General features: G+C 69.3%; 54 protein-coding genes (1 of these 54 only partly in view). 16 read left to right on the forward strand and 38 right to left on the reverse strand.

Going from position 1 to position 54,825, the window contains the following annotated elements:
* The first annotated feature begins 58 nt into the window (after positions 1–58).
* On the forward strand, positions 59–883 hold the full coding sequence (locus CRP50_RS22310; RefSeq protein ID WP_097278946.1) for an IS5 family transposase: 825 nt from the start codon (positions 59–61) through the stop codon (positions 881–883).
* Positions 884–1,153: 270 nt separating this feature from the next.
* Here the strand turns inward: CRP50_RS22310 and CRP50_RS22315 are convergent, their stop codons facing one another.
* The 13 genes from CRP50_RS22315 to CRP50_RS22375 form a co-directional block, all read right to left on the reverse strand.
* Positions 1,154–1,714 (reverse strand): glutathione peroxidase, encoded by a 561-nt coding sequence (locus tag CRP50_RS22315; RefSeq protein WP_097281416.1) that lies wholly within the window; start codon positions 1,712–1,714, stop codon positions 1,154–1,156.
* Positions 1,707–2,363 (reverse strand): sulfite oxidase-like oxidoreductase, encoded by a 657-nt coding sequence (locus CRP50_RS22320; protein WP_322090861.1) that lies wholly within the window; start codon positions 2,361–2,363, stop codon positions 1,707–1,709. Before CRP50_RS22320 ends, CRP50_RS22315 begins: the two co-directional genes overlap by 8 nt.
* Complete coding sequence (locus CRP50_RS22325; RefSeq protein WP_097281417.1) at positions 2,360–2,827, reverse strand: DUF983 domain-containing protein; 468 nt, start codon at positions 2,825–2,827, stop codon at positions 2,360–2,362. The genes CRP50_RS22320 and CRP50_RS22325 overlap by 4 nt, the downstream gene beginning before the upstream one ends.
* Positions 2,828–2,925: 98 nt before the next feature.
* Positions 2,926–3,681, reverse strand: coding sequence for an SDR family oxidoreductase (locus CRP50_RS22330; RefSeq protein ID WP_097281418.1), 756 nt, complete (start codon positions 3,679–3,681; stop codon positions 2,926–2,928).
* Positions 3,682–3,737: 56 nt separating this feature from the next.
* Positions 3,738–5,261 (reverse strand): glycerol kinase GlpK, encoded by a 1,524-nt coding sequence (glpK, locus tag CRP50_RS22335; protein ID WP_097281419.1) that lies wholly within the window; start codon positions 5,259–5,261, stop codon positions 3,738–3,740.
* Between the two features lie 89 nt (positions 5,262–5,350).
* Positions 5,351–7,081 (reverse strand): ABC transporter substrate-binding protein, encoded by a 1,731-nt coding sequence (locus CRP50_RS22340; protein WP_097281420.1) that lies wholly within the window; start codon positions 7,079–7,081, stop codon positions 5,351–5,353.
* A gap of 91 nt (positions 7,082–7,172) precedes the next feature.
* Positions 7,173–7,451 (reverse strand): DUF2160 domain-containing protein, encoded by a 279-nt coding sequence (locus CRP50_RS22345; protein WP_097281421.1) that lies wholly within the window; start codon positions 7,449–7,451, stop codon positions 7,173–7,175.
* 17 nt (positions 7,452–7,468) lie between these two features.
* Entirely contained in the window at positions 7,469–8,374 is a 906-nt protein-coding gene (locus tag CRP50_RS22350; RefSeq protein WP_097281422.1) for a carbohydrate ABC transporter permease, read from the reverse strand.
* Positions 8,374–9,246: a carbohydrate ABC transporter permease gene (locus CRP50_RS22355; RefSeq protein ID WP_097281423.1), complete on the reverse strand. Its 873-nt coding sequence runs from the start codon at positions 9,244–9,246 to the stop codon at positions 8,374–8,376. Before CRP50_RS22355 ends, CRP50_RS22350 begins: the two co-directional genes overlap by 1 nt.
* Positions 9,247–9,249: 3 nt before the next feature.
* The gene (locus CRP50_RS22360; protein ID WP_097281424.1) at positions 9,250–10,335 is read right to left on the reverse strand and encodes an ABC transporter ATP-binding protein; all 1,086 of its coding nucleotides are present in this window, start codon (positions 10,333–10,335) and stop codon (positions 9,250–9,252) included.
* A 23-nt stretch (positions 10,336–10,358) separates the two neighbouring features.
* Positions 10,359–11,447, reverse strand: coding sequence for an ABC transporter ATP-binding protein (locus CRP50_RS22365; RefSeq protein ID WP_097281425.1), 1,089 nt, complete (start codon positions 11,445–11,447; stop codon positions 10,359–10,361).
* The gene (glpD, locus tag CRP50_RS22370) at positions 11,444–12,985 is read right to left on the reverse strand and encodes a glycerol-3-phosphate dehydrogenase (RefSeq protein WP_097281426.1); all 1,542 of its coding nucleotides are present in this window, start codon (positions 12,983–12,985) and stop codon (positions 11,444–11,446) included. Before glpD ends, CRP50_RS22365 begins: the two co-directional genes overlap by 4 nt.
* A 268-nt stretch (positions 12,986–13,253) precedes the next feature.
* Complete coding sequence (locus CRP50_RS22375) at positions 13,254–15,308, reverse strand: methyl-accepting chemotaxis protein (protein ID WP_097281427.1); 2,055 nt, start codon at positions 15,306–15,308, stop codon at positions 13,254–13,256.
* A 188-nt stretch (positions 15,309–15,496) separates the two neighbouring features.
* Between CRP50_RS22375 and greB the strand changes: the two genes are divergently transcribed.
* A complete protein-coding gene (gene greB, locus CRP50_RS22380; RefSeq protein WP_097281428.1) occupies positions 15,497–16,024 on the forward strand; it encodes a transcription elongation factor GreB in 528 nt (175 codons plus the stop codon).
* A 65-nt stretch (positions 16,025–16,089) separates the two neighbouring features.
* Positions 16,090–17,133, forward strand: coding sequence for a histone deacetylase family protein (locus CRP50_RS22385; protein ID WP_097281429.1), 1,044 nt, complete (start codon positions 16,090–16,092; stop codon positions 17,131–17,133).
* 15 nt (positions 17,134–17,148) lie between these two features.
* On the opposite strand, the gene CRP50_RS22390 is transcribed toward CRP50_RS22385, so the two are convergent.
* The 12 genes from CRP50_RS22390 to phnC all read right to left on the reverse strand — a co-directional run bounded on the left by CRP50_RS22390 (position 17,149) and on the right by phnC (position 27,607).
* Positions 17,149–17,757, reverse strand: coding sequence for a nitrogen fixation protein NifQ (locus tag CRP50_RS22390; protein ID WP_097281430.1), 609 nt, complete (start codon positions 17,755–17,757; stop codon positions 17,149–17,151).
* 43 nt (positions 17,758–17,800) lie between these two features.
* Positions 17,801–18,097: a ferredoxin III, nif-specific gene (gene fdxB / locus CRP50_RS22395; RefSeq protein ID WP_097281431.1), complete on the reverse strand. Its 297-nt coding sequence runs from the start codon at positions 18,095–18,097 to the stop codon at positions 17,801–17,803.
* A gap of 71 nt (positions 18,098–18,168) precedes the next feature.
* Positions 18,169–18,375: a CCE_0567 family metalloprotein gene (locus CRP50_RS22400; RefSeq protein WP_097281432.1), complete on the reverse strand. Its 207-nt coding sequence runs from the start codon at positions 18,373–18,375 to the stop codon at positions 18,169–18,171.
* A gap of 13 nt (positions 18,376–18,388) precedes the next feature.
* A complete protein-coding gene (locus tag CRP50_RS22405; RefSeq protein ID WP_097281433.1) occupies positions 18,389–18,847 on the reverse strand; it encodes a NifX-associated nitrogen fixation protein in 459 nt (152 codons plus the stop codon).
* A gap of 5 nt (positions 18,848–18,852) precedes the next feature.
* Positions 18,853–19,344: a nitrogen fixation protein NifX gene (nifX, locus tag CRP50_RS22410; RefSeq protein ID WP_097281434.1), complete on the reverse strand. Its 492-nt coding sequence runs from the start codon at positions 19,342–19,344 to the stop codon at positions 18,853–18,855.
* Entirely contained in the window at positions 19,316–20,692 is a 1,377-nt protein-coding gene (nifN, locus tag CRP50_RS22415; RefSeq protein WP_097281435.1) for a nitrogenase iron-molybdenum cofactor biosynthesis protein NifN, read from the reverse strand. The genes nifX and nifN overlap by 29 nt, the downstream gene beginning before the upstream one ends.
* Positions 20,693–20,697: 5 nt before the next feature.
* Positions 20,698–22,122, reverse strand: coding sequence for a nitrogenase iron-molybdenum cofactor biosynthesis protein NifE (nifE, locus tag CRP50_RS22420; protein ID WP_097281436.1), 1,425 nt, complete (start codon positions 22,120–22,122; stop codon positions 20,698–20,700).
* A gap of 180 nt (positions 22,123–22,302) precedes the next feature.
* Complete coding sequence (locus CRP50_RS22425; protein WP_176525311.1) at positions 22,303–23,970, reverse strand: methyl-accepting chemotaxis protein; 1,668 nt, start codon at positions 23,968–23,970, stop codon at positions 22,303–22,305.
* A gap of 164 nt (positions 23,971–24,134) precedes the next feature.
* Complete coding sequence (locus tag CRP50_RS22430) at positions 24,135–24,764, reverse strand: DapH/DapD/GlmU-related protein (protein ID WP_097281438.1); 630 nt, start codon at positions 24,762–24,764, stop codon at positions 24,135–24,137.
* Between the two features lie 5 nt (positions 24,765–24,769).
* Positions 24,770–25,585, reverse strand: coding sequence for a phosphonate ABC transporter, permease protein PhnE (phnE, locus tag CRP50_RS22435; protein ID WP_097281439.1), 816 nt, complete (start codon positions 25,583–25,585; stop codon positions 24,770–24,772).
* A 77-nt stretch (positions 25,586–25,662) separates the two neighbouring features.
* Entirely contained in the window at positions 25,663–26,676 is a 1,014-nt protein-coding gene (gene phnD, locus CRP50_RS22440) for a phosphonate ABC transporter substrate-binding protein (protein ID WP_097281440.1), read from the reverse strand.
* Between the two features lie 82 nt (positions 26,677–26,758).
* On the reverse strand, positions 26,759–27,607 hold the full coding sequence (gene phnC / locus CRP50_RS22445; RefSeq protein WP_097281441.1) for a phosphonate ABC transporter ATP-binding protein: 849 nt from the start codon (positions 27,605–27,607) through the stop codon (positions 26,759–26,761).
* 179 nt (positions 27,608–27,786) lie between these two features.
* On the opposite strand from phnC, the gene phnN reads away from it, so the two are divergent.
* The gene (gene phnN, locus CRP50_RS22450) at positions 27,787–28,344 is read left to right on the forward strand and encodes a phosphonate metabolism protein/1,5-bisphosphokinase (PRPP-forming) PhnN (RefSeq protein ID WP_097281442.1); all 558 of its coding nucleotides are present in this window, start codon (positions 27,787–27,789) and stop codon (positions 28,342–28,344) included.
* 176 nt (positions 28,345–28,520) lie between these two features.
* Complete coding sequence (locus tag CRP50_RS22455) at positions 28,521–30,680, forward strand: PAS domain-containing sensor histidine kinase (RefSeq protein ID WP_097281443.1); 2,160 nt, start codon at positions 28,521–28,523, stop codon at positions 30,678–30,680.
* A gap of 11 nt (positions 30,681–30,691) precedes the next feature.
* Here CRP50_RS22455 and CRP50_RS22460 read toward each other — a convergent pair whose 3' ends face one another.
* The 3 genes from CRP50_RS22460 to CRP50_RS22470 all read right to left on the reverse strand — a co-directional run bounded on the left by CRP50_RS22460 (position 30,692) and on the right by CRP50_RS22470 (position 33,015).
* The gene (locus tag CRP50_RS22460; RefSeq protein WP_097281444.1) at positions 30,692–30,982 is read right to left on the reverse strand and encodes a hypothetical protein; all 291 of its coding nucleotides are present in this window, start codon (positions 30,980–30,982) and stop codon (positions 30,692–30,694) included.
* Between the two features lie 96 nt (positions 30,983–31,078).
* Positions 31,079–32,119: an NADP(H)-dependent aldo-keto reductase gene (locus CRP50_RS22465; RefSeq protein WP_097281445.1), complete on the reverse strand. Its 1,041-nt coding sequence runs from the start codon at positions 32,117–32,119 to the stop codon at positions 31,079–31,081.
* A gap of 104 nt (positions 32,120–32,223) precedes the next feature.
* Positions 32,224–33,015, reverse strand: a complete 792-nt coding sequence (locus CRP50_RS22470; RefSeq protein WP_097281482.1) for an Hpt domain-containing protein — start codon at positions 33,013–33,015, stop codon at positions 32,224–32,226.
* Between the two features lie 348 nt (positions 33,016–33,363).
* On the opposite strand from CRP50_RS22470, the gene CRP50_RS22475 reads away from it, so the two are divergent.
* Positions 33,364–33,609 carry a hypothetical protein gene (locus tag CRP50_RS22475; RefSeq protein WP_097281446.1) on the forward strand — a complete coding sequence of 82 codons (246 nt, stop codon included), beginning with the start codon at positions 33,364–33,366 and terminating at the stop codon, positions 33,607–33,609.
* Between the two features lie 25 nt (positions 33,610–33,634).
* Here CRP50_RS22475 and CRP50_RS22480 read toward each other — a convergent pair whose 3' ends face one another.
* Positions 33,635–35,077 carry a UdgX family uracil-DNA binding protein gene (locus tag CRP50_RS22480; RefSeq protein ID WP_097281447.1) on the reverse strand — a complete coding sequence of 481 codons (1,443 nt, stop codon included), beginning with the start codon at positions 35,075–35,077 and terminating at the stop codon, positions 33,635–33,637.
* Between the two features lie 8 nt (positions 35,078–35,085).
* Positions 35,086–36,300 carry a putative DNA modification/repair radical SAM protein gene (locus CRP50_RS22485; protein ID WP_097281448.1) on the reverse strand — a complete coding sequence of 405 codons (1,215 nt, stop codon included), beginning with the start codon at positions 36,298–36,300 and terminating at the stop codon, positions 35,086–35,088.
* A 203-nt stretch (positions 36,301–36,503) separates the two neighbouring features.
* Between CRP50_RS22485 and CRP50_RS22490 the strand changes: the two genes are divergently transcribed.
* The 4 genes from CRP50_RS22490 (at position 36,504) to CRP50_RS22505 (ending at position 40,953) form a co-directional block, all read left to right on the forward strand.
* Positions 36,504–38,684, forward strand: coding sequence for a malate synthase G (locus CRP50_RS22490; protein ID WP_245913630.1), 2,181 nt, complete (start codon positions 36,504–36,506; stop codon positions 38,682–38,684).
* Between the two features lie 87 nt (positions 38,685–38,771).
* Positions 38,772–39,104 carry a hypothetical protein gene (locus CRP50_RS22495; RefSeq protein WP_097281450.1) on the forward strand — a complete coding sequence of 111 codons (333 nt, stop codon included), beginning with the start codon at positions 38,772–38,774 and terminating at the stop codon, positions 39,102–39,104.
* Between the two features lie 62 nt (positions 39,105–39,166).
* Positions 39,167–39,571, forward strand: a complete 405-nt coding sequence (locus CRP50_RS22500; RefSeq protein WP_097281451.1) for a hypothetical protein — start codon at positions 39,167–39,169, stop codon at positions 39,569–39,571.
* Between the two features lie 59 nt (positions 39,572–39,630).
* Positions 39,631–40,953, forward strand: a complete 1,323-nt coding sequence (locus tag CRP50_RS22505) for a TRAP transporter large permease (protein ID WP_176525312.1) — start codon at positions 39,631–39,633, stop codon at positions 40,951–40,953.
* Between the two features lie 70 nt (positions 40,954–41,023).
* Here the strand turns inward: CRP50_RS22505 and dctP are convergent, their stop codons facing one another.
* Positions 41,024–42,067: a TRAP transporter substrate-binding protein DctP gene (gene dctP, locus CRP50_RS22510; protein WP_097281452.1), complete on the reverse strand. Its 1,044-nt coding sequence runs from the start codon at positions 42,065–42,067 to the stop codon at positions 41,024–41,026.
* 546 nt (positions 42,068–42,613) lie between these two features.
* On the opposite strand from dctP, the gene CRP50_RS22515 reads away from it, so the two are divergent.
* The 3 genes from CRP50_RS22515 to CRP50_RS22525 are packed head-to-tail and all read left to right on the forward strand — an operon-like array spanning position 42,614 to position 45,019.
* Complete coding sequence (locus tag CRP50_RS22515; protein ID WP_097281453.1) at positions 42,614–43,228, forward strand: TRAP transporter small permease; 615 nt, start codon at positions 42,614–42,616, stop codon at positions 43,226–43,228.
* Between the two features lie 25 nt (positions 43,229–43,253).
* Entirely contained in the window at positions 43,254–44,534 is a 1,281-nt protein-coding gene (locus tag CRP50_RS22520; RefSeq protein WP_097281454.1) for a TRAP transporter large permease, read from the forward strand.
* 38 nt (positions 44,535–44,572) lie between these two features.
* On the forward strand, positions 44,573–45,019 hold the full coding sequence (locus tag CRP50_RS22525; RefSeq protein WP_097281455.1) for a universal stress protein: 447 nt from the start codon (positions 44,573–44,575) through the stop codon (positions 45,017–45,019).
* 40 nt (positions 45,020–45,059) lie between these two features.
* Here the strand turns inward: CRP50_RS22525 and CRP50_RS22530 are convergent, their stop codons facing one another.
* Complete coding sequence (locus tag CRP50_RS22530; protein ID WP_097281456.1) at positions 45,060–45,314, reverse strand: GlsB/YeaQ/YmgE family stress response membrane protein; 255 nt, start codon at positions 45,312–45,314, stop codon at positions 45,060–45,062.
* 145 nt (positions 45,315–45,459) lie between these two features.
* On the opposite strand from CRP50_RS22530, the gene CRP50_RS22535 reads away from it, so the two are divergent.
* Positions 45,460–46,419 (forward strand): 2-dehydro-3-deoxygalactonokinase, encoded by a 960-nt coding sequence (locus CRP50_RS22535; RefSeq protein ID WP_097281457.1) that lies wholly within the window; start codon positions 45,460–45,462, stop codon positions 46,417–46,419.
* A gap of 4 nt (positions 46,420–46,423) precedes the next feature.
* On the opposite strand, the gene CRP50_RS22540 is transcribed toward CRP50_RS22535, so the two are convergent.
* On the reverse strand, positions 46,424–47,191 hold the full coding sequence (locus CRP50_RS22540; RefSeq protein ID WP_097281458.1) for a DeoR/GlpR family DNA-binding transcription regulator: 768 nt from the start codon (positions 47,189–47,191) through the stop codon (positions 46,424–46,426).
* A 119-nt stretch (positions 47,192–47,310) separates the two neighbouring features.
* Positions 47,311–48,012 (reverse strand): pirin family protein, encoded by a 702-nt coding sequence (locus CRP50_RS22545; RefSeq protein WP_097281459.1) that lies wholly within the window; start codon positions 48,010–48,012, stop codon positions 47,311–47,313.
* Positions 48,013–48,200: 188 nt separating this feature from the next.
* On the opposite strand from CRP50_RS22545, the gene CRP50_RS22550 reads away from it, so the two are divergent.
* The gene (locus tag CRP50_RS22550) at positions 48,201–49,871 is read left to right on the forward strand and encodes a Na/Pi cotransporter family protein (protein ID WP_097281460.1); all 1,671 of its coding nucleotides are present in this window, start codon (positions 48,201–48,203) and stop codon (positions 49,869–49,871) included.
* 59 nt (positions 49,872–49,930) lie between these two features.
* Positions 49,931–51,082: a PQQ-dependent sugar dehydrogenase gene (locus tag CRP50_RS22555; protein WP_097281461.1), complete on the forward strand. Its 1,152-nt coding sequence runs from the start codon at positions 49,931–49,933 to the stop codon at positions 51,080–51,082.
* Here CRP50_RS22555 and CRP50_RS22560 read toward each other — a convergent pair.
* The 4 genes from CRP50_RS22560 to CRP50_RS22575 form a co-directional block, all read right to left on the reverse strand.
* Positions 51,057–51,968, reverse strand: a complete 912-nt coding sequence (locus tag CRP50_RS22560) for a nitrilase-related carbon-nitrogen hydrolase (RefSeq protein WP_097281462.1) — start codon at positions 51,966–51,968, stop codon at positions 51,057–51,059. The two genes, CRP50_RS22555 and CRP50_RS22560, sit on opposite strands and share 26 nt — an antisense overlap.
* Before the next feature lie 85 nt (positions 51,969–52,053).
* Positions 52,054–53,109 carry an extracellular solute-binding protein gene (locus tag CRP50_RS22565; protein WP_097281463.1) on the reverse strand — a complete coding sequence of 352 codons (1,056 nt, stop codon included), beginning with the start codon at positions 53,107–53,109 and terminating at the stop codon, positions 52,054–52,056.
* A 49-nt stretch (positions 53,110–53,158) separates the two neighbouring features.
* The gene (locus CRP50_RS22570; RefSeq protein WP_097281464.1) at positions 53,159–53,950 is read right to left on the reverse strand and encodes an ABC transporter permease; all 792 of its coding nucleotides are present in this window, start codon (positions 53,948–53,950) and stop codon (positions 53,159–53,161) included.
* Positions 53,951–53,967: 17 nt separating this feature from the next.
* Positions 53,968–54,825, reverse strand: the 3' portion of a protein-coding gene (locus CRP50_RS22575) for an ABC transporter permease (protein WP_097281465.1). 36 nt of this gene lie beyond the right edge of the window; 858 of the gene's 894 nt are visible here — the last part of the coding sequence; its start codon lies off the right edge, out of view; its stop codon occupies positions 53,968–53,970.

Consider the following 54,825-nt stretch of genomic DNA (forward strand, 5'->3'; position numbering starts at 1 on the left):
CTAAGAGGCTGTTTGAAAAAGGCTTGAGCGCCTGAGGCGGGGATGATTCAAGCTGTCGATGTGGAACACATCGACGCGCAGCCGCATGGCGGCCATTGAAAAGAAGACGAAACGGTATCCCAGCGACCTGACCGATGAGGAATGGGGCGCGCTGGAGCCTTTTCTGCCGCAGCCTTCGGGGCGTGGGCGCAAGCGGACGACCGATTTGCGCGAGGTGGTGAACGCCTTGCGCTACATGGTTCGGTCCGGTTGCGAGTGGCGGATGTTGCCGGTCCATTTCCCACCGTGGCAGACGGTCTATTGGTGGTTCCGGCGTTTTGTGCGTTCTCTGCTGTTTCGCACCATCCATGACGTGGCGCTGATGATCGACCGCGAGCGCGCCGGACGGGAGGCCAGCCCGACGGCAGGCGTCATCGACAGCCAGACCATCAAAGCCCCGATGGCTGACAAGCGCGGTTACGACGCGGGAAAGAAGATCGTCGGTCGCAAGCGGCACATCGCGGTGGACACAGATGGGCGGCTGCTCGCCGTTAACCTGACCACGGCAGATATTTCCGACAGCGCCGGGGCAATGCCTATCCTCGACGCCATCCGCAAGCGCTGGCCGTGGGTGAAGCACTTCTTCGCTGATGGCGCTTACGACCGCCGCAAGCTGCTCGACAAGGCCGCCTTCCTCGATTTCGTCGTCGAGGTCGTGCGCCGCTCCGACACCGATCCTGGGTTCAAGGTCATCCCGCGTCGCTGGGTGGTTGAGCGTAGCATCGGCTGGCTGACCCGGTACCGCCGCCTCGTCCGCGATTACGAGCAACGTATCGACGTGTCCGAGGCAATGATCTTCCTCGCAATGGGCAACCTACTCGTCCGCAGGATCTGCCACCCCTGACATTCTCAAACGGACTCTAATTCCGTGGCCACGCATGTACCGCAGAAAAAGCGCAATCGCTGACAAAATGACCACAAATGACGCGGTGCCGGTAGCAATCACAACAACGCTGCTTTCGGTCATTGTCATCTTTCGTCACATTTGCCTCTGGTTTCCTCATATACCGTAGCGCTGGACAGAAAACAATTCAAGGTCAGAAGGAACGGCGATAGATATGTCGGAAGCAATACTGGCCCAGGACGATTCCGGCAGACCTACCTGCGTTGCGTCTCACCGGCCAGGCAACGTCTGCTCGATGGCGGCGATCACCTTGTCGCTGTCGGGGCGGGTGACGGTGGAGAACCAGTCCACCAGGCGGCCGTCGGGGGCGATGAGGTACTTGTGGAAGTTCCACTTGGGCGCCGCCAGGGCGCCCTTTTCCGCCTTCGCCCACTGATAGAACGGATGCGCCTCGGCGCCGCTCACCTGTTCCTTGGCGGTGAGCGGGAAGTCGACGCTGAAGGTGGTCTCGCAGAAGTCCTTGATCTGCGCTTCGGTGCCCGGTTCCTGGCCGCCGAAGTCGTTGGACGGCACGCCGAGCACCACGAGGCCGCGGTCGCGGTAGGTGTCCCACACCGCCTGCAATTGCTCGTACTGCGAGGTGAAGCCGCACTGGCTGGCCGTGTTGACCACCAGCACCGCCTTGCCGGCGAATTGCGACAGCGGCAGGGGCGCGCCGTCGATGCTCGTGAAGGCGAAGGCATGGGCGCTGCCGCCCTGCCCCGCCGCGCCGGCCTGTCCACCGAACAGGCTGCCGGCCACCACGGCCGCCGCCGCCAGGATCCTACTCATACCGTTCCTCCGTCCAGGGGTCGCCGCGCATGTGATAGCCGCGGGCTTCCCAGTACCCGGGCTTGTCCTCGTCCATCACCTCGATGTGGCGCACCCACTTGGCGCTCTTCCAGAAGTACAGGTGCGGCACCACCACGCGCACCGGCCCGCCGTGCTCGCGCGGCAGCGGGTAGCCGTCGAGCGCATGGGCGACGATCACCCCCTCCGCCGCGAAGTCGTCCAGGGTGACGTTGGTGGTGTAGCCGTCGTAGCACCGCAGCATCACGGCCTTCGCCGATGGCTTCGGCCGCACCACGTCCAGCAGGTGCCGGCTGGTCACCCCGTCCCACGCCGTGTCGTAGCGCGACCAGGTGGTGACGCAGTGGATGTCGGTGACCGTCGAGACCTGCGGCTGCGCCATGAAGCTGTTCCAGTCCCAGGTGATGGGCGTCTCCACGCTGCCGCCGACGGTGAAGGTCCAGTCCCGCGTCGCGACCTGCGGCCGGTTGCCGAGGTCGAGCACGGGCTGGTCGGTCACCAGCCGCTGGCCCGGCGGCAAGCGATCGCGCGCAGGCGACGACCGCTCCCCCGTCAGGCCGCGGCCTTCCTCGGCCCAGCGCATCTTGGTACGGATCAGCTTGTCGTTCGGATCGGTGGGCTCGTCGGTCAATGCTGGTGCTCGTCGCCGCGCATGTTGAGGGACCACATGAGGCCGAGCGCCATGCCCTTGGCGCGCGGCAGGAAGAAGAACACCAGTTCCATGCCGACGACCGCCCATAGGGCGGCATGGATCAGCACCGAGGGGTGGAACCACGTCTCCACCAGGATCGCCAGCGGCACCAGCACGTGGCCGATGACCAAGATGCCGAGCCACGGCGCGAAATCGTCGGTGCGGATGTGGGCGTAGCTTTCACCGCAGGCGGCGCAGGCGGTGGTCGGCTCCAGGAAGCGCTGCAGCACCCGGCCCTCGCCGCAGCGCGGACAGCGCAGGCGCAAGCCTCGGGCCATGCAGCGCAGGATGGGGCCGCGCTTGCGGCGCTCGGCGGCGTCCATGGCCTTGTGGGCGGCCCACTCGTCTTCCCAGCTGGTGCGCTCGCCTTCGCGGGCCGGGCGGTCGTTGCGGTAGAAGGTCATGGCCGGCGCCTCGCTGTGCTATGAGCCCTTGATATTCGCGCAGCGGCACCCAGGCGCAATACACAAAGAGTCAATGGGTTAAGGGGGCGCGGTCACGATCAGAAGTGCGCCACGTAACCGCCGTCGACGAACAGGACGTGCCCGGTGACGTAGGACGCGGCGTCGGACGCCAGGAACACCACCGCCCCGCCGATCTCCTCCGGCCGGCCCCAGCGACCGAGCGAGGTGCGGCGCGCGAGCCAGTCGGCGATGCCGGGGTCGGCGACCATGGCCGCATTGGCGTCGGTGGCGAAGAAGCCCGGCGCGACTGCGTTCACCGTCACCCCCTGCCCGCCCAGTTCCGCCGCCAGCGCCCGCGTCAGCCCCTCCAGGCCCGCCTTCGCCATGGTGTAGGCGGGGTCGCCGGCGCGCGAGATGGGGCCGGCGATGGAGGTGATGTTGACGATGCGCCCCCTGCCCTTGGCGGCCATCTGGCGGGCGGCCCGGCGGCTCAGGTGGAAGGGCGCCAGCAGGTTGGTCTCCAGCAGGCGGCGCGCCGCGTCCGTCTCGAAGTCGGCGAAGGGGCGGCGGTCGCGGGCGCCGGCGTTGTTCACCAGGATGTCGAGCCCGCCGTACTCCGCCTCGATGTGGGCGAAGGCGGCGTCGCAGGCGGCTTCGTCGGTGATGTCGAGCGGCAGCGCCACCGCCGCCGGCAGCCGGGCCGCCAGCGCCTCCAGCGGTGCCGCCGTGCGCCCGACCAGAAGAACGGTGGCGCCCGCCTCCGCCAGCGCGCCCGCCGCCGCGGCGCCGAGCCCGCCGCCGGCGCCGGTCACCAGCGCCACCTGTCCCGTCAGATCGAAAGCCGTCGCCGCCATGCCGGTCCTCCTCGCGTGGAGCGGAAGGGATGCCACGGCACGGCGGCGGCGTCCAGTCAGGCGGCGCCGCGCTCGGCTCCGCTCGACGCCGTGGTGAGGGTGCGGCGCACGGCGTCGCGCCAGCCGGCCACCTTGCGGGCGCGCACGGGCTCGGTCATGGCCGGCTCGAACCGGCGGTCGAGGCGCCAGTCGCGGGCGAACTCGGCGGGAGCCGGATAGAACCCGGCGCGGTAGCCGGCGAGGTAGGCGGCACCCAGCGCCGTCGTCTCCAGGGTGTCGGGCCGGTCGACGGGCGTGTCGAGGATGTCGGCGAGGAACTGCATCATCCAGTCGCTCGCCACCATGCCGCCGTCGCAGCGCAGGACGGACGCGCCGAAGTCGTTGCCGCCCCAGTCGCCGCGCATGGCGTCGAGCAGGTCCCGCGTCTGGTAGGCGACGCATTCGAGCGCCGCCCGGGCGAACTCCCGCGGCCCGGTGGCGCGCGTCAGGCCGTAGATCGCCCCGCGCGCCTGGGCGTCCCAATAGGGCGCGCCGAGACCGACGAAGGCCGGCACTAGGTAGACGTCCTGCGCCGCATCGGCCGTTTCCGCCAGCCCCTGGGTCTCGCCGGCCGTGGCGATGAGGCCCATGGCGTCGCGCAGCCACTGCACGGCGGCGCCGGCGACGAAGATGGAGCCTTCGAGCGCGTAGGTGCGCTTGCCGTCCAGCTGCATCATCACCGTGGTCAGCAGCCGGTTGCGACTGGTGACGCTCTGCGGCCCGGTGTTGAGCAGGGCGAAGCAGCCGGTGCCGTAGGTGGATTTGATCATCCCCGGTTCGAAGCAGGCCTGGCCGATGCAGGCCGCTTGCTGGTCGCCCGCCATGCCGAGGACGCGGATGGGTCCGCCGAACAGCTCGGGCAGCGTCTCGCCATAGTCGGCGGCGCTGTCGCGCACGTCGGGCAGCAGGCTCTCCGGCACCTCCAGGATGCCGCGCATCACCGGGTCCCACTCGCCGGAGTGGATGTTCCACAGGAGGGTGCGGCTGGCGTTGGTGGCGTCGGTGGCGTGGACCTTGCCGCCGGTCAGCCGCCACAGCAGGAAGCTGTCGACGGTGCCGAAGCACAACTCGCCCTGCCCTGCCCGCTCCCGCGCGCCCGGCACGCGGTTCAGGATCCAGGCGAGCTTGGTGCCGGCGAAATAGGGGTCGATCAGCAGGCCGGTGCGGCTGCGCGCCTCCGTCTCGTGGCCGGCGCGGCGCAGGGTGTCGCACAGGTCGGCGGTGCGGCGGTCCTGCCAGACGATGGCGTTGTGGATGGCCTTGCCGGTCGCCCGCTCCCACACCACGGTGGTCTCGCGCTGGTTGGTGATGCCGATGCCGGCCACGTCGGCGGCGCGGGCGCCGGCCTCGGCCAGCGCGGCGCGGCAGGTTTCCACCACCGTCGCCCACAGGTCCTCGGGATCATGCTCCACCCAGCCGGAGGCCGGGAAGTGCTGCGGGAATTCCTTCTGCGCGACGGCGCGCACGCGGTGCTCGCGGTCGAACAGGATGGCGCGCGACGAGGTCGTGCCCTGGTCGATGGCGAGGACGTACTCGGTCATGTCGGTCACCCCCGGGAAAAGAAGGGGCCGGCGGCGCGGGTGCGCCCCCGGCCCGAGTTGGGGTTAGGGTCGGCTTGGGAGGAAACGGATCAGTTGCTCTTGGCCGCGCTGGCGTCCTTCCAGGACTTCACCAGCTCGTCGTAGGAGATGGTCTGGCCCTGTTCCTTCTCGTTCGCCAGCTTGGGTTTCGGCGAGCCTTCCTGGTCGAACCAGTACTGCGCGTCGCGCGGCTCGTTCAGCTTCGGACCGCATTCGCCCTGGATGCCGGCGCGCTCGAGGCGGGCCATGACGTCGTCCTGCTGCTTGGCCAGGTTGTCCATGGCCTCCTGCGGGGTGACCTCGCCGGTGACCGCCTGGGCGACGTTCTGCCACCACAGCTGGGCGAGCTTCGGGTAGTCGGGCACGTTGGTGCCGGTCGGGGTCCACAGCACGCGGGCCGGGCTGCGGTAGAACTCGACCAGACCGCCGAGCTGCGGCGCCCGCTCGGTGAAGGACTCGTGGCGGATGTCGCTGTCACGGATGGGCGTCAGGCCGACGTGGGTCTTCTTCAGGCTGACGGACTTGGAAGTGACGAACTGAGCGTAGAGCCAGGCGGCCTTGCGGCGCTCCAGCGGGGTGGAGTTGAGCAGGGTCCAGGAACCGGCGTCCTGGTAGCCGAGCTTCATGCCTTCCTGCCAGTAGGGGCCGTGCGGGCTCGGCGCCATGCGCCACTTGGGATTGCCGTTCTCGTCCACGACCGGCAGGCCGTCCTTGGCCATGTCGGCGGTGAAGGCGGTGTACCAGAAGATCTGCTGCGCGACGTTGCCCTGCGCCGGCACCGGGCCGGCCTCGGAGAAGGTCATGCCGGCGGCTTCCGGCGGCGCGTACTGCTTCAGCCAGTCGATGTACTTGGTGAGCGCGAAGACCGAGGCCGGGGCGTTGGTGGCGCCACCGCGGGTGACGTCGGAGCCGACCGGGCGGCAGCCGTCGACGCGGATGCCCCACTCGTCCACCGGCTTGCCGTTGGGCAGGCCCTTGTCACCGGTGCCGGCCATGGACAGCCAGGCGTCGGTGAAGCGCCAGCCGAGCGACGGGTCCTTCTTGCCGTAGTCCATGTGGCCGTAGACGCGCTTGCCGTCGATCTCCTTCACGTCGTTGGTGAAGAAGTTGGCGATGTCCTCATAGGCCGACCAGTTGACCGGAACGCCCAGCTCGTAGCCGTACTTTTCCTTGAACTTGGCCTTCAGCTCGGGGTCGTTGAACCAGTCGTAGCGGAACCAGTAGAGGTTCGCGAACTGCTGGTCCGGCAACTGATAGACCTTGCCGTCCGGCCCGGTGGTGAAGGAAATCCCCATGAAATCCTCGATGTCGAGCATGGGGTTGGTGACGTCCTTGCCCTCGCCGGCCATCCAGTCGGTGAGCGGCGTCACCTGGTCGTAGCGGATGTGGGTGCCGATGAGGTCGCTGTCGTTGACCCAGCCGTCGTAGATGTTCTGGCCGGACTGCATCTGGGTCTGCAGCTTCTCGATGACGTCGCCCTCACCGATCAGGTCGTGGGTGAGGTTGATGCCGGTGATTTCGGAGAACGCCTTGGCGAGGGTCTTGGCCTCGTACTCGTGCGTCGTGATGGTTTCCGAGACGACCTTGATGTCCATGCCCTTGAAGGGTTCGGCGGCCTTGATGAACCACTCCATCTCCTTCAGCTGCTCTTCCTTGGAGAGCGTGGAGGGCTGGAACTCGCTGTCCACCCACCGCTTGGCCGCCTCCATGTCGGCCCAGGCGGACCCGGACCCGAGGACCACGAACATGGCGGTTGCCGCCGCCAGCGTTCGACGCTTCATGATGTTCCTCCCTGTGTTGCTCCGGTTGCCGGATGCACTTGGTGCGGACGGATCGGCGGGGGCCGCACCTCCCCCGGGTTCGGCCGGGCCGTCAGACCCAGCGGAAGACGCAGAGGGCGTAGATCACCGACAGGATCGACGCGCCCCACAGCGCCAGATCGGTCGTGCCGAGCCACGCGAGGTGGATCCAGGCCGAGCCGAGCAGCGAGATGAACAGGCGGTCGCCGCGGGTGGTGGCGATGCGCAGCACGCCGACCCGCTCGGTCTGCGGCCGGGCGACCTCCCAGGCGGTCATGGCGACCAGGGCGGCGACGATGCAGAGGAAGAAGATCGCGGTCGGCCACGTCCAGGCCATCCAGGCGAGCGTCATGGCGGAAGTCTCCTTCGTCACACGCGGCCGAGGGCGAAGCCCTTGGCGATGTAGTTGCGCACGAACCAGATCACGAGCGCGCCGGGGATCAGCGTCAGGAAGCCGGCGGCGGCCAGCACGCCCCAGTCGAGGCCGGAGGCGGACACGGTGCGCGTCATGATGGCGGAAATCGGCTTGGCCTCGGTGGCCGTCAGGGTGCGGGCCAGCAGCAACTCCACCCAGCTGAACATGAAGCAGAAGAAGGCGGCGACGCCGATGCCGCTGGCGATCTGCGGCATGAAGATCTTGGTGAAGAAGCGCGGGAAGCTGTAGCCGTCGATATAGGCCGTCTCGTCGATTTCCTTCGGCACGCCCGACATGAAGCCTTCGAGGATCCACACCGCCAGCGGCACGTTGAACAGGCAATGCGCCAGCGCGACCGCGATGTGGGTGTCGAATAGCCCGACCGCCGAATACAGCTGGAAGAACGGCAGCGCGAAGACGGCCGGCGGCGCCATGCGGTTGGTCAGCAGCCAGAAGAACAGGTGCTTGTCGCCGAGGAACTCGTAGCGCGAGAAGGCATAGGCCGCGGGCAGCGCCACGGTCACCGAGATCAGCGTGTTCAGGACCACGTAGATGGTCGAGTTGATGTAGCCCGAATACCACGACGGGTCGTTGAAGATGACCATGTAATTGGCCAACGTCGGGCTGTCGGGCCACAGGTTGAAGGTCGACAGGATCTCCGTGTTCGTCTTGATGCTCATGGTGAACAGCCAGTAGATCGGCAGGAGCAGGAAGACGATGTAGAGGGTCGGCACGATCCAGCGCTTGGGGAACCGCCGCCGGCCGGCGCGGGCGCGCGCCTTGGCGTCGACGGTGGGCCGCCGGGTCGGGGTCTGGGCGCCGGCGGTGACGGCGGCGGCGGTCACGCGGGTGTCCTTCATCACTGCGAGTCCTTCGTCTTGCCGGTCATGACCGTGTAGAAGGCCCACGACACCAGCAGGATGATCAGGAAGTAGACGATGGAGAAGGCGGCGGCGCGGCCGAGGTCGAACTGGCCGATGGCCATCTTCACCAGGTCGATGGACAGGAAGGTGGTGGCGCTGCCCGGGCCGCCGCCGGTGACGACAAAGGGCTCGGTGTAGATCATGAAGCTGTCCATGAAGCGCAGCAGCACGGCGATCAGCAGCACCCGGTGCAGTTTGGGCAACTGGATGTGGCGGAAGATCGCCCACTTGCTCGCCCCGTCGATGCGCGCCGCCTGGTAATAGGCGTCGGGGATCGACTGCAGGCCGGCGTAGCACAGCAGCACCACCAGGCTCGTCCAGTGCCACACGTCCATGACGATGACGGTGATCCAGGCGTGCAGCGGGTTCAGGGTGTAGTTGAACGACATCCCGAGGACGTTGTTCAGGAAGTAGCCGAGCAGGCCGATGTCCGGGCGGGCGAAGACCTGCCAGATGGTGCCGACCACGTTCCACGGGATCAGCAGCGGCAGCGCCATGGTCACCAGGCACACCGGGACCAGCCAGCCCTTGCGCGGCATGGCGAGCGCGACGGCGATGCCGAGCGGCACCTCGATGGCCAGGATGATGCCCGAGAACAGGAACTGCCGCCACAGGGCGTCGTGGAAGCGGTCGGACAGCAGCACGTCCTCGAACCAGTCGGTGCCGGCCCAGAAGAACACGTTGTTGCCGAAGGTGTCCTGCACCGAGTAGTTCACCACCGTCATGAGCGGCACGAGGGCGGAGAACGCCACCAGCAGCACCACGGGCAGCACCATGAACCAGGCGCGGTTGTCGTACTTCTTGTCCATGGATCAGGCCTCCCCTTCGGCGGGCCACAGGTGGTCGTCGACGTAGAGGTTGGTCGCCTGCGGATCGAAACTGGCGCGCACGCCATCGGCGGGAATTTCCGCGCCCTCGGGGATCAGCGCATTGAAGGCGAGGCCGTCGAGGCGCGCCTTCACCACCCGGAAGCGGCCGGTGTCGTCGACGCGCTCCACCTGGATCGGCAGGCCCTCGCCGCGCGACAGGGTCACGAACTCGGGGCGCACGCCGATCTCCGTCTTGGCCCCCTGCGGCAGGGCGCGGTAGCCGCCGCGCAGGCGCACCACGTGCTCGCCGACCGTCGCCTGCGCGCCGTCGACACGGCACGGCAGCACGTTCATGCCCGGCGAGCCGATGAAGTAGCCGACGAAGGTGTGCGCCGGGCGCTGGAACAGCTCTTCCGGCGTGCCCACCTGCACCACCTCGCCCTCGTACATCACCACCACCTTGTCGGCGAAGGTCAGCGCCTCCGTCTGGTCGTGGGTGACGTAGATCATGGTGTGGGCGAAGCGCCGGTGCAGGTGCTTCAGCTGGCTGCGCAGCAGCCACTTGAGGTGCGGGTCGATGACCGTCAGCGGCTCGTCGAACAGGATGGCGTTGACGTCGGCACGCACGAGGCCGCGGCCGAGGCTGATCTTCTGTTTGGCGTCGGCGGTAAGGCCCTGGGCCTTCTTGTGCAGGTCCGCCGTCATTTCCAGCATTTCGGCCATTTCCTTCACGCGCCGGTCGATCTCGTCGGCGGGCACGCCGCGGTTCTTCAGCGGGAAGGCGAGGTTGTCGCGCACGGTCATGCTGTCGTAGACGACCGGGAACTGGAACACCTGGGCGATGTTGCGCGCCTCCGGCGGCAGGCGGGTGACGTCCTCGCCGTCGAACAGCACGCGGCCGTGGCTGGCCGCCAGCAGGCCGGAGATGATGTTCAGCAGCGTCGTCTTGCCGCAGCCCGAGGGGCCGAGCAGCGCATAGGCGCCGCCGTCGTCCCAGGTGAGATCGAACTCCTTCAGGGCGTAGTCGGCCGGTCCCGACGGGTTCGGGCGGTAGGAATGCGCGAGGCGCGAAAGCTCGATGCGGGCCATGTGTCTTGCTCCTCCCTTCCCGCTCAGGCCGCGGCGGCGCGCGGTTCCGGCGCGGCGACCAGGTCGCCGGCACGGTCGAACACGAAGAAGCGCTCGGGGTCGAGCCACACGCGCACGGGCGCGTCGATCTCCGGTTCGTGGACGCCGTGCGCGAGGGCGACCCAGCGGCAGCCGGCGTAGTCCATGTGCACGAAGCTCTCCGACCCGGTGATCTCGGTCACCGCCACCACCGCCTCCAGCTCCACGGCGTGCGGCCGGCCGGCCTTGAGCGCCAGGTGGTTGGGGCGGAAGCCGATGGTATAGCCGCCGTCCGCCAAGCCGTGCAGCGATCCGGCCGCCGGCACCACCGCTTCGCCGATCCACGCCATGCCGCCCTTCAGCTCGATGTCGAGGAAGTTCATGGGCGGGTCGGAGAACACCTGCGCCGTGCGGCGGTCGTGCGGCCGGCGGTAGACGTCGAGCGTCGGGCCGAACTGGGTCACGGCGCCTTCGTGCAGCGTCGCCGTATGGCCGCCGAGCAGCAGCGCTTCCGCCGGCTCGGTGGTGGCGTAGACGAGGATGGAGCCGGTTTCGGCGAACAGCCGCGGCAGTTCCTCGCGCAGTTCCTCGCGCAGCTTGTAGTCCAGGTTGGCGAGCGGCTCGTCCAGCAGCACCAGGTCGGCGCCCTTCACCAGCGCGCGGGCGAGCGCCGTGCGCTGCTGCTGGCCGCCCGACAGTTCCAGCGGTGTGCGGTCGAGCATCTTGTCGATGCGCAGGAGCTTGGCGGCCTCGGCCACCTTGCGCTCGATCTCGTCCTTGGGCCGACCGGCGACCTTCAGCGGCGAGGCGATGTTCTCCCACACCGACAGGGTCGGGTAGTTGATGAACTGCTGGTAGACCATGGCGACGGAGCGCTTGCGCACCGGCCAGCCGGTGACGTCGGTGCCGTCCATGATCACGCGGCCGGAGGTCGGTTCGTCGAGCCCCGCCATGAGGCGCATGAGGCTGGTCTTGCCCGACAGCGTCGGGCCGAGCAGCACGTTCAGGCTGCCCCGTTCCAACCGCAGGGAGACGTCGCGGATGTGCGTCTCGCCGCGGACCACCTTCGATACGTTGTGCAACTCGAGCGTCATGCCGCCCCTCCCTGACGCAGCGCCGGCGCCGCTTCCCCGTGCCGGCGCGCGTGCATCCAGGCCTCCAGGCGGTCGCGCTGGGCCGGCGACAGACGCAGGCCGAGCTTGGAGCGGCGCCACAGCACGTCGTCGGCGGCGACCGCCCACTCTTCTTCCATCAACCACGCCACCTCGCGGGCCGTCAGGCTGCCGCCGAAGTCCTCGCCCATGTCGGCGAGCGAGGCGGCGCCGTTCAGCATCTTGCCCGCCAGCGTGCCGTAGGCGCGCACCAGCCGGCGGGCCCAGGCCTCGTCGAGGAAGGCATAGGCTTCGCGCAGCTTGGCGACCTGGGCGTCGACTGCCGACACCGCGAAATTGCCGCCCGGCAGGGGTGCGTTGGCCGTCCACGGCCGGCCCATTTCTGGGAAGCGCGGCTGCAGCTTTTCCATCACCGCCTCGGCGAGCTTGCGGTAGGTGGTGATCTTGCCGCCGAACACGCTGACCAGGGGCGCCTGCCCTTCCCCGCCGTCCGTCTCGATGGTGTAGTCGCGGGTGGCGGCGCGTGCCTCGCTGGCACCGTCGTCGTAGAGCGGCCGCACGCCCGAGAAGGTATGGACGATGTCCTCCTTCCGGACAGGGGCGCGGAAGTAGGCACTGGCGGCCCGGCAGAGGTAGTCGACTTCGGTTTCGGCGATGTGCACGTCGGCCGGATCGCCCTGGAAGTCCTCGTCGGTGGTGCCGATGAGGGTGAAGTCGGTCTCGTAGGGGATCGCGAAGATGATCCGCTTGTCGGGATTCTGGAAGATGTAGGCGCGGTCGTGGTCGTAGAGGCGCGGCACGATGACGTGGCTGCCCTTGACCATGCGCACGCGCGCCGGGCTGTTCATGCGCAGGCGGTTGCTCAGCACCTCGGCGACCCAGGGTCCGGCGGCATTGACCACGGCGCGGGCGCGGATCTGGGTGGTGGCGCCGGTGTCGACGTCCTCCACCGTCACCAGCCACTGGTCGCCCTGGCGTTCGGCGGTGCGCAGGCGGGTGCGGGTGCGCACCTCGCCGCCGCGCTGGCGCACGTCCATGGCGTTGAGCACGACGAGGCGGCTGTCCTCGACCCAGCAGTCGGAGTACTCGAAGCCCTTGGCGAAGTCGCTCTTCAGCGGTGCGCCGAGGGTGTCGGTGCGCAGGTCGATCTGGCGGGTGCCCGGCAGGATCTCGCGGCCGCCCAGGTGGTCGTAGAGGAACAGGCCGAGGCGGATGAGCCAGCCGGGGCGCAGGCCGTCGTGGTGCGGCAGCACGAAGCGCAACGGCCAGATGATGTGGGGGGCGGCGCGCAGCAGGGTTTCGCGCTCGATCAGCGCTTCGCGCACCAGGCGGAATTCGTAGTATTCCAGGTAGCGCAGGCCACCATGGATGAGTTTCGTGCTCGCCGAGGAGGTGGCGCCGGCCAGGTCCGCCTGCTCGCACAGGAAGACCGAGAGCCCGCGGCCGGCGGCGTCGCGGGCGATTCCACACCCGTTCACGCCACCGCCGATGACGGCGATGTCGAACACTTGCGGCTGCATGGCCTCCCTTTCGCTCCGTCCTGAACATGACCGCCGGGTTGGCTCCCGGTCTGGTCTGGGACCGACGCGTCCCCAGCCGAGGAGACCCGTCACGGAACTTTCAATTAGAAGGTTAGTCGAAAATCCGACGGCCGCAAAGCGAAAAAAGCGAAAGCAGAATCGATGATGGCGAAAGCGCCGGAAATGGGCGCAAAAGCAAGGGGCCGGGTCGCGAACGACCCGGCCCCTTCCGGTGCGGCAGGTTTCGGTTGGCGGTCTTTCCGCTGCCTCAGGCGGCGCGAACCTCCATCAGGAAGCGGCGGACGGTTTCGCGCAACGCGCCGCTGTCGCGGGTCAGGCGTTCGGAGGCGTGCAGCACGCCGCTCGCCGCCTGCCCGGCCTCGCTGGCCGCCGCCGTGACGCCGCCGATGTTGGCCGACACGTCGCCGGCGCCCTGCGACGCCTGGGCGATGTTGCGGGCGATTTCGGCGGTGGCGGCGTTCTGCTCCTCCACCGCCGAGGCGATGGCCGAGGCGGCATGGTCCACTTCGCGCACCATGCCGCCGATGGCGCCGATGGCCTCCACGGCGTGAGTGGTCGCCGACTGCACGTCGGTGATCTGGCGGCTGATGTCTTCCGTCGCCTTGGCGGTCTGGCCGGCGAGCTGTTTCACTTCGCTGGCGACGACCGCGAACCCCTTGCCGGCGTCGCCCGCGCGCGCCGCTTCGATGGTGGCGTTCAGGGCCAGCAGGTTGGTCTGGTCGGCGATGTCGGCGATGAGGCCGACGACCTCGCCGATCTTCTGCGCGCTGTCCGACAGGTGCGAGACGACGGTGGCCGTTTCCTCCGCCTGGGCGGCGGCGCGGCGGCTGACTTCGCTGCTCTCGGTGACGCGGCGCCCGATCTCGGCCGACGAGGCGTGCAGTTCCTCGGCCGAGGCGGCGACGGTTTCCACGTTGGCGCTGGCCTCCTCGGCGGCGGCGGAGACGGCGACGGCCTGCCGGCTGGTCTCCTCGGCGATGGCCGACATGCTCTCCGCCGTCGTTTCCAGTTCGTTGGCCGCACCGGCGACCGTGTCGAGCAGGGCGCTGACGGCGCTGTCGAAATCGGCGGTGAGGGCTTCGATGTGGGCGGCGCGGGCGGCGCGGGCTTCCTGCTCTCGCCGCTGGTCGGCGGCCAGCTGGTCGGCGCGGATCATGTGGTCGCGGAAGACCTCGACGGCGCGCGCCATGTCGCCAACCTCGTCCTCGCGGTCGAGCCCGGCGGGGACCATGCTGGTGTCGCCGTCGGCGAGGCGCTTCATCTCGTCGGTCAGCGCCCGCACGGGGCCGACGATGCCGCGCACGATGACCGTCACCAGCACCAGCGTCACCGCCAGCAGCGCCACCGACACCGCCAGCGTCGCCGCGAAGGTGTTGCGCGCCACCGCCGAGAGGCCGGCGAGGCGGCCGGTCAGGTCGGCGGCGATGGTGTCCTCGACGCCCTTCATGAGGTCGATGCGGGCGGTGGCCGCCTTGAACCACGCCGGACCTTCGATGCCGGTCGTGGCCGCGCCCATGCTTTCGATGCCGACGCGGCGCATGCGCTCCACGTCCTTGGCGGCCGGGCTGTCGGCGACGGCGGCGGCGGCGGTTTTCCAACCGTCCTCGGCGAAGGCCTGGAAGGTGGCGAGGAAGGCCCCCTGGGCACCGATCAGCGCGACGAAACGCTCGTGCAGGGCGGGATTGAAGGCGCCGGCGCCGAAGCCGGCCGCGCCCGTGGCGCGCTCGATGCCGGCGCGCTCCTTGGCTTGCAGGTAGGCGACGTAGGCCGCCACGCTGCGGGTGACGCCGGCGTTGGTCGACACCGCCGCCATGCGGGCGATGACGTCGAGGTTACCGGCGATGGTGGCGGTGTACCAGCCGATGGCGGCCGGCGTCTCGATGCCGCCGCCGTCGACGGCGCGGCGGGTGGCCGCCAGGTCGCCGAGGCGGGCTACGTCCTTGGTCACCTGATCGCGCAGCACCCGGTCGTCGGTATCGGCCGCGAGGATCTGGAACTGGGCCAGCAGCGTCGTGATCGCCTTGTCCGACAGGCGCCGCTGGTTGTCGAGCAGGGTGCGGAACTCGTCGCTGCGGGCGGCGAGGAAGCCGGCGGTGGCGCCGCGTTCCTTCTGCAGTTCATGGACGACTGCCGACACGGCCGGGGCGACGCCCGCCACTTCCTGCAGCCGCGACGCCTCGGTCATGGCCTGATAGGAACGCGCCGACTGCAGGACCGCGAAGGCTAGCAGACCGAGAATCGGGACCAGGACGGCCACGGCGATGCGGGTGCGGATGCGTCCGCGCGAAAGGAGCGCTTTCATGGTGTAGTTCCCCCTGCCCCGCACCAGCGGGGCTGACGTTTCTTGGATGGTCGCGCCGGACGCCGAGGGCCGACTTGACTTTGGGCAAGCTTAGACCATGAAAGAGGTGGGGTCACCTGATGCCTTGCGCGCCGCCCCCGTTTTGCGGCACTGAAGGCGGCCGTTCTTTCCCCACAGGAGCCGCCGCCATGGCCGACCGCGACGATGACGACGACGACGACATCCCCCTGCCCGCCGGCGGCAAGTTCTACATGACGCCCAAGGGCCACAAGACGCTGGTGGACGAACTCAACCACCTGTGGAAGGAGCGCCGGCCGGAGGTGGTGCGCGTGGTCGAGTGGGCGGCGAGCCTGGGCGACCGCAGCGAGAACGCCGACTACATCGAAGGCAAGCGCGAGCTGCGCCGCCTCGACAAGCGCATCCGCTTCCTGCGCAAGCGGCTCGACAATGCGCTGGTGGTCGACCCGTCGGCCCAGTCGGACCGCTCCCGCGTCTACTTCGGCGCCACCGTCACTTACGTGAACAGCCGCGACGAGGAACGCACGGTCACCATCGTCGGCGTCGACGAGGCGGACCTGAACGACGGCAAGATCAACTGGCTGTCGCCGGTCGCCCGCGCGCTCCTGAAGGCGGAGGTCGGCGACGAGGTGGAGGTGCGCACGCCCGGCGCCGTCGACGTGCTGGAGGTGTTGAAGATTTCCTATCCGAACGCTTGAGTTCGCCCCGGAAACCCGACACTCTCGAAGCCACCTGTCAAACAAATGAAACGGGGAGCTTCCACATGGACGTCGTGTATTCGGAGCTGCACGCCCTTCAGAACGGCGCCTACGAGCTGATCGGCGGTCAGCTGCAGCCGCCCGTGGAGAAGCCCGAACGGGCCGAGACCATCCGGGCGGCGGTGGAGGCGGCGGGCTTCGGGCCGCTGCTGTCGCCCGAGAGCTTCCCCGACGATACCATCACCCGCGTCCATACGCCGGAGTTCGTGGCCTTCCTGAGCACCGCCTGGGACCGCTGGGTGGAAGCGCACGGCCCCTACGACGCCCTGCCGCTCAACTGGCCGGTGCGCACCTTCCGCCAGAAGATCCCCGAGGCCATCGACGGCCTGCTGAGCTACTACTCGCTGGATGCCGGCACGCCCATCACCGCTGGCACCTGGAAGGCGGCGCGTACCGCCGTCGACGTGGCCCTCACCGGCGCCCGCCTGATCCAGGACGGCAAGCGCCACGCCTTCGCCCTGTGCCGCCCGCCCGGGCATCACGCCGCCGCCGACCTCTACGGTGGCTACTGCTTCCTCAACAACGCCGCCATCGCCGCCCAGTACCTGCGCGACAACGGCGCCGCCAAGGTGGCGGTGCTCGACGTCGACTACCACCACGGCAACGGCACCCAGGCGATCTTCTACGACCGCGCCGACGTGTTCTTCGCCTCCGTCCACGCCGACCCGCTTCAGGAATACCCCTTCTTCCTGGGCTACGCCGACGAGACCGGCACGGGCGCCGGCGAGGGCTGCAACGCCAACTATCCGCTGCGTTGGGGCACCGGCTGGGAGACGGGATACGCCGACGCCCTCGACGACGCCTGCCGCCGCATCCACGGCTGGGGCGCCGAGGCGGTGGTGGTGAGCCTCGGCGTCGATACCTTCGAGCAGGACCCCATCAGCCAGTTCAAGCTGACCACGCCCGACTACACCCGCATGGGCGAGCGCATCGCGCGGCTCGGCCTGCCGACCCTGTTCGTCATGGAAGGCGGCTACGACGTGGCGGCGCTCGGCGACAACGTGGTCAACACGCTCACCGGCTACCTCAACGCCTCCGTGGTGGCCTGAGCGGCATCCCCGCCCCTACTCCGCCGCCAGGCGTTGCGCCTCGGCGAGCGGGGTGAGCGGGTCGCCGGCCTCCGGGCCGAAACACACCGCGAAGTCGGTGCAGACCTCGCAGTTGGGCGCCTTGCAGAGAACGATGCCCTCGCGGCCGCAGAGCTGGCGGTAGAAGAACTTCTTCCACTTCATGTTCTGGGTGTTCTGCGCCGCCAGCGGGCCGAAGTGCCGTGTCAGCAGGGCCGACAGCTCGGTGCGGTCGCGCAGGCCGAGGTCCTGCCACAGGTGATTGGCGCCGAGGCTGCGGCGCGCTACCAGAACCGCCAGCCACGCCGCGGTGCGGCTGTTCGGGTCGCTGCGGTGGTCGAGCAGCAGTTGGACCAGGTCTTCCTCCTCCAGCGCCTCCTCGTCGGCGGCTGAGGCGCCGGGGGCATCGCGCAGCACATCCGTGCAGCCGGGGAAGAAGTGGTCGACCACATCGGTCAAGGTGTCCGGCGCGAGACCCGTGCCGTCGGCAAGGGTCCGCGCCGGATCACCACGACAGACGGTGAGCACGCAGGCGAAGACATGGCGGTCGACGTACTCCCCCAAGCCACCGCTCGCCATGAGCCTGTGATACACCGTCTGCGTCATGCGTCCCTCCTGTCGGGAAGGAAACTCGGATGCCGGCCGCCGGTCAGGCGGCGGCGGCGGCGTGCGTCTGGCAGTTGGCACCGCACACGGCGGCGCAGCTGTTGCAGCCGATGCACTTGCCGGAATTGGCGACGGTCATGACCTTGCGCTCGATCTCTTCGTCGTCGTCGAAGGGGTCGCACAGCTCGCCCTCGTCGTTGACGCCCTTCAGCTCCAGCACGCCCTGCGTACAGACCTTGAAGCAGCGGCCGCAGCCGATGCACGAGGCCATGTCGATGCTCTCGATGTACTTGGGCTCCCAGGGCGTCCCGTCGCGGGTCGCATAGGTCACGTTGGCCATAGTGTCACCCCTCTCGATGGCCCCGTTTTCGAGGCCGTTCGCAGTTCGCTCTCTCGCGGGCGCAGGCTCTCTCAGCCCGCCGCGGCCTCCAGCGCCTTCAACTTGGCCCGCGCGGCCATGAGGGCGGCGTGGGCGTCGTAGGTCGCCTGCGCCACCTCCGGGATCTTCTCCCAGTCGGTCGGCAGTTCTTCCGACAGGTCGTGCAGGTTCATCTTCGCCGTGGTGGCGCGGGCCGAGAGCTTCTTCAGCTCCGCCTTCAGGTCGTCGATCTCGGACATGCCGCCGTCTCCCTTACGCGTCCGCCACCTGCGGGTAGGTCTCGATCCACTTCACGGCGTCGGCCACCAGCTTCTCGCCGGCCTCGTTCAGCTTCTCGAAGGTCTCGAAGCCGAAGCGGTGGACGTCGCGCAGCGACTTCACCACGGCGACCAGGCGCCCGGTGGTCATGATGAGACGGCCGAAGCCCTCGTGGCTCATCTTCATCATGGGGCTGCACATGCGGCCCGTGCGGCGTTCCACCAGCAGGCCGACGGCGGCGTAGAACATCTCCACGCGCCACAGGATGTCGGGGTCCGGGTCGCCGATGATGGGGATCTCGCGGCGCTGTTCCTTGGTGACGATGAAGTCGGCCAGGAGCTGCGCGTCGTCCTTCTTCTCCCACGTGCCGTAGCTGTCGTGGGCGCGGATCTGGCGCACCAGTTCCTTCACGAAATCGCCGTCGAGGCCGGCCTCCAGAACGTCGGTGGTCATGTCCGTCAGTCCTCCATGAAGCTCATGTCGCGGTCTTCGGTCTGGGCCAGCGCCTTGCGCAGCCACGGCGGCGGGGCGCCGTTGAGCATGCCGACCATGCGGTCGAGCACCACGGTGATGGGCTCGGGCTGCGGCAGCTTGATGGGGTGCACCTTGGCCTGCACCACGCGCGCCGCCGCCGGGCCGCCGATGGCCTTGACGAACAGGATGGTGCAGCCGCCCAGCGCCGAGACCTTGCCGGCGATGCGGTCGTCGCCGTCCTCGGAATGCTTGCCTTCCTCGTTGCTCGTGTTGTCGAACTGCATGGCTTCGAGGAAGCGGTAGCCGTCCTTGGAGACTTCGTAGACGGCGATGTTGCGGGCGCTGGCGAAATGCGCGTCGCAGGTCTTCAGATCCTGGGTGGTGAAGGCGATCTTCATGGTGCCCCTCTTGCGCTCGGCGCCGGCGGCATCGGCCGGCGCAGGGTCCTCAACCAGCCGCAGCGTGCGAACCGCCATGGCGATCCTCCTGCCAGTCCTGCGGGCTGTGGGCGTGCTGGTTGTCGATGAAGGTGTTGGCGATGCCGCACATCAGGTCGCGGGTGCCGCGGTAGCCGATCAGCGTCTGGTGGCTCGCGCCGATGCGGTCGAACTGCGGGAAGCCGATGCGCACCAGCGGCACGCCCAGGCGCTCGCTCGCCTGACGGCCGTGGCTGTGGGTGACCAGCAGATCCGCCCCGGCGGTCGCCGCGCCCTCCTCCAGGTCCCACAGGTCGCCGACGACGATCTGCGCGCAAGGCAGCCGCTCCAGGTGCGGCGCCGCCACCGTGGTCACCACCGTCGCCAGCTCCGCCCCCAGGTCGGCGAACAGGCGCCCCACCGCCCACAGCAGGTCGGGTTCGGCGGCCAGCGCGATCTTCTTCTGGCCGAAGTGGAAGTGGCCGTCGAGCATGGCGTCCACCAGCTGGCTGCGCTGCCGGCGGTACTTGCGCGGCACCGGCTGGCCCGAGATGTCCGACAGCGCCACCATGAGGCGGTCCACTGCATCGAGCCCCGTCAGGCCGTCGAAGAAGCGCGTCGGCACGCCGGTGCGCGCCTCCAGCCGTTCGGCGGAGATGCGCATGTGCTCGCCGATGGCGATGGTGGCGACGGACCGGTGCATGCGGCCCATGTCGGCGAGCGTGGTGCCGCCGTAGGTGGTCGGCACGTACTGCCCCGGCAGGTGGCCGTCGAGCGAGCCGGCGAGGTCGGGCAGCACGATGGCCTCGAGCCCGAAGGCTTCGACGATCTCGCGCAGTTCCTCGACGTCGCCCGGCGTCATGTGGCAGCCGGCCAGGATGTTCACCTGCCGCAGGGCGCGGGTGCCGTCGGCGGCCGGCACGAAGGCGTCGATGATCGCCGCCACGGCCTTGCCCCAGCCTTCCTGCATGCCGCCGGCGAAGTCGGGCGTCGCGGCGAAGACCAGTTCACAGCCGGCCAGCGCTTCGGCGTTGCGGGCCTTGATGACGCGGATGTCGGCGCCGGTGTCCTCGCCGCGGGTTTCGGTCAGGCCGGTGGAGCAGATGCCGATGATCTTCGGCTTGGCCCGCTTGGAGATGTTGAGGACCGCCTGCTCCACGTTGTCCATGCCGCCGAGGATGGTGGTCACCTCGTTCATGGCGGTGGTCTGGAACGGGATGGCTTCCTTGAAGTGGCGCACCAGCAGCACGAGCCCGAAGGCGGTGCAGCCCTGGCTGCCGTGGAACAGCGGCAGGCAGCCGTCCAGCCCCAGGTAGGCCATGGCGGCCCCGAGTGGCGCCGACATCTTGAGCGGGTTGGTGGACGCCGACTTGCGGGCGACGACGAACTTGTCCGAGTGCTTCTGCATGGCCGTCAGCCCTCCTCGCCCTGGACGGCCGTGCCGTGCACCACGCCGTCGGCATCCCACGGCGCATCCTTCTGGATGAGCGCCCACATGGGGTTGTTGATCGCCTTGTCGAGCTGGCGCACCAGTTCCACCATGCCGATGTAGCCGGCGTAGGCGTAGTGGCGCTCCTGGTTGATGTCGAGCCAGGGCCGGCGGGCCTTCAGCGCGATGAACTGGGTGCGGCCGCCCGACAGCATGATGTCGGCCTCGCCGTCTTCCAGCATGCGGTACATTTCCGGCGCCGGGATCTGGCCGACCAGGGCGCTCTCGTCGCCGTCCATGAGGTCGAGGGCGCGGGCCTTGTCGTTGACGGTGGCCTTGCGCACGCTGGTGCGCACCACCTCCATCCCCACCTCGTGCAGGGCGGAGATCACCGACCAGCTCTTGTGGCCGCCGGTATAGAGCAGCACCTTGCGGCCCTCCAGGCGCGGCCGGAAAGCGCGGATGGCGGCCCAGGCCTTCTCTTCCTCCTCGGCGATCAGCGCCTCGGTGCGGTCGACCAGGTCGGCCGGCGCGCCGCGCTCGACCAGCATCTTCGCCATGGTGCGCAGGACGTCGGAGGTGTCCTCGATGCCGTAGAAGCTGCCCTCGAAGTAGGGGATGCCCCAGCGCTCCTGCATCTTGCGGCCGACGTTGATCATGGCCTGGGAGCACACCATCATGTTCACCCGCGCCCGGTGCGCCGACGCCACGTCGCGGAACTTGGCGTCGCCGGTGATGCAGGCGCGCAGGCGGATGCCGAGCTTTTCCAGCAGCGGCTTCACCTGCCACAGCTCGCCCGACAGGTTGTACTCGCCGATGATGTTGACGTCGGTCGGGCCGGCGTCGTCGGGTTCCACCGTGCCGATGACGTAGTCGAGCAGCGCCTCGCCGCCCAGCTTGTTGCCGAGGTTCTTGGAGCCGACGAAGCCCGGCGCGTTGACCGGCACCACCGGACGGCCGAACTTCTCGGTCGCCGCCTCGCAGACCTTTTCGATGTCGTCGCCGATGAGGGCCGGGACGCAGGTCTGGTAGACGAACACCGCCGGCGGGTCGCGGTCGGCGATGACGTCGCGGATGGCCTTCCACAGCTTCTTCTCGCCGCCGTAGACGACGTCGAGTTCGCCCATGTCGGTGGTGAAGCCCATGCGGTAGAGCTGCGATCCCGACGAGGCGGCATGGCGGTTGTCCCACGCATTGCCGAGGCAGGCGATGGGGCCGTGGACCAGATGCACGACGTCGGTGATGGGCTGCAGCGCGATCAGCGCGCCGTCATAGGCGCAGCCGCCGGCGGCGGCGCCGGGCGTGAGGCCCTTGGTCGCGCAGCCCTTCTTGCGGTCGCTGGCGCTTTTGGCCTGGTTCTTTTCGCAGCCGGGCTCGTTGAAGAGCTCCTGCACTTTCTCTTTCAGCATGGCTCGTCCTCCGGGCGGGGAGTGGTCCCGAGGTGGTGCCCGGAGGATAAGCAACCGCCATGCCAGACGGTTTATGCTGGATAATCAACAGCCTGACGTGGCGGCCGAGTGTCGCGTCCCCGCCAATTGTCGCATGTCGGACACCGACAGGCCGACACGACGGGGACGCGACGGGCGTCGTCAGGCGGCCTGGATGCGGGCCAGGAAGGTCTCGACGGACTCGCCCAGCGCACGCGCCTGGCGCTTCAGCGTGTCGGCGCGGGCGTCGACGTCGCGAGAGGCCTGGCTGGTGAGTTCCGCCGCCGACGACACGCCGGCGATGCTGCGGCTGACGTCGGCCACGCCGTGGGACGCCTGCTGGATGTTGCGGGCGATGTCGGCGGTCGCCGCGTGCTGCTCCTCCACCGCCGAGGAAATGCCGGCGGAGATGGTGTTCATGTCCTCGATGGTGGCGGCGATGCGCGCCATGGCGTCCACCGCCTCGGCCGTCTCGCGCTGGATGCCGGCGATCTGGGTGGCGATCTCTTCCGTCGCGCGGGCCGTCTGCGTCGCGAGCGACTTCACCTCGTTGGCGACCACCGCGAAGCCCTTTCCGGCCTCGCCGGCGCGGGCGGCCTCGATGGTGGCGTTGAGGGCCAGCAGGTTGGTCTGCGACGCCACGTCGGTGATGAGCTGCACGATCTGGCCGATGCGGTCGGCGGCGGTGGCGAGGCCGCTGATGGTGGCGTTGGTCGCCTCGGCCTGCTGCACGGCGCGGGCGGCGATTTCCGACGAGGTCTGCACCTGGCGGCCGATTTCCGACACCGACGCCGACAGCTCCTCGGTGGCCGCCGCTACGGAGTCCACGTTGGACGAGGCCTGCCCCGACGCCGCCGCCACCTCGGCCGACTGGCCGGTGGTCTGCGACGCGGCCGACGACAGGGTACCGGCCGTCTCCGACAGGTGATGGGCGGCGGCGTCCACGTCCGTCACCAGGGCGATGACCGTCTTCTCGAACTCGGTGGTCAGGGCGTCGATGCGGGCGGTGCGCTCGGCCTTGCGGCGGTCTTCTTCCCGTTCGCGCATCAGGGCGGCGTCGCGCTCGATGGCGTTCTCCTTGAACACCTCCAGGGCGCGGGCGAAGGCGCCCAGTTCGGTCTTCAGCTGCGTGCCCTCGATGACGACCGACGTGTCGCCCTTGGCGAGGCGCTGCATGTCCTCGGTCAGCACCGCCAGCGGGCGCACGATGGAGCGGCGCAGCACCAGCGAGGCGACGACGGCCAGCCCGAGCAGCACGGCGACCACGCCGGCCAGCAGCCACGCCTGGTTCCAGAAGGCGGTATCGATATCGTCGATGTAGACGCCCGTGGCGGCGAACAGCTTCGTTCCCGGCACCGGCTGCACATAGGCCATCTTGGGCGACGGTTTCTCGGTGCCGGGCTTCGGGAACCAGTAGGTCACGGTGCCGCCGCCCGTCTTCGCCTTCTCCACCATCTCGGCGACGTAGAGCTTGCCGGTGGTGTCGGCGATGCCGCTGCGGTCCTTGCCGAGCAGGGACTGGTTGTGCGGATGCATGCGCATGACGGCGTCGTAGCCGTAGAGGAAGAAATACTCGTTGTCGCCGAACCGGGCGCCCTTCAGGGCTTCCGAGAAGGCGGCCTCGTCCAGGGTGCCATCGGCGCCCGTCGCGCCGGCGAGGGCGGCGGAGACGGTGGAGGCGACCACGCCCCGCAGCATCTCCTCGCGTTCCGACAGCATCACCGACTTGATCATCACGAGGCCGATGGCCGACGCGGCGAGCACGCCGACGGCCGTCACGATCACCGTCAGCCACAGACGGCGAGCGATCGACAGTTTCTCGAGCAGCATTGTTCTTGGTCTTCGTCCTGGGGAAACACAGCGCGGGCGCGAGCACCGCATGCATCACGACCGCAGGCCGCTGCTCTACCTCCAAAGGCTGAGAAACGAAAGTCTATACAGACGGTCGGCTATTCTCTTGCACCATTGATATACTTTTTCCCGGCAACCGCCTCTCACCCGTACTTCCGGATGAATCCCTCCACGCCCAGGGTGCGGAAATCCGGCAGGGCTTCGGTCAGGCGGTCATGGTCCCAGTCCCACCAGGCGATGCGCTTCAGGGCCATCTGGATCTCGAAGGAAAAGCGCTCGCGCAGCGGCTTGGCGGGCACGCCGCCGACGATGGCGTAGTCGGGCACGTCCTTGGTCACCACGGCCCCTGCCCCGATGACGGCGCCGGTGCCGACGGTGAGGCCGCCCATGATGGTGGCGCCGTGGCCGATCCACACGTCGTGGCCGATCACCAGCCGCTTGGCGCGCCGTCCGTCGAAAAAGGCGTCGTCGTCGGGGCCCATGCCGTACATGGCGCTGCGGTACTGGAAGTGGTGCAGGCACGGCCGGTCCATGGGGTGCTGGCCGGGGTTGAGCCGCACCGCCGCAGCGATGTTCACGAACTTGCCGACGGTCGTGTAGGCGACGTCGCCGTCCTCTCCGATGTAGCTGTAGTCACCGAAGCCGCTCTCGACGATGCGGGTGCGGGCGCCGACCTCGCAATAGCGGCCGAACACGGTGTCGCGCAGCTCGGCGGAGGGGTGCAGGAAGGGCTCCTGCCCGAGGGTCTTCGGGATGGTCTCGTGGTGCATCATGATGGTCAGATGAACAGCTTGCGCAGGCGCTGCGACGCCACGTCGAGCAGCGAGACGGAGGCGATGATGATGAGCATCACGGCGGCGGTCTCGGCGTAATAGAAGCCGCGGATGTATTCCCACAGCACCTGCCCGATGCCGCCCGCCCCGACGATGCCGAGCACGGTGGCCGAGCGCACGTTGCTCTCGAAGCGGTAGAGGCTGTAGCTGATCCACAGCGGGATCACCTGCGGGATGACGCCGAACACCACCTCCTGCAGCCAGCCGGCGCCGGTGGCGCGAATGCCCTCCACCGGGCGCGGATCCACTGCCTCCACGGCTTCCGAGAACAGCTTGGCGAGGATGCCGGTGGTGTGGATGAACAGCGCCAGCACGCCGGCGAAGGGCCCGAGGCCGACCGCCACCACGAACAGCATGGCGAAGACCATCTCGTTGATGGCGCGGAAGGCGTCCATCAGGCGGCGCACCGGCTGGTAGATCCACCAGGGCACCATGTTTTCCGACGACAGGATGCCGAAGGGAATGGACAGCGCGATGGACAGGGCCGTGCCCCACACGGCGATCTGCACCGTGATGACCATCTCCTCCAGGTACATCTTCCACTCGCTGAAATCCGGCGGGAAGAAGCCCGAGCTGAAGCGCACCATGTTCGGCCAGTATTCCACCAGGGCGGCCGGGCGCATGTCGGCGCCTTCCCACGACCACACCAGCAGACCGAGCAGGATGGCCCAGCCGAGGTAATAGCCGAGGGACTGCTTGAGGGCGCGACGCGGCGGCTCGAGGCTCTGGAGGGAGCGGCGGGCGGCGGTGGAGGCGGTCATGGATCGGGGCTCCGGGGTGCGGGAAAGGAAACGGCGCCGCTCCCCGCCGGGGAGGCGGCGCCGTCGTCAGGTGTGGATCAGGAGGCGGTCTTCGGCTGCTTGGCCGCTTCGGCCTTCAGATCCTCGAGCTGCTTGTCGATCTCGGCGATCTTCTGCTTCTTCTCATCGGCGCTCAGGCCCTCGGCCGCTTCCACCTTGGCGCGGTTCTTGAACAGCTCCAGCTGGCGGATGGGGATCAGCTGGGCGTTGGACGACGGCTGGAACGGCGCCCAGCCGAGGTCGGACAGCACCTTGCGGCTGGCGTCGAGTTCTTCCGACGAGCCGATGCGGCCGTAGGACATGAAGAAGCTCATCAGCTCGGCCTTGGCCATCTGCGGCAGTTCCTGGCGCCACACGATGGGGTCGGACGGGATCAGCGGCGAGCGCCAGATCACCTTCACGTCCTTGGCCATTTCCGGATGCGTCACCTGCATGCGGCGCAGGTTTTCCGTGTTGTTGGTGGCCAGGTCGACCTGCTTGGTGGCGGCGGCGACCAGGTTGGTCTCGTGGTTGGCGTTGCGCACGGCCGCGAAGCAGTCCTTCGGGTCCTTGCCGTTCTGGGCGAAGACGTAATAGGACGGCACCAGGAAGCCGGAGGTGGAGTTGGGGTCGCCATAGCCGAAGTCGAGCGACTTGTCGCACTTCAGCACGTCGTCCAGGCTGTTCAGCGGGCTGTCCTTGTGGGTCACCAGCAGCGACCAGTAGCCGGGGTTGCCCTCGACATCGACGGTCTGGGCGAAGATCTCGCCGCCGGCGCGGTCCACCGCCTCCATGGCCGACTTGTTGCCGTACCACGCCACGTCCACCTTGCCGAAGCGCATGCCTTCGATGATGCCGGCGTAGTCCGGCGCGAAGAAGGCGTTGATCTTCATGCCGGTCGCCTTTTCCATGTCGGCGAGGAACGGCGTCCAGGTCTGCTTCAGGTTCTGCGTCGATTCCGTCGAGATGATGCCGAAGTTCAGCTCCTTCGGCATGTCGGCGGCGATGGCGGCGCCGCCGGTCAGGGTGACGGCCGCGACCGAGGCGGCGGCGAGGATGTTGCGGAACTGCATGGGGTTGGTGCTCCCGTACCTGATGGATTGGCGATGCAGGGTCGTTTTGTGGTCGTCGGAGCGCCGGGCGGCCGGCGATCCGTCACATCCCGGCGGCGAAGGCCGGCCGGGCGAGGCTGTCGGCGACCTCGAGGTCCCGCTCGGGACGGGCGTCGATGAGCAGCTCCTCGCTGTCGGCGCCGTAGAGGTCGGTCAGGAAAGCCGGGGTCAGCGCCGTCGAGACGCCGTCGTAAACCACTTGGCCGCCGCGCATGGCGACCGTGCGCGGGCAGTACTTGGCGGCGTAGTTCACCTGGTGCAGCGACACCACCACGGTGATGCCGTCCTCGCGGTTGATGGTGGCCAGCGCCTCCATCACCGTATTGGCCGAGGCCGGATCGAGCGAGGCGATGGGCTCGTCGGCCAGGATCACCCGCGCCTTCTGCATCAGCGTGCGGGCGATGGCGACGCGCTGCTGCTGGCCGCCCGACAAGGTGGAGGCGCGCTGGGCGGCGTAGTCCGCCATGCCGACGCGGGCCAGCGCCCGCATGGCGTCGCGCTTCTCGTCCTCGGTGAACATGCCGAGCGTGCCGCGCCAGCCCGGGATGCGGCCGAGGCAGCCGAGCAGCACGTTGGTCAGCACGCTCAGGCGGCCGACGAGATTGAACTGCTGGAACACCATGCCGACGTCGGCGCGGATGCGGCGGGCATCGCGGGCGAGGCGGCCGGCGGCCTGCATGGGGCGGCCGAGGATCTCGACGCGGGCGGCGCCGCCGTTGCGGTCGGCGATGGTCAGGCCCGACAAGTGGCGCAGCAGGGTGGACTTGCCCGACCCCGATGCACCGATCAGGGCAACCATCTCGCCCTCGCCCACGGTCATGGCGATGTCGGCGAGGGCGCGGTGACCGCGCTGGAACGATTTGCTGAGCTGGGAAACGGCAATGGCCGGCACAGCGCCATCCTTTTTCTGGTGGGCTCTGGCCGAAGGATATACCCGCCGATCCGCGACTCTTTCGCGACCGGAGGATGAAAGTTCAGTGAAAGCACAGTCTCACGAACATAAGTCCTTAGACGTCTAAACCGCTTCGTCTAGCTTGTCCACAAGAAAGGTATCGGTGTAATAGTTCGCTCATGACTATAGGCCGCCTCGTCTATGTCCTCGGTCCTTCGGGCGCCGGCAAGGACACGCTCATCGACATCGCCCGCCGCGCGCTCGACGGCGGCGCGCCCGTCGTCTTCGCCCATCGCTACATCACGCGCAGCGCCGATGCGGGCGGCGAGGTGCATGTGCCGCTGAGCCCGGCGGAGTTCGCTTTGCGCGAAAGCCGGGGCCTGTTCGCCCTGTCATGGCATAGCCACGGCTTGGCCTACGGCATTGGGCGGGAGATCGACCTGTGGCTGGCGGCGGGGCTGACGGTGGTGGTCAACGGCTCGCGCGGGTACCTGCCGCAGGCGGCGGAGCGCTACCCCGACCTGGTGCCGGTGGTGATCCGCGTCGATCTGCCGGAACTGCGTCGCCGCCTGATCGCCCGCGGCCGCGAGACGGCGGCGGAGATCGAGGAACGGCTGGCGCGCGCCGCCGCCTTCACGGTGGAGCACCCCAACCGCGTCACCCTGGACAACTCGGCGGCGCCGGCCGAGGGCGGGGCGCGCCTGACGGCGCTGCTGCGCACCCTGGCGGACGCCTGACCGGCCCCTTTCCTTCGGCCAGGGCGGCGCTCTGGCCTTTCGGCCGGGTGCGGTCCGACCGATCGCCTATGGCTTTTACCTTATACCAGAAAGGGTCTTTCCGGGCGTAGGCTCATCGGCGGAGGAAACCGGCGTCGCAGCCGCAACCGGCGCGACGCGAGCCGAGAGCAACGCACATGATGGTCGTCGCACTCGTGAACGTGGGCGTGGCCGTGCTCTGCGCCCTGTTGGGCCTGGCCGCCGCTGCCATGCCCGCACTGGACAGCCTGTGGCAGGCTGCACTGGCACCGCCGACGGCGGTGGCTGCCGCGGTCGTCCTGGGCGCCGGGCGGCGCTTCCTGCCGGGCGCCCTGGCGGGCCTGTTCGCCGCCGCCTGGGCGGTGCGGCCGGAGGATCCGCTGCTGGCCCTGACCCTGGCGGTGTGCATCGGCTTCGCCGTGGTGTGGAGCGCGATCTACGCCCGCCACGCCGTGCAGGACCAGCCGCTCGACCTCGTCCTGACCCTGCGCGGCGTGTTCGCCCTGCTAACCCTGGGTGCCGGCGGCATCGCCATCTGGAGCGCCGCCCTCGGTGCCCTGGCGGAAATCGTCGTGGCAGGTGCGTCCAAGGATCCCGAGCCCTTCCAGGACTCCCTGCTGCGCTGGGCCATCGGCCACTACGTGGCGGTGGCGGCGCTGGCGCCGCCGCTGCTCCTGGCGGTCGCCGGCGGCCTGAAGATGGGACGCTGGACGGCGGCCGGGCGGTTGCTGCTGTGGGCGGCCGTCGCCGGCCTGTCCTGGCTGGTGTTCGCGGCGGGACCGGCGCATGCGTCGGTCGCCGCCGTTCTGCCCTTTCTGATCCTGCCGGTCCTGATGGGCCTCGCCGCCTGGTCGGCCGTGAAGAGCGCCGTCGCCCTCGGCCTCGTGGCGGCGGTGGCGGTGGCGGAGACCGCCGCCGGGGCCGGCGCCTGGGGCGCGGTGGCCGACGTGCGCGACCTGGCGCCGCTCGCGGTGGTGCTGGCGGCGCTGGCCGTCACCTCCCTGCCCTTCGCGGCCCTGATGCGCGAGCGCCGTCTGGCCGCGGCGGCGCTGTCCGCCGCCAACGAGGACCTCGAACGCCGCGTCGCCGAACGGACCGCCGAGGCCGTCGCCGGCGAGGCGCGGCTGCGCCAGATGCTCGACGGCAGCCCGGTCGCCGCCTGCGTGGTGCGCCCGGACGGCCGGCTGGTGTTCAACAACTCGGCCTTTCGCGCGCTGTTCGGCCTGCAGCCCGACGAAATCGCCGCCTTCGACGTCACCCACCTCTACGAGGACCCCGAGGACCGGGCGGCGCAGCTCGACCGCCTCACCCGCGACGGTGTGGCGCTCGACATGGAATACCGCTACCGGCGGCGTGACGGCGCCCCCGTGTGGGTGCTGGAACACGCCGTCATGGGAGAGTTCGACGGCGAACCGGCGGTGGTGGCGTGGCTGGTCGACATCACCGCCCGCAAGGCCGCGACCCAGGCTCTGGCCGCGGCTCAGGCCCAGCTGGCGGCCCATCGCGACCAGCTGGCCATGGAGGTGGCCGACCGCACCGCCGACCTGCGCAAGGCGCGCGACGCGGCGGAGGCGGCGAGCCGCGCCAAGACCGAGTTCCTCGCCAACATGAGCCACGAGCTGCGCACGCCGCTCAACGCCATCATCGGCTTCGCGCAGATGATCGAGAACGACCTGCTGGCCCCCTCGGCCGAGGCGGCCACCAACTACCGCGAATACGCCTCCAACATCCACCGCTCCGGCGGGCACCTGCTGGCGGTGATCGACGACATCCTCGACATGGCGCGCTTCGACGCCGGCCGGCTCACCGTCGCCGACGAGCGGGTGGAACTGGCGCCCTGCATCGAGCGCGCCGTCGCCTTCACCGCCCCGCCCCCCGGCCCGGACGCGCCGGTGGTGGTGGTGGACGTGCCGCGACGGCCCGCCGCCCTGCGTGGCGACCGGCGGCGCATCGAGCAGATGCTGGTGAAACTTTTGTCCAACGCGGTCCGCTTCTCGCCGGCCGGTGGGTCCGTCGCCGTGCGGGTGACGCGCGAGGCGGGCGGCGGGTTGACGCTGGTGGTGGCCGACGGCGGCATCGGCATGACGGCGCAGGACATCGAGCGGGCGCTGCGGCCCTTCGTCCAGGTCGACTCCGGGCTCGGCCGCCGCTACGAGGGAACCGGCCTCGGCCTGCCGCTGGCGCGCGCCTATGCCGAGCTGCATGGCGCCTCGCTCGCGGTCGACAGCCGGCCCGGCGACGGTACCACCGTCACCGTCCGCTTCCCGGCCGACCGGGTGCTGGAGCCCTACGCCGTGCCCCGGGCGGAAAGCGCCTGAGGCCGGCGCCGTCAGGCCTTGGCCCAGCCCTGGCGGAAGGACAGCACCAGCACCGCCGGGATCAGGCAGAAGGTGACGAAATCGCGCGCCGCCGCGCCGGCGGCCTGGCCGTAGACGAGCACGTCGACCAGTTCCATGGCGGCCGAGATCAGCACCACCGGCAGCAGCGTCGCCCACTGGCCGACGGGGCGGCGGAAGACGATGGCCGTCACCAGCAGCACCACCATGCCGAACAGCATGTGGGTGAAGTCGTTGCCGAAGGGGATCGAGCCGAACAACGAGCCCTTGATGTCCAGGTACATGGCGGCGGTCTCTCAGGTGGCACGCGAAGTCGTGCCGCAGTGTAGCGGCAGGTCGCCCCGGCCGCCACCCTCGAGCGCCGCCGCCCTGCGACCGGGTCACGGGCAGGGGTTGGGATTGCCCTCGTGCACCGTCTCGATCTCGGCCACCACGTCGTCGGACAGCGTCAAGTCGGCGCTGCCGAGGTTGCTGCGCAACTGCTCCAGGGATGTCGCGCCGATGATGGTCGAGGTGGTGAAGGACCGCGAGGTCACCCAGGCCAGCGCCATCTGCGCCGGGTCGAGGCCGTGGCGCCGGGCGATGGCGACATAGGCCTCCGTCGCCGCCACGCCGCGCGGCTTGACGTAGCGGCCGTAGCGTTCCGGGAACAGCGTCAGGCGCGCCCCCGCCGGCCGCTGGTCGCCCAGGTACTTGCCGCTGAGCGTGCCGAAGCCGAGCGGGCTGTAGGCGCACAGGCCCACCTCCTCGCGGATGGCGCATTCGGCGAGGCCGATCTCGAAGCTGCGGTTGAGCAGGTTGTAGGGGTTCTGGATGCAGGCCGGCCGCGGCAGGCCCCGGCTTTCCGCCAGATGGACGGTGCGCATGAGGCCCCACGGCGTCTCGTTGGACAGTCCGACGTGGCGAATCTTGCCGGCGGTCACGCAGTCCTGCAGGGCGGCGAGGCTCTCCTCCAGGGCGATGCTCTCCGCCTCCGGCCGGTGGCTGTAGCCGAGGCGGCCGAAGAAGTTGGTCGGCCGGTCGGGCCAGTGCAGGTAGTAGAGGTCGATGTAATCGGTCTTCAGTCGCTTCAGGCTACCGTCGACCGCCGCCAGGATGTTGGCGCGATCGAGGCGGCGCCCGGTGCCGCGGATCCATTCCATGCCACCCGGGCCGGCGACCTTGCTGGCCAGTACCACGCGGTCGCGGCCGCCACGGTCGGCCAGCCAGGCGCCGACGATTTCCTCGGTGCGGCCCTGCGTTTCGGCACGCGGTGCCACCGGATACATCTCGGCGGCGTCGAGGAAGGTGACGCCGTGGTCGCGGGCGAGGTCGAGTTGCGCGAAGCCTTCGGCCTGCGTGTTCTGCTCGCCGAAGGTCATGGTGCCGAGGCAGAGCGCGGACACGGAAAGGCCGGTGCGGCCGAGCGGACGGGTCTCCATGCGGCGGGGGTTCCCTGTTCTGTCGGTGTCGAGGACGCGGCCGCCGGACGGCGGCGCCTCTCCACAATGGGGGCTCGCCGCCGCCTTTGCCAGGGTCCTTGCCGTCAGATGAGGAACAGGCGGTCCAGCGCCTCGGCCAGATCGTCGCCGAACTGCGGGCCCTTGTGGATGATGGGCACGTCCTTGGGGATCAGCTTCAGGTAGTCGTCGTCGGGCGGCAGGCTGGTGATGAGGGCGGTCGGCGTGTTGCGGGTCGCCGGCATGGAATGCAGCCCGATGACCAGATCGATGCCCGACAGTTCCGGCATGACGGCACCGACGATCACCAGGTCGGGCTTGGTGCGGACCACCACCGCGACGGCGTCGAAGGTATTGGCGACGGTGTGGGTGCGATAGCCGCACTGCTGCAACTCGCGTTCGACGAAGTGCGCCGCGGTGCCGTAGGGCATGACCAGCAGCACTTCGACGTCGCGCACCTCGATGTCGCCGACCGAGAAGCCGGCCTTGGGCGGCAGCTTGCGCACCAGCCGGGCCGCCTCGCCGTCCAAGGGGATGCGGCCCTCGACGATGTCGAGCAGGGTTTCGATGAAGGCTTCCAGGTCGTCGAAGGCGCGCGGCGGCAGGTGCTTCACGCCGGCCGGATAATCCTCCAGCCGCGCCGCCACCGCCCCGACGAGCCCGAGGCCCAGGTTGGCCGCCTCGCCGCGCAGGCGCATGGCGCCCCGGCGGACCTCGTGGATCATGTCCGCCGCCGTCACCCGGCCGTGGCGGGCGTCCTCCACCAGCAGTTCGAGGCGGCGCAGCAGCTCGCCGGCCTCGTCGAGGAAGCCGCGCCGCATCTCGGCGACGATCTCGTCCACCGCACCACCGGCATCGCGCGCCAGTCTATCCGTCATCACCTTCTCCACCACCTTCGTGGTATCCGAACGCCAGGATAGCGCTTCCGCACTGCCCACCGCCAGCACGGTACACGCCGTACGACGTCAAGCCTGCCAATGGAACCGGACAGGCGGGGCTGGCGGGGTCGCGGCTCCACCAGCGGGCGAGAAGCGCCACCATCGTTCCGCCGGACGAAGGCCGACTCCGTCGCCCGCAAAATTAAGGATGGTCCGCCCTGCCCTACGGATCTTTTCTCCATGCCTTTTGTTATAATAGCCAATGACCGAAGCGCGACCTTCGACGCATGAATCGACGCCTCGGCAGGACTTTGGTCCCCAACAAGAACATCAAGGAGGTGGTCCGCCATGTTCACGGAAACGACCGATCAGAGTCGCATCGTCCACTGCCGCCTGTTCCGCGTCTGCTGGCGCAGCCCGGTGACGAGCGAGCGCGGCATGTCGGGCCCCATGTCCCGCGCGCAGGCCGAGTTCCTGGTGCGCGACGAGTCCATCGGCAACCCGCTGCGGCGGTTCTGGATCGAGCCGTGGTTCGAGGAAACGGCAGACGACGAGGACGACGCCCCCGTGCCGCCCCGCCGCCGGGTGAACTGAGGCAGCCGGTCGGCCGACCGCACGCTCAAGCGGCCTGCCCCGCCAGCAGCCGCGCCGCCAGGGCCAGGTCGGCGGCCAGCGCCTCGGCATAACGCTGTGCCGCGTCGGCGTCCTGCTGACGCAGCGCGGCGGCCGGATGCACCGTGACCAGCACGCGACGCCAGCCGTGCTCGATCACCCGCCTGCGCTCCTGCATCACCGCCACGTCGCGGCCGAGCAGGGCGCGGGCGGCGGTCGCCCCCATGGCGACGATGAGGTCCGGCTTCACCAGCTCCACCTCCCGCTCCAGCCAGCCGCCGCACACCGCCGCCTCCCGCGAACTCGCCCGCTGGTGGACGCGCCGCTTGCCGCGCGGCTCGAACTTGAAGTGCTTCACGGCGCTGGTGATGTAGAGCAACTCGCGGTCGAGCCCGGCCGCCGCCAGCGCCGCATCCAGCGCCTGCCCCGCCGGCCCCACGAAGGGCCGGCCCGTCAGGTCTTCCTGGTCGCCGGGCTGTTCCCCCACCAGCATGAGCCGCGCCGCCGCCGATCCCTCGCCCGGCACCGCCTGGGTCGCCGGCTGCCACAGCGGGCAGGCGCGGCAGGTGTGGATTTCCTGCCGCAAGCCGTCGAGCGTATGGGCCGAGGCCACCACCGGCTCCACCCGCTCCGCCGCCACGCGCCCCTTGCGCGCCGGCGCCGTCGGGCCGGCGGCGACCATGCCCTGCACCCGCGCCGCGGCGGCGGCCACCATGCCGTCGATGATCTCGCCCTCGCCGAGGTTCTTCCAGTACTTGCGCGGCATCTGCGCGAGCATGGCGTCGACCTTCAGGCGAGCCGGATTGAAGATGCTGGAGTAGTAGGTTTTCCAATAGCTTGCGAGCGCATCCTCAGTCGGTACGTCGGCCTTGGCGGCACCAGTGTCGAAGCGCAGGGCCGCGCCGTCCCAGTGGGCGCTGCGGTCGGGCGTCAGGATGGACCACCGCATGGTCGCGAAGCGCTGGGTGAAGTGCGGCGCCGCCAGTTCCGTCACCCGATGGTCAGGCTCGAACCACGCCACGTAGTGCAGGGCGCCGTCCTCGCCCGCCACCTCGCGGAAGCGCAGGTAGGCCTTCATGTGATAGGCGTCGCGCCGCACCTGCTTCTCCAGCGCCGCCGCCCGCGCCACGTCGGGGTCGGAGCGCACGGCCAGCAGCGACCGCTCCCCCGTCGCCGCCAAGCGCCACAGCAGCCGATAGAGCAGGTCCAGCCGCTCCGCCGAGCGGTGGCGCAGCACCATCTCCGCCAGGGCCACGAAGGCGCGCGGCACGGGCGGGCGGTAGTCGGCCGGGGCCGGCGGCGGCAAGGGCCCGGCGAAGAGATCCGCCACCGGGTCGCCGGCGTCGCGCCACGTCACCTCGGCCGGCGGCACACCGGCCGCGAGCAGCGCCCGGGCGAGCCCCTTCCAGGCCTTCAGGTCGGTGGGATCGGCGAGTTCGGCGGCGATCATGGCGGCGGTCAGAACAGGGAGAGTTGGCGCGGGGCGTCCTGCGTCAAGTGCCGCCGCAGGTGGGCGCTGTCGAGCGTGCGCGGCCGCCAGTCGGCGGTGACGACGAAGGGCCGCACCTTGGGCAGGCTGGCGCGCAGCCGCGCCAGATCCTCCAGCCGCAGGGTGCGATGGCGGCGGATGGCGAGGATGTGGTTGACCGTCTTCACCCCGACGCCCGGCACGCGCAGCAGCATCTCCCGCGCGCCCTTGTTGACGTCGACCGGGAAGCGGTCGCGGTTGGCGAGCGCCCACGCGAGCTTGGGGTCGACCTCCAGGTCCAGCATGCCACCGCCGTCGGTGACGATTTCGGTCGGCGCGAAGCCGTAGAACCGCATGAGCCAGTCGGCCTGGTAGAGGCGGTGCTCGCGCACCAGCGGTGGCGGTTTCAGCGGCAGCACCCGGGCGGCGTCGGGGATCGGGCTGAAGGCCGAGTAGTACACCCGCTGCAGGCCGTAGGAGCCGTAGAGCAGCGCGCTGGAGGCGATGATGCCGCGGTCGTCGGTGGCGTCGGCGCCGACGATCATCTGCGTCGTCTGGCCGGCCGGGGCGAAGCGTGGCGCCTTCTTCTCCGCCCGCGCCTCGTCGATGCGCAGCCGCAGTGAGCCCATGGAGCGGCGGATGGAGCCCACGTCCTTCTGCGGTGCCAGGTCGCCCAGGCTGCGCTCGCTCGGCAGCTCGACGTTGATGGACAGACGGTCGGCATAGAGCCCCGCCTCGTCCAGAAGCAGGCGATCTGCGTCGGGGATGGTCTTCAGGTGGATGTAGCCGCGGAAGCCGTGGTCGAGGCGCAGGCTCTTCGCCACCCGCACCAGTTGCTCCATGGTGTAGTCGGGGCTGCGGATGATGCCCGACGACAGGAACAGCCCCTCGATGTAGTTGCGGCGGTAGAAGTCGAGCGTCAGGCGCACGACCTCCTCCGGCGTGAAGCGGGCGCGGGCGACGTTGCTCGAATTGCGGTTCACGCAATAGGCGCAGTCGTAGACGCAGAAGTTGGTCAATAGCAGCTTGAGCAGCGACACGCAGCGCCCGTCCGGCGTGAAGGAATGGCAGATCCCCATGCCGCTCTGCGCGCCCAGGCCCTTGCCGCCCGGCACGTCCGCCGCGCGCTTGGAGCCCGACGAGGCGCAGGAGGCGTCGTACTTGGCGGCATCGGCCAGAATGGCGAGCTTGTTCTGAATGTCCATGGTTCGTTCTTCTCCGACCGGCGGAGTATGTTCGAATTTTGTTCGTCTGGCAAGGCAGGCAACGGAGCATTCGGGCGCATCCGCCCCGCAGGCGATGCCACCGTCCCCCTTGAACCGGCCGATGCGAGAGCCGATCCTGAGAGTTCACGTTTGCCCGCCCGTCCGGGCCCATGGAAAGACCAAGAACAGGGGAAAAGTTCATCGTGACCGACTGGATCACCGCCGGCCGCCTGCGCGTCGCCAAGCCGCTCTACGACTTCATCAGCACCGAGGCCCTGCCCAATACCCCCGTGAAGCCGGAGCAGTTCTGGCAGGGGCTCGACGCCCTCGCCCACGACCTGGCGCCGCGCAATCGCGAGCTTCTGGCGGTGCGCGATCGCCTGCAGGCGCAGATCGACCAGTGGCACCGCGAGCGGCGCGGCGCGCCCATCGACCGGGCGGCCTACACGGCCTTCCTGCGCGACATCGGCTACCTGCTGCCCGAGGGGCCGGACTTCCAGGTCACCACCGCCGACGTGGACGCCGAAATCGCCACCATCGCCGGCCCGCAGCTGGTGGTGCCGGTGAGCAATGCCCGCTACGCCCTGAACGCCGCCAACGCCCGGTGGGGCAGCCTCTACGACGCGCTCTACGGCACCGACGTGATCCCCGAGACCGACGGGGCGGGGGCCGGCCGCGGCTACAACCCGGTGCGCGGCGCCAAGGTGGTCGCCCGCGCCCGCGCCGTGCTCGACGCCATGGCCCCCTTGCGCGAGGGCAGCCACGCCGATGCGGTGCGCTACTCGATCGACGGCGAGGAGCTGGCGGTGCACCTGAAGGACGGCCGCCTCACCGGCCCCGTCGATCCCGACGTCTTCGCCGGCTTCCGTGGCGACCCGACGGAGCCGGGGGCGGTGCTGCTGGCGCGCCACGGCCTGCACGCCGAGATCCGCTTCGATCGCGGCCACTTCGTCGGCAAGGACGATGCGGCGGGCATCGCCGACGTGCTGATGGAAAGCGCCGTCACCACCATCATGGACTGCGAGGATTCCGTCGCCGCCGTCGACGCCGAGGACAAGGTCGGCGTCTACCGCAACTGGCTCGGCCTTATGAAGGGCGACCTGTCGGCCGTGTTCGAGAAGGGCGGCAAGACGCTGGAGCGCCACCTCAGCCCCGACCGCACCTACACCGGCCGCGACGGCGAGACCATCACCCTGCCCGGCCGCTCGCTCATGCTCATCCGCAACGTCGGGCACCTGATGACCATCGACGCGGTGAAGCTGGAGGACGGCTCCGACATCCCCGAAGGCATGCTCGACGCCATGTGTACGGCCGCCATCGCCCTGCACGACCTCACCGGCTACGGCCGCTACCGCAACAGCCGCGCCGGGTCGGTCTACATCGTCAAGCCGAAGATGCACGGCCCCGACGAAGTGGCTTTCGCGGTGGAGCTGTTCGGGCGCGTCGAACAGGCGCTCGGCATGAAGCGCAACACCCTGAAGATGGGCATCATGGACGAGGAACGCCGCACCACGGTGAACCTGAAGGAGTGCATCCGGGCGGCGCGCGAGCGGGTGGTGTTCATCAACACCGGCTTCCTCGACCGCACCGGCGACGAGATCCACACGTCCATGGAAGCCGGCCCCATGATCCGCAAGGGCGACATGAAGGGTGCGGCCTGGATCAAGGCCTACGAGGACTGGAACGTCGACATCGGCCTCGCCTGCGGCCTGCGCGGCCACGCCCAGATCGGCAAGGGCATGTGGGCGATGCCGGACCGCATGGCCGACATGCTGGTGCAGAAGATCGGCCACCCGAAGGCGGGCGCCAACACCGCCTGGGTGCCCTCGCCCACCGCCGCCACGCTGCACGCCCTGCACTACCACGAGGTCGACGTGGCGCGTCGGCAGGAGGAGATCAAGACTCGCCCGCGTGCCAGCCTGGACGACATCCTGACCGTGCCGCTGGCCGATCGCCCCAACTGGTCGGCGGAGGAGGTGCAGGCCGAGCTGGACAACAACTGCCAGGGCATCCTCGGCTATGTGGTGCGCTGGGTCGACCAGGGCGTCGGCTGTTCCAAGGTGCCCGACATCAACGACGTCGGCCTGATGGAGGACCGCGCCACGCTGCGCATCTCCAGCCAGCACATCGCCAACTGGCTGCACCACGGCGTGGTGAGCGCCGAGCAGGTGCGGGCGACGCTGGAACGCATGGCGGCGGTGGTCGACCAGCAGAACGCCGACGACCCACTCTATCGCCCCATGACGGCGGACTTCGACGGCAGCGTCGCCTTCGAGGCGGCGTGCGATCTGGTGTTCAAGGGCCGCGAGCAGCCGAGCGGCTACACCGAGCCCGTGCTGCACGCCCGCCGGCGCGAGGCGAAGAAGGCGTACGTCTCCCACTGACGGATATGTAAAGCCGGTGCCACCCGAAAGGGATAGGCACCGGCGGCGCGCCTCCCTATGATCGGGGCGAGAGAGAGGCAAAGGGCCATGCTCCGCACCATCGTCGCCACCGTCGTCACGTTGCTCGCGCTGCTGGTCCTGGTCGCGCCCGAGCCGCTGCGCGCGGTTGCGCAGGCACCCCTGCCGGCGCCGGCGGAGCACACCCTCACCGATGGCGACACCGTCGCCGCCGAGATGGCGACCCGGCTCGCGGCCGATGACGACGGCGGGGAAGCCGCCTCGGCGGAAGGGCCGCCGCCGCTCTTCGCCGGCCCGCCGGCTCGCCCGGTGCCGGTGCGCATCGCCTGGCCCGACCGCCCCCTGCGCCTGCACGCCCGCAGCCTGCGCCCGCTGCTGCCGCCCCCGAGGACCCTGGCCTGAGCCGCCCGGCCGCCCCCTGCGGCCGCCGTCCCATGCGCCTGATCCACCCGGGGAGACCTCCCATGCATATCGTCCACAGCCGGCCGACGGTCGTGCTCGCGCCGGCCGAGCCGGCCCCCATCACGCCGCCCGACATCGCCCGCGCCCTGTTCGACGCCAGCGAGCGCATCGTCATGGCCCCCAGCGCCGAGCGCCAGGTGGCCGCCATCGAGGCCAACACCGCCCTCTGGTTCGCCCTCGGCGCCGCCGCCGCCGATGGCCTGATCGACCTGCCGGGCGCCGTGTGCCGCCGCATCGTGCGCGCCGCCGACACCGTCGCCCGGCGCAGCGTGGCGCTGCGGCCGGGCGACATCGGCGGAGCACTGCCCATGCGGCTGGTGCGCCTCAACGACTTCGCGTGCCGGGCCGTGGCGCCGCCGCCGCGCCGACGCCGGCCCATCGCGGCCCCGCCCCCGGGCGCGCACTGACCCTTTCAATTCCGCCGCCACCCGTTACTCTGCCGCCGCCACGAAAGCGGAGGTGACGGGTGAGCGGCGTCGTGCTGGCCCTGGTGATGTTCGCGGCCCTGTTCGGGCTGATCGCGCTGGCGGTGCCGGTGGGCGTCGCCATGCTGGTGACCGGCGGCGTCGGCTACGCGCTGATCGCCGGCGCCGGCCCGCTGCTCGACCACCTGGCGACGGCGCCGTGGTACACGGCCGCCTCCTATTCGCTGTCGGTCATCCCGCTGTTCCTGCTCATGGGGCAGTTCGCCACCGCGGGCGACCTGAGCCGGCGCCTGTTCGCCGCCGCCAATGCCTGCCTCGGCCACCGGCGCGGCGGCGTCGCCATGGCGGCCGTCGGCGCCTGCGGCGGGTTCGGGGCCATCTGCGGCAGTTCCGTCGCCACCGCCGCCACCATGGCGCAGGTGTCGCTGCCCGAACTCGCCCGCTACCGCTACGACGGCGGCCTCGCCTGCGGCGCGCTGGCCGCCGGCGGCACCCTCGGCATCCTGATCCCGCCGAGCGTCGTGCTGGTGGTCTTCGCCCTGCTGACGGAACAGAGCATCGGCGACCTGTTCGCCGCCGCCGTGGTGCCCGGGCTGCTCGCCATGGCCGGCTACATGGCCGCCATCGCCGTCGTCGTGCGCCTGCGCCCCGCGGCCGGACCTGCCGCCCCGCCCGCCCCCGTGGCGGCACGGCTGCGGGCGGTGGCGGAGGCTTTACCCGTGCTGGTCATCTTCGCCGTGGTGGTCGGCGGCATCTACGGCGGCGTCTTCACCCCGACGGAAGGGGCCGCAGTCGGCGCCGCCGCCACCGGGCTCGCGGCCGTCGTCGTCGGCGGCATGCGGCTGGCGGGCTTCGTCGACTGCCTGCTCGGCACCGCCAAGCTGACGTCCATGATCGCGCTGATCCTGATCGGTGCCGACCTGTTCAACGCCTTCCTCGCCCTGTCGCGCCTGCCCATGGAGGCGGCGGCGCTGGTGGCGGAAAGCGGCCTGCCGCCCTATGCGGTGCTGTGGCTGATCCTGCTCGGCTACGTCGTGCTGGGCTGCCTCATGGACAGCCTGTCCATGATCCTGCTCACCGTGCCGGTGGTGTGGCCGGTGGTGAGCGGTCTCGACTTCGGCTTGGCCCCGGCGGAGCTGGCGGCGTGGTTCGGCGTGCTGGTTTTGGTGGTGGTGGAAGTCGGGCTCATCACGCCGCCCATCGGGCTGAACATCTTCGTCATCCAGTCCTTCGCGCCCGAAACCTCGCTGCCGCGCGCCTTCCGCGGCGTGCTGCCCTTCCTGGCGGCGGATGCGGTGCGCATCGTGCTGCTGGTCGCCTTCCCCGGCATAGCCCTCGCCGTGCTGCGGCTCGGAACAGGCTGAAACGGCGAACGCCGCGGTGGAAGATCCACCGCGGCGTCGTGTGTTTCGAAGGTCGGAGGAGTGAGGCCGATTACGACTCGCCCTCGAGTTCCTTGATCTCCTCGGTCAGGGCGTTGAGGACCTTCTCGCCCTCGCCGCCTTCACCGCCGGTCATGTCGATGTAGACGTCGCGCGCGCCCATGGCGGCTTCCTTGAACTTGGCGCGCTCTTCCTCGGTCAGCTGGATCATGGGCATGTCCGGCTTGGCCTGCTTGATCTTGTCCAGGCGCTCCTGGGCGTACTGGCGCTTCACCTCGAAGATGAAGTCGGCGAGCTCGGTGGTGACCTCGTCGACCATCTTGCGCTGCTCTTCCGGCAGGCCCTCGTAGAACTCGCGGTTGGCGACGACCGAGGTGGTGAACTCCTGCTGGCCGGCCCAGATCATGTAGTCGGAGACTTCGTAGAACTTCATCTCCTCGATGGCGAAGACCGGGTTCACCTGGCCGTCGATCTGCTTGAGCTGCAGCGCGCCGTAGACCTCGCCGTAGGGCATCGGCGTCGGGTCGGCGCCCATGGCCTTGTAGGATTCGGTGAGGATCGGCGACGTCATGGTGCGCATCTTGAAGCCGTCGAAGTCCTCGGGGCTGCGGACTTCCTTGTTGGTCGTCCACACCATCTCGCCTTCCGGATACATGGCGAGCAGCTTGAGGTTCTTGTCCTCGAACTCCGGCGCCAGCATGTCGTAGACGGTGCTGCCCTCGGTGAGCAGCTCCTTGTTGACCTCGTCCTTGGCGCTCAGGATGTAGGGCAGGTTGAACACGCCCATGGCCGGCACCATGGTCGCCAGGTGACCCGGCGAGGCGTTGGCGAACTGCAGCGTGCCGTTGGCCACCAGCTCCGTCAGCTGCGCCGAGGTGCCGAGCGCGCCGTAGGGGTAGATCTGCACCGTGACGTCGCCGTTGGTGCGCTCCTCCACCAGCTCCTTGAAGCGCTGGGCGTACTGGTCCTGGACGCTGCCTTCGATTTCCTCCAGCGCGAACTTCCAGGTCTCCGCCTGGGCCGCGGTCAGCGACGCGGAAGCGGCGAAGATGGCGGCGGCGGCGGTCAGCGCCGTGCCGAACGTGCGAATGGTCATGTGGGGCTCTCCTTCGGTTTGTCCGAGTGGTGCGGCTCCCGTCGCCCGGACGGGACGGGTGCAGTCCCCGCCGCTGGGGCGAGGCCGCGAGAGCCGCGGCCGCCGGGCTGTTGCGCGACGACCGAAGGGGGCGAGCATTTCGCTCACGGGCCATCATGCTAGCAACGCCGCAAAATCCTGCGCAAGGACAAAATGCCTCACGCCTGCCGACAAGAGACGCGCCGACAATTCATCGGTTGCGAACGGGCTTCGCCGAAAAATCCGCGGCCGGCGACATGATTGATCTCGCTGCTTCGGCGCAGCGCAGAATACTTTCCGCCAACCCGCCCCGGCAATGCGACACTTGAGCCCTCCCCGCGTTGCATCAGCGAGAGGACTGTTGATCCTATGCGATTTCTGTCCTAGCCTTCCCGGGGACTCGGCATCCACGGCCGAGTCGACGGTCGATCTTGTTCTTCAACGCAGCAACGGGAACCGCGGTTCCGCGTTGCCCTTGGGAGTTGCACCCGCCCCTCTGGCACCGGGGCCGACTGCAAGGAGGATTCCATGGACGGACGCTCGAGCGCGTCGGAGGGCGGCGGGCGGCGCCATCCGGTTCTTGCGGCGATCACGCTGCTCGACAAGGGCCTGATGAAGGTCGAGACCTTCATCCTGGCCTACGGCATCCTCGCGATGTTCGTGAACACCATCGGCAACGTGATCGGGCGCTACGTGTTCGGCCAGAGCCTCTACTTCGCCGCCGAACTGAACCAGTTCCTCATCATTCTCGTCACATTCGTCGGCCTCGGCTACGCCACCCGGCGCGGCCGCCACATCCGCATGTCGGCCTTCTACGACCAGCTGAGCGACCGCGGCCGCAAGATCCTGATGATCATCATCGCCGCCGTCACCGGCGCCACCATGTTCTGGCTGGCCTGGGTGAGCCTGGAGTACATCCAGTCGGTGGCGGTTTCGGGCAAGGTGACGCCGGCCCTGCGGGTGCCGCTCTACCTCACCTACCTGTGGGTGCCCTTCGGCTTCTTCCTCACCGGCATCCAGTACGCCCTGACGGTGCTGCGCAATCTGCGCGACTCCGACGACGTGTGGCTGTCGTGGGAGACCATCGACACCTACGAGGAACTCGACGAGACGGTCGCCGGCAGCGGCGCCGACCGCGAATGACGGCAGAAGCAGGAGGATACCAGCCATGACCGCCGTGATGCTGGGAACCATGATCGGGCTTCTGCTGCTCGGGTTCCCCATGATGATCCCGCTGATCGCGGCGACCATCATCGCCTTCGTCGCCTTCTTCCCGGGCATGCCGACCACCAACATCATCCAGCAGATGATCGGCGGCGTCAGCCCGAGCGCCCTGATCGCCGTGCCCATGTTCATCCTGGCCGCCGACATCGTCACCAAGGGCCACACCGCCGACCGGCTGCTCGACCTGGTGATGCGCTTCATCGGCCACATCAAGGGCGGCCTGGCCGTCACCACCGCCGTCACCTGCACCCTGTTCGGCGCCGTCTCGGGCTCCACCCAGGCGACCGTGGTCGCCATCGGCGGGCCGCTGCGGCCGAAGATGGTGGAAGCGGGCTACCGCGACAGCTTCGTGATGGCGCTCGCCATCAACGCCAGCGACATCGCCTTCCTGATCCCGCCGTCCATCGGCATGATCATCTACGGCGTCATCTCGGGCACCTCCATCGCCGAGCTGTTCATCGCCGGCATCGGCCCGGGCGTCATGATCCTGATCATGTTCTCGGCCTATTCGGTCTACTTCGCCATCCGCGAGAACATCCCGACCCAGCCCAAGGCGACGTGGGCCGAGCGCCTGCAGGCCATCAAGGGCGCCCTGTGGCCGCTCGGCTTCCCCGTCATCATCATCGGCGGCATCTACGGCGGCATCTTCTCGCCGACGGAAGCGGCGGCGGTGTCGGTGGCCTACGCCCTGATCCTGGAACTGCTGATCTTCCGGTCGGTGAAGGTGAGCGAGCTGCCGGAGATCGCGCTGTCGACCGGCCTCATCACCGCCGTCGTCTTCATCCTGGTGGGGGCCGGGGCGGCGTTCTCGTGGATCATCAGCTTCGCCATGATCCCGCAGGCCATCATCGGCAGCCTGGGGCTGGAGCAGGCGGGGCCGACCATGGTGCTGGTCGCCATCTCCATCGCCTTCTTCGTCGGCTGCATGTTCGTCGACCCCATCGTGGTGATCCTGGTGCTGACGCCCATCTTCGCGCCGCTGGTGCAGGGCGCCGGGCTCGACCCCGTGCTGGTCGGCACCATCATCACCCTGCAGGTCGCCATCGGCTCGGCGACGCCGCCCTTCGGGTGCGACATCTTCACGGCCATCGCCATCTTCCGGCGGCCGTACTTCGACGTCATCCGCGGCACGCCGCCCTTCATCATCATGCTGCTGCTGTCGTCGGTGCTGCTGATCGCCTTCCCGCAGATCGCATTGTTCCTGCGCGACCTCGCCTTCCGCTAGGGAGGTGAGGCCGCGCCTCAGGTCAAGGGAGGAAAACCTTGTATTTCAAGAATATTCTCGTGGCGCTCGACGGCTCCGACCATGCCATGAAGGCGCTCGAGCTGGCGGCGCAGCTGGAGGACAAGTTCGACAGTTCGCTGCACATCCTGTCGGTCTACCGCCACTACGGCCACTTCGAGAGCAGCCACTCGCTGGTGCGCCCGCGCGAAGGCATGCTGCCACCCGACGACGCCCTGAAGCAGATCGCCCGCGAGATCGTGGAGATGGGCTGCAGCCGCGCCAAGGAACTGGGGGCGACGGGCATCAAGGGGGTGGTGAAGCGCGGCAAGCCGTCGCGGGTGATCCTGGACTACGTCAAGGAACACCCGGTCGACTGCATCATCATGGGCAAGCGCGGCATCGGCGACGGCGGCGGCGGCCTGCTCGGCTCCGTCTCCAACCGCGTCGCGACGCTCGCGCCCTGCACCTGCATCACCGTGAAGTGACGTGAGGCGGGCCCGGCGGCCCGCCTCCTCTCCCGGCGCGTCAGCGCCGGCCCCTGATCATGCGGTAGGCGACCAGCAGCAAGATCGCGCCGAGCACGGCGATGAGGAAACTGCCGAAGTTGAAGCCGGTGACGCTGCCGAATCCGAGCGCCCGGCCGATGAATCCGCCGACCACCGCGCCGACGATGCCGAGCAGGATCGTCACGATGAAGCCGCCCGGGTCCTTGCCCGGCATGAGCAGCTTGGCGACGGCCCCGGCGATGAGGCCGAACACGATCCATGCGATGATGCCCAAGGGTACTCTCCTGTTTTCAGTGCGGGGTGTGGCACGGCGCGCCTTTTCGCGCCCGCCGGGTAATGCTAGAACGCCCCGATCTCCCTCCGGGTCCGCCACGCGTTGACCGGGTGGGACAAGACGAAGACCTCTGGAGGGTGGAGACATGGCCGAAGCCGATGCCGCGGCGATCGTGGTGGACTGGGGCGCGAAGAACTTCCGCGCCTGGCTGGTGAACGTCGACAGCGGCGAGGTCCTCGGCGAGATCCCCGAGGGGCGCGGCATGCGCGATCTGGCGCGCCAGGAACTGCCCGGCTACTGCCGCGCCGTGCTGTCGCGCTGGCGCGACAACCCGCGCCGCGAAGCCCGCCCGCCGGTCTACATGGCGGGCATGGTCGGCTCGCAGATCGGCTGGCTGGAGGCACCGCAGCCGCCCCTGCCCAAGGGTCCCGAAGACCTGGCCGAATGCGTCGTCGAGGTGCCCAACATGCCCGACACCTTCATCGTGCCCGGCGTGCGCGTGCAGGAGGACGACGGCCGCATCGACGTCATGCGCGGCGAGGAAGTGCAGATCTTCGGCGCCCTGTCCGTCGCCGCCAAGGACGACGCCATCCTCTGCCTGCCCGGCAACCACAGCAAGTGGGCCGAGGCCAAGGGCGGTCGCCTGATCCGCTTCACCACCAACATGACGGGCGAGATCTACAACACCATGCTCGACCACACCATCCTCGGGAAGCCGGCCGACCGCAAGGCGCCGTGGAACGAGACGGCGTTCGAGCAGGGCCTGGAGCAGTCCACCCACGACGGCGGCGTGCTCGACCACCTGTTCACGGCGCGCTCGCGGTTCCTCTACGGCGGGCTCAAGTCGGAACACATCGCCCCCTTCCTGTCCGGCCTGCTCATCGGCCACGAAGTGCGCGCCATGGACGACCATTACCACTCGGGCGGCCAGGACGTGCTGCTGGTGTGTTCCGAGGCCCTGCGCGGCCCCTACGAGCGGGCGCTGACCTATTGCGGCCACGCCACCCGCTGGATCGACGGTCGCGCCGCCACGGTGGCCGGCGTCGCCGCCATCATCCGCCGCCATCGCGCGGCCGGCGGGGCAGCAGTAGGGGCGGCGGACTGAGGCGCTACTCCGGCGCCACTTCCACCGCCACGCCCGCCTCGGCGCAGACGCGCGCCAGGGTTTCCGGCGGCTCGACGTCGGTGACCAGGATGTCGATCTGCGAGATGTGCCCGATGCGCACCGGGGCGTTGCGGCCGAACTTCATGTGGTCGGCCACCAGCACCACGGTGCGCGCATTGGCGATGATCGCCTGCGACACCCGCACTTCGCGGTAGTCGTAGTCGAGCAGGGCACCGTCCTCCTCGATGGCGGAGGCGCCGATGACCGCGTAGTCGACCTTGAACTGGTTGATGAAGTCGGTGGCCGATTCCCCGACGATGCCGCCGTCGGAATGGCGCAGCACGCCGCCGACCACGATGGTCTCGATCTGCGGCACCTGGTGCAGGATGGTGGCCACGTTGATGTTGTTGGTGATGGCCATCAGGTCGCGATGGTTGACCAGCGCCCGCGCCACCTCTTCCGTCGTCGTGCCGATATTGATGAACAGCGAGCAGTCGTCGGGGATGAGCGAGGCGGCATGGCGTCCGATGCGCGCCTTCTCTTCGGCCGCCAGCACGCGGCGGGCGTCGTAGCGCAGGTTCTCGACGCCGCTCGCCAGCACTGCGCCGCCGTGCACCCGCTTCAGCAGGCGGCGGTCGCAGAGGTCGTTCAGGTCCTTGCGGATGGTCTGCGGCGTGACGCCGAAGCGCACCGCCAGGTCGTCCACCACCACCCGCCCCTGCTGGCGGGCGAGCGTGAGAATGTCCACGAGGCGGGGGGTGAGGTCCTGCATGAATGGCCGCCGTCCCTGTTTTCGTTTTCTTTCGCAAAGAGTCGCACGGTTTTCGTTTGGGCGAAAGAAAAAGGGCACGAGGGCAGCCGGGGGACGCAGCGCCTCCCCCGGCCGGGCCGTCAGGCCAGATCGTAGACCAGCACTTCGGACTCGGTGTCGAGACCGGTGAGCGTCACCGCGTCCTCGTCGCTCACCGCGGCGCCGTCGCCTTCGCGCAGCAGCGTCCCGTTCAGCTCGACGCCGCCGCGCACCACCTGCACCCACAGGTGCCGGCCGGCCGCCGGCGCATGGCGCACCGCCTGCCCTTCCGTGAGCACCGCGGCATAGAGCGCCACGTCCTGGTGGATGGGCAGCGAGCCGTCGCGGCCGTCGCGGGACACGAGCAGGGCGAGGCGGCCGAGCTTGTCCGCGCGGCCGAAGCGCTTCTGCACGTAGCCGGGCTTCAGGCCCTCGCGCTCCGGCAGCACCCACATCTGCAGGAACCGCACGCCCTCGCTGGCGGAGCCGTTGAACTCCGAGTGCCGGATGCCGGTGCCGGCGGTCATCACCTGCACCTCGCCGGGGCCGATGGTCTCGACGTTGCCCAGGCTGTCCTTGTGGGCGAGGGCGCCGTCGACGACGTAGGAGATGATTTCCATGTCGCGGTGGCCGTGCTCGCCGAAGCCGGCGCCGGGCACCACGCGGTCGTCGTTGACCACGCGCAGGGTGCGGAAGCCCATGTGGTTCGGGTCGAAGTAGTGGCCGAAGGAGAAGGTGTGGCGGCTGTCGAGCCAGCCGAAGTCGGCATGGCCGCGCTCTTCGGAACGACGGATCTCGATCATGGCGGGTTCTCCTGGTAGCGGAGCGGCGAGCGCCCCGGCTGTTTCCTTGGTCCCGAAGATAGTCGTTTCCCCGAATAAGACTATCCGGCCGGATGGAACAAGATTGTTTCCTTCCATCATCCTTGAGCCGGATCGTCGTCTCCGGCGTTGAAATATGACAGTTGCATGACAGTCACCCCCGGAGCCCCATGGAACTCGGACCAGGAACGGCCGGACTGATCCACGTGCTGGGCGGCGTCGCCCTGCTGCTGTGGGGCCTGCGCATGGTGCGCACCGGCGCCATCCGGGCGCTCGGCTCCCACCTGCGGCTCGCCGTGGCGCGGGCGACGGGGAACCGCGTCACCGCCGCCCTCACCGGTGCCGGCCTGACGGCCCTGGTGCAGTCGAGCACGGCGGTGGTCATGCTCGCCGTCTCCTTCGCCGGGCGCGGCCTGCTGACCACCGCCGCCGGCCTCGCGGTCGCCCTGGGCGCCGACGTCGGCACGACGCTGGTGGCGCAGGTGCTGAGCACCGACCTCGGCCCGCTCGGACCGCTGCTGGCGCTGGTGGGGTTCGCGACGCACGCGCTGTGCAGCAGCAAGGCTTGCCGCAATACGGGGCGCATCCTGCTCGGGCTGGCGCTGGTGCTCATCGCCCTCGACCTCATCGTCGCGGGGTCGGCGCCGGTGCGGCAGTCGCACCTCATGCAGCAGGTGATCGCCGCGCTCGGCTCGGAGCCGCTGCTCGCCCTGCTGCTGGGCGCCGGGGTGACGTGGCTCAGCCATTCCAGCCTCGCCATGATCCTGCTGCTGGTGTCGCTGGTGGGGGCGGGCGATATGCCGCTGACCGTCGCCTATCTGCTGGTGCTGGGCGTCAACCTGGGCGGCCCCCTGCCCGCCCTCGCCGCCAGCCTGGCCGGTCCGCCGGAGGGGCGCCGCATCGCCTTCGGCAACCTGGGCTTCCGGCTGGTGGGCGTGATCGCCGGCCTCGCCCTGCTGCCGCTCATCGAGCCCGCCGTGGCGGCCCTGCAGGCGGCGCCGGCTCGGCAGATCGTCAACTTCCACCTGCTGTTCAACGCCGCCCTGGCCGTAGCCTTCCTGCCGCTGGTCGGGCCGGCGGCGCGCCTCGCCCGCCGCCTCATCCCCGAGCCGGCCGCCGAGGACGCCGCCGCCGGCCCGATCCAGCCGCTGCACCTGCGGGAGGATCAGGTCACCGACGTCCCCCATGCGCTGAACAACGCCACCCGCGAGGCCCTGCGCATGGGCGACCTGGTGTTCGGCATGCTCGACGCCAGCATCACCCCGTTTCGCCAGCGCGAAGCCAGCCTCATCAAGACCATCGAGCGCATGGACGACGACGTCGACCGGCTGAACGAGGCCATCAAGCTCTACCTGACCGAGGTCAGCCGCCAGCCGCTGACCGCCGAAGAGAGCCGCCGCTGCATGGCGATCTTCAGCTTCGTGACCAACCTCGAGCACATCGGCGACATCATCGACCGCAACCTCATGGCGCTGGCCGAGCGCAAGGAGAAGCGCAGCCTCGCCTTCTCCGACGAGGGCCGGCGGGAGATCGAGCGGCTGCACCGCCGACTGGTCGACAACTTCCAGACGGCACTCAACGTCTTCGTCTCCGGCGAGACCGACATGGCCGAGCAGCTGCTGGCGGAAAAGCGCCTTTACCGCGAGCAGGAGTTCAAGGCCACCCAGCGCCACCTGGACCGCCTGCGCCGCGGCTATGCCGAGAGCATCGAGACCAGCGCCATCCATCTGGACCTGCTGCGCGACTTCAAGCGCATCAACTCGCACATCACTGCGGTGGTCTATCCGGTGCTGCAGGGCGGCGCCATGGGACCGGTCGGCAAGGAACGGGCCTCCTCCTGAGCAACGCCGGGCGGACGCCGCCCGTACAGGGGACAGACCCCCGACGAGGAGGACCCGCCATGCCCCGCTCCACCCTCGCGGCCTGCGCCGCCGCCGCCATCCTGGCCTCCGGTCCGGCCGCGGCGCAGAAACCGGACGTCGGCGGGCCGGAGGTGGAGCTGCAGACCTCCGCCGGGCCCATCCAGGTGAAGACGGTGGCCGAGGGGCTCGCCCGCCCCTGGGGCATGGACTTCCTGCCCGACGGCCGCGTGCTGGTGACCGAGCGGCCGGGGCGCCTGCGCATCGTCGGCCCCGACGGCAGCCTGTCGGAGCCCGTACAGGGCACGCCGGAGGTCTTCTCGCAGGGCCAGGGCGGGCTGCTCGACGTGCGCGTCCACCCGGACTTCGCCGAAACGGGCTGGGTCTACCTGACCTTCGCGGAACCCGGCGAGGGCGGCACCGCCTCCACTGCCGTCGCCCGCGGCAAGCTGGAGGGCGAAACGCTGACCGACGTGGAGGTCATCTTCCGCCAGGAGCCCAAGGTCGACGGCGGCAACCACTTCGGCTCGCGCATGGTCTTCACGCCCGACGGCAAGCTGTTCGTGGGGCTCGGGGAGCGGTTCAAGTTCCAGCCGGCGCAGGACCTGTCCAACCACCTCGGCACCGTGGTGCGGCTGAACGCCGACGGCAGCGTGCCCGACGACAACCCCTTCGTCGGCCGCCAGGACGCCAAACCCGAGATCTGGTCCTACGGCCACCGCAACATCCAGGGCGGCGCCCTCAACCCGGAGACGGGCGAGCCGTGGTTCCACGAACACGGCCCGCGCGGCGGCGACGAGATCAACATCCCGGAAGCCGGCAAGAACTACGGCTGGCCCGTGGTCAGCTGGGGCCGTCACTATTCCGGCGACCCCATCCCCGACCCGCCGACCCGGCCCGAATTCGCCGATGCCGTGTTCCAGTGGACGCCGGTCATCGCCGCCTCGGGCATGGACTTCTACACCGGCGACCGCTTCGCCGACTGGCAGGGCGACCTTCTGGTGGGCGGCCTCGTGTCCCGCAGCGTGGTGCGGCTCGACGTGAACGCCCGCGAGGTCACCGAGGCCGAGCGCCTGCCCATCGGCGAGCGCGTGCGCGACGTTCAGACAGGGCCGCAGGGCGACGTCTGGGTGCTCACCGATGAGGACAACGGCAAGCTGCTGCGCCTCACGCCCGCAGCGACCGGGCAGTGAGGCTCGCCGCGTCGTACATGCCCCGCCATACGGCTGCGGTGCCGTCGCGCTTCATGGCGCGCAGCGTCTGCACCGGCAGCGGCGGACTGATCCACAGCGGCCCCTCGTCGGGGGCGGTGCCGCGCGGCGGCAGCGGCGTGCCCCAGACGCCGATATGGCCGAGGTCCTTCTCGCACGGCACATAGGCCGCCGCGCCCGAAGTGTTGAGATCGGCGCCGTGGCAGAAGCCGGAGCAGTCGCCGATGGTGCCGACGGCGGCGACGCAGCAGAACAGCTCCACCGCGCGCGCCTTGGCGCAGTCGAACACGCGGTGATAGCCGGCGAGCGTGGTGGTCATGGACGGCACCAGGATCACGTCGGGCTCCAGCTTGCCCAGTTCCACCGCCACGGCCGGCTGTTCGATGTCGAGGCAGATGACGACCGCCCAGCGCACGCCCTTCCACTCGAACACCGTCACCGAGGAGCCCTTGGCGAGGTTCCAGCAGGCTTCGTCCTGCTCGTCGGGCGTCAGGGTCAGCTTGTCGTGGATCATCTCCGCCCCGCCCGGCAGCAGGGTGACGGCACGGTTGGCGTAGCCGCCGCCCTCGGCCGGCAGGGGGATGGAGCCGGCGAGCAGCGCGACGCCGTGGCGCTCCACCAGCGGCCGCAGGGCGTCGAGCATGGCCGGCGCCTGCTCCGCCATCCACGGGATCTCGGCCGTCGGCGCCAGTTTTTCCGGCAGCACCGACAGCCACTGCGCGCAGGCGTATTCCGGCAGCGCCAGGATGTCGGCGCCCGCCTTGGCCGCCTCGGCGAGCCTACCGTCGACCATGGCGATCCAGTCCTCCAGGCGGGCGAGACGGCGGCCGACGTTCACGGGCCACAGGGCGACGACGGGATCGGGCATGGGAACTCTCCGGCAGCGGGGGCATGAAAACGACGACGGCCGCCGCCGGTGAGGGCGGCGGCCGGGTCTTAGGCGGGACCGACGATCAGCTCTTCAGCTTGGTCCAGATGCGGTCGCGCAGGTCCTGCGCCGGCTTGGCGCAATCCTCGGCGGCACGCAGGCGGTCGGAGTACTCGTCCGGCATGTTGACGGCCGGGTCCTTCGCCAGTTTCTCCTCCAGGAAGGCGTCGGAGCCGGCGATGGCGTTCATGTAGCCGGTGAAGTTGGACGCTTCGGCGGCGTTCTTCGGGTCCATCATCCAGTTGAGGAATTCCTTGGCTTCCTCGACGTTCTTGGCGCCCTTCGGGATGGCGAAGTTGTCGGCCCAGAACGGCAGGCCTTCCTTCGGGTAGACGTAGACCACCGACGGCCGCTCCATCTTGGTGCGGTGGGCGGCTCCGTTCCACTGCTGGTGCATGATGACCTCGCCGGCGATCATGCGCTCGATGGTGCCGTCCGACTGGTACATGGCGAGGTAGGGCTTCTGCTTGGTCAGCAGGTCGAGCACCGTCTGCGCCTTCTTCGGGTCCTCGAAGCAGCGCTCGTAGCCGAGGTAGAAGGCGGCCGAGGAGATCACGTCGTTCATGTCGTTGAGCGCGACGATCTGGCCCTTCAGCTCCTCGCGCGGCTCGAAGAATTCCTTCCAGCTTTCGGCCACGTCACCCTTCACGCGCTCCTTGTCGTAGGAGAACCCGGTGGTGCCCCACATGTAGGGCACGGAATACTCGCGGTTCGGATCCCACGACGGATTGCGGAAGACTTCCTTGACGTTCTTGAAGTTCTCCATGGTGGAGCTGTCGAGCTTCTGGATCAGCCCGCCTTCCACCATGCGCGGGATGATGTAGTCGGTCGGCACGACGATGTCGTAGCCGGTGGCGCCCGCCTGCAGCTTCGCCAGCATGGTCTCGTTGCTGTCGTAGACGTCGAGCGTGACCTTGATGCCGGTTTCCTGCTCGAACCGCTTCAGAAGCTCCGGCGGGATGTAGTTGGACCAGTTGTAGAGGAACAGTTCGCGCGCTTCCGCGGCGGACCCGCCGCCGAAGGCGACGACCGCGGCGACGGCGGCGGCCGTCAGTCCCATGCGCAACGTCCGGGTGACCATGGCAATGCCTCCTTGTCCTTGGGCTTTGGCGTGTTCTCGTTGTCTTCAATCAGGCGGCGCCGCGCCGACCCGCCCACCAGGTGAGCAGCGTCGACAGCGACACGAACAGCAGCGACACGATCAGCATGAGCGAGGAGATGGCGTTGACCTCCGGGCTGATGCCGATGCGGATGGCGCCGAAGATGTAGACGGGCAGCGTGGTGGCGCCGGCGCCGGCCACGAAGTAGGTGATGACGAAATCGTCGAGCGAGATGATGAAGGCCAGCATGGCGCCGGCCAGGATACCCGGCCACAGGAGCGGCAGGGTGACGCGCAGGAAGGTGCGCATCTCGTCGGCGTAGAGGTCGGCCGCCGCCTCGCCGAGCCGCGGGTCCATGCCCTCGATGCGGGCGCGGATGGGCAGGTAGGCGAAGGGGATGCAGAACACCGTGTGGGCGACCACCACCGTCAGCAGACCGAGGTCGAAGCCGACCAGGATGAAGAACAGCAGCGACGCGACCGCCGTCACGATCTCCGGCACCACCAGCGGCATGGCGAGCACGCCGGAGACCGCCGTCTGCCCCTTGAACCGCCGCCGCGCCATGCCGAGGGCGGCGAAGGTGGCGGCGCAGGTGGCGATCACCGTCGCCCACAGCGCCACGATGAGCGAGTTCTTGGCGGCGTTCAGGATGTCGCCGTTGTTCATCACCTGGACGTACCAGTCGGTGGTGAAGCCGGTCCAGATGGTCGCCGAGCGGTTCTCGTTGAAGGACAGCGCGATCAGGATGACGATCGGCAGGTAGAGGTAGAGGAAGAAGACCCAGGTCGCGAAGCGCGTGCCGGGGAAGCGGCGGATGTCCATGGTGTCGTCCTCTCCCCTTATTCCGGCAGCTTGCGGAAGCGCAACAGATAGACCAGCATCGCCAGCAGCACGAAGGCGAGCAGCGTGAAGGCCAGCGCCGAGCCCAGCGGCCAGTTGCGCGAGGCGCCGAACTGCAGCTGGATGAGGTTGCCGATCATCAGCTCCTTCGATCCGCCCAGCAGTTCCGGCGTCACGTAGGCGCCGAGGCAGGGGATGAAGACCAGCGTGCAGCCGGCGGCGATGCCCGGCAGGCTGAGCGGCACCACCACCCGGCGCAGCGCCTGCAGGCGCGTGGCGTAGAGGTCGTAGGCGGCCTCCACCAGCCGGAAGTCCAGCTTCTCCAGGCTCGCGTAGATCGGCAGCACCATGAACGGCAGATAGCTGTAGGTCAGGCCGATGGCGATGGCGGCGGGCGTGTAGAGGATGGAGATACTCTGGTCCGTCAGCCCCAGCCCTTGCGCCCACTGGTCGATCAGGCCGTTGGTGCGCAGCAGCAGGATCCAGGCGTAGTTGCGCACCAGCAGGTTGGTCCAGAACGGAATGGTGACCAGGAACACCAGCAGCTTGCGCCGCGACGGCGGCTGCAGCGCGATGTAGAGCGCCACCGGGAAGCCAACCGCCAGCGCGATCACCGTCGTCAGCAGCGACAGCAGGAAGGACCGCAGGTAGATGCTGACGTAGTCGGTGTTGACCACCAGGTTGTCGAGGAAGTCGCGCTCGAAGAAGAAGCCGACGTAGGCCTCCACCGTGTACTGGTCCCAGATGACGCCGCCGTACTGGCCGCGCTCCAGGAACGACACGTAGGCCATGAGGCCGAGCGGCAGCAGCATGAAGACGACGACGATGGCGACCGCAGGGCCGATGAGCAGGAGCCT

Origin of the sequence: Caenispirillum bisanense, assembly GCF_900230255.1 — a bacterium.
In the GTDB taxonomy this organism is placed as follows: Bacteria; Pseudomonadota; Alphaproteobacteria; order Rhodospirillales; family Rhodospirillaceae; genus Caenispirillum; species Caenispirillum bisanense_A.

Excerpts from the sequence above, each read along its gene's own strand:
- CRP50_RS22310 (WP_097278946.1), top strand. The coding sequence starts at position 59 with ATGTGGAACACATCGACGCGCAGCCGCATGGCGGCCATTGAAAAGAAG.
- CRP50_RS22315 (WP_097281416.1), bottom strand. The coding sequence starts at position 1,714 with ATGAGTAGGATCCTGGCGGCGGCGGCCGTGGTGGCCGGCAGCCTGTTC.
- CRP50_RS22325 (WP_097281417.1), bottom strand. The coding sequence starts at position 2,827 with ATGACCTTCTACCGCAACGACCGCCCGGCCCGCGAAGGCGAGCGCACC.
- CRP50_RS22330 (WP_097281418.1), bottom strand. The coding sequence starts at position 3,681 with ATGGCGGCGACGGCTTTCGATCTGACGGGACAGGTGGCGCTGGTGACC.
- glpK (WP_097281419.1), bottom strand. The coding sequence starts at position 5,261 with ATGACCGAGTACGTCCTCGCCATCGACCAGGGCACGACCTCGTCGCGC.
- CRP50_RS22340 (WP_097281420.1), bottom strand. The coding sequence starts at position 7,081 with ATGAAGCGTCGAACGCTGGCGGCGGCAACCGCCATGTTCGTGGTCCTC.
- CRP50_RS22345 (WP_097281421.1), bottom strand. The coding sequence starts at position 7,451 with ATGACGCTCGCCTGGATGGCCTGGACGTGGCCGACCGCGATCTTCTTC.
- CRP50_RS22350 (WP_097281422.1), bottom strand. The coding sequence starts at position 8,374 with ATGAAGGACACCCGCGTGACCGCCGCCGCCGTCACCGCCGGCGCCCAG.
- CRP50_RS22355 (WP_097281423.1), bottom strand. The coding sequence starts at position 9,246 with ATGGACAAGAAGTACGACAACCGCGCCTGGTTCATGGTGCTGCCCGTG.
- CRP50_RS22360 (WP_097281424.1), bottom strand. The coding sequence starts at position 10,335 with ATGGCCCGCATCGAGCTTTCGCGCCTCGCGCATTCCTACCGCCCGAAC.
- CRP50_RS22365 (WP_097281425.1), bottom strand. The coding sequence starts at position 11,447 with ATGACGCTCGAGTTGCACAACGTATCGAAGGTGGTCCGCGGCGAGACG.
- glpD (WP_097281426.1), bottom strand. The coding sequence starts at position 12,985 with ATGCAGCCGCAAGTGTTCGACATCGCCGTCATCGGCGGTGGCGTGAAC.
- CRP50_RS22375 (WP_097281427.1), bottom strand. The coding sequence starts at position 15,308 with ATGAAAGCGCTCCTTTCGCGCGGACGCATCCGCACCCGCATCGCCGTG.
- greB (WP_097281428.1), top strand. The coding sequence starts at position 15,497 with ATGGCCGACCGCGACGATGACGACGACGACGACATCCCCCTGCCCGCC.
- CRP50_RS22385 (WP_097281429.1), top strand. The coding sequence starts at position 16,090 with ATGGACGTCGTGTATTCGGAGCTGCACGCCCTTCAGAACGGCGCCTAC.
- CRP50_RS22390 (WP_097281430.1), bottom strand. The coding sequence starts at position 17,757 with ATGACGCAGACGGTGTATCACAGGCTCATGGCGAGCGGTGGCTTGGGG.
- fdxB (WP_097281431.1), bottom strand. The coding sequence starts at position 18,097 with ATGGCCAACGTGACCTATGCGACCCGCGACGGGACGCCCTGGGAGCCC.
- CRP50_RS22400 (WP_097281432.1), bottom strand. The coding sequence starts at position 18,375 with ATGTCCGAGATCGACGACCTGAAGGCGGAGCTGAAGAAGCTCTCGGCC.
- CRP50_RS22405 (WP_097281433.1), bottom strand. The coding sequence starts at position 18,847 with ATGACCACCGACGTTCTGGAGGCCGGCCTCGACGGCGATTTCGTGAAG.
- nifX (WP_097281434.1), bottom strand. The coding sequence starts at position 19,344 with ATGGCGGTTCGCACGCTGCGGCTGGTTGAGGACCCTGCGCCGGCCGAT.
- nifN (WP_097281435.1), bottom strand. The coding sequence starts at position 20,692 with ATGCAGAAGCACTCGGACAAGTTCGTCGTCGCCCGCAAGTCGGCGTCC.
- nifE (WP_097281436.1), bottom strand. The coding sequence starts at position 22,122 with ATGCTGAAAGAGAAAGTGCAGGAGCTCTTCAACGAGCCCGGCTGCGAA.
- CRP50_RS22425 (WP_176525311.1), bottom strand. The coding sequence starts at position 23,970 with ATGCTGCTCGAGAAACTGTCGATCGCTCGCCGTCTGTGGCTGACGGTG.
- CRP50_RS22430 (WP_097281438.1), bottom strand. The coding sequence starts at position 24,764 with ATGATGCACCACGAGACCATCCCGAAGACCCTCGGGCAGGAGCCCTTC.
- phnE (WP_097281439.1), bottom strand. The coding sequence starts at position 25,585 with ATGACCGCCTCCACCGCCGCCCGCCGCTCCCTCCAGAGCCTCGAGCCG.
- phnD (WP_097281440.1), bottom strand. The coding sequence starts at position 26,676 with ATGCAGTTCCGCAACATCCTCGCCGCCGCCTCGGTCGCGGCCGTCACC.
- phnN (WP_097281442.1), top strand. The coding sequence starts at position 27,787 with ATGACTATAGGCCGCCTCGTCTATGTCCTCGGTCCTTCGGGCGCCGGC.
- CRP50_RS22455 (WP_097281443.1), top strand. The coding sequence starts at position 28,521 with ATGATGGTCGTCGCACTCGTGAACGTGGGCGTGGCCGTGCTCTGCGCC.
- CRP50_RS22460 (WP_097281444.1), bottom strand. The coding sequence starts at position 30,982 with ATGTACCTGGACATCAAGGGCTCGTTGTTCGGCTCGATCCCCTTCGGC.
- CRP50_RS22465 (WP_097281445.1), bottom strand. The coding sequence starts at position 32,119 with ATGGAGACCCGTCCGCTCGGCCGCACCGGCCTTTCCGTGTCCGCGCTC.
- CRP50_RS22470 (WP_097281482.1), bottom strand. The coding sequence starts at position 33,015 with ATGACGGATAGACTGGCGCGCGATGCCGGTGGTGCGGTGGACGAGATC.
- CRP50_RS22475 (WP_097281446.1), top strand. The coding sequence starts at position 33,364 with ATGTTCACGGAAACGACCGATCAGAGTCGCATCGTCCACTGCCGCCTG.
- CRP50_RS22480 (WP_097281447.1), bottom strand. The coding sequence starts at position 35,077 with ATGATCGCCGCCGAACTCGCCGATCCCACCGACCTGAAGGCCTGGAAG.
- CRP50_RS22485 (WP_097281448.1), bottom strand. The coding sequence starts at position 36,300 with ATGGACATTCAGAACAAGCTCGCCATTCTGGCCGATGCCGCCAAGTAC.
- CRP50_RS22495 (WP_097281450.1), top strand. The coding sequence starts at position 38,772 with ATGCTCCGCACCATCGTCGCCACCGTCGTCACGTTGCTCGCGCTGCTG.
- CRP50_RS22500 (WP_097281451.1), top strand. The coding sequence starts at position 39,167 with ATGCATATCGTCCACAGCCGGCCGACGGTCGTGCTCGCGCCGGCCGAG.
- dctP (WP_097281452.1), bottom strand. The coding sequence starts at position 42,067 with ATGACCATTCGCACGTTCGGCACGGCGCTGACCGCCGCCGCCGCCATC.
- CRP50_RS22515 (WP_097281453.1), top strand. The coding sequence starts at position 42,614 with ATGGACGGACGCTCGAGCGCGTCGGAGGGCGGCGGGCGGCGCCATCCG.
- CRP50_RS22520 (WP_097281454.1), top strand. The coding sequence starts at position 43,254 with ATGACCGCCGTGATGCTGGGAACCATGATCGGGCTTCTGCTGCTCGGG.
- CRP50_RS22535 (WP_097281457.1), top strand. The coding sequence starts at position 45,460 with ATGGCCGAAGCCGATGCCGCGGCGATCGTGGTGGACTGGGGCGCGAAG.
- CRP50_RS22540 (WP_097281458.1), bottom strand. The coding sequence starts at position 47,191 with ATGCAGGACCTCACCCCCCGCCTCGTGGACATTCTCACGCTCGCCCGC.
- CRP50_RS22545 (WP_097281459.1), bottom strand. The coding sequence starts at position 48,012 with ATGATCGAGATCCGTCGTTCCGAAGAGCGCGGCCATGCCGACTTCGGC.
- CRP50_RS22550 (WP_097281460.1), top strand. The coding sequence starts at position 48,201 with ATGGAACTCGGACCAGGAACGGCCGGACTGATCCACGTGCTGGGCGGC.
- CRP50_RS22555 (WP_097281461.1), top strand. The coding sequence starts at position 49,931 with ATGCCCCGCTCCACCCTCGCGGCCTGCGCCGCCGCCGCCATCCTGGCC.
- CRP50_RS22560 (WP_097281462.1), bottom strand. The coding sequence starts at position 51,968 with ATGCCCGATCCCGTCGTCGCCCTGTGGCCCGTGAACGTCGGCCGCCGT.
- CRP50_RS22565 (WP_097281463.1), bottom strand. The coding sequence starts at position 53,109 with ATGGTCACCCGGACGTTGCGCATGGGACTGACGGCCGCCGCCGTCGCC.
- CRP50_RS22570 (WP_097281464.1), bottom strand. The coding sequence starts at position 53,950 with ATGGACATCCGCCGCTTCCCCGGCACGCGCTTCGCGACCTGGGTCTTC.